General features: G+C 61.9%; 53 protein-coding genes and 1 tRNA gene (1 of these 54 only partly in view). 24 read left to right on the top strand and 30 right to left on the bottom strand.

The features are described from left to right. The 3 genes from BEN47_RS08265 to pabB form a co-directional block, all read left to right on the top strand. Positions 1-252, top strand: the 3' end of a protein-coding gene (locus BEN47_RS08265) for a zinc ribbon domain-containing protein (RefSeq protein WP_070727103.1). It extends 510 nt beyond the left edge of the window; only the last 252 of its 762 coding nucleotides appear in the window; the start codon falls outside the window, past its left edge; the stop codon is at positions 250-252. Positions 253-346: 94 nt separating this feature from the next. Next, positions 347-1,930, top strand: a complete 1,584-nt coding sequence (locus BEN47_RS08260; RefSeq protein WP_083322254.1) for a tetratricopeptide repeat protein — start codon at positions 347-349, stop codon at positions 1,928-1,930. Positions 1,931-1,998: 68 nt separating this feature from the next. After that, complete coding sequence (gene pabB / locus BEN47_RS08255) at positions 1,999-3,300, top strand: aminodeoxychorismate synthase component I (protein ID WP_239691542.1); 1,302 nt, start codon at positions 1,999-2,001, stop codon at positions 3,298-3,300. Between the two features lies 1 nt (position 3,301). Here the strand turns inward: pabB and BEN47_RS08250 are convergent, their stop codons facing one another. Next, on the bottom strand, positions 3,302-3,934 hold the full coding sequence (locus BEN47_RS08250; protein WP_070727128.1) for an NAD(P)-dependent oxidoreductase: 633 nt from the start codon (positions 3,932-3,934) through the stop codon (positions 3,302-3,304). 107 nt (positions 3,935-4,041) lie between these two features. On the opposite strand from BEN47_RS08250, the gene BEN47_RS08245 reads away from it, so the two are divergent. The 9 genes from BEN47_RS08245 to groL all read left to right on the top strand — a co-directional run bounded on the left by BEN47_RS08245 (position 4,042) and on the right by groL (position 12,603). After that, positions 4,042-4,392 carry a winged helix-turn-helix transcriptional regulator gene (locus BEN47_RS08245; RefSeq protein WP_070727100.1) on the top strand — a complete coding sequence of 117 codons (351 nt, stop codon included), beginning with the start codon at positions 4,042-4,044 and terminating at the stop codon, positions 4,390-4,392. Between the two features lie 191 nt (positions 4,393-4,583). Further along, positions 4,584-6,023 (top strand): tRNA (N6-isopentenyl adenosine(37)-C2)-methylthiotransferase MiaB, encoded by a 1,440-nt coding sequence (gene miaB, locus BEN47_RS08240; protein WP_070727098.1) that lies wholly within the window; start codon positions 4,584-4,586, stop codon positions 6,021-6,023. A gap of 14 nt (positions 6,024-6,037) precedes the next feature. Continuing rightward, the gene (locus tag BEN47_RS20900) at positions 6,038-6,412 is read left to right on the top strand and encodes a hypothetical protein (protein ID WP_125921578.1); all 375 of its coding nucleotides are present in this window, start codon (positions 6,038-6,040) and stop codon (positions 6,410-6,412) included. Between the two features lie 31 nt (positions 6,413-6,443). Beyond that, positions 6,444-7,733 carry a sigma-54 interaction domain-containing protein gene (locus BEN47_RS08235; RefSeq protein ID WP_070727096.1) on the top strand — a complete coding sequence of 430 codons (1,290 nt, stop codon included), beginning with the start codon at positions 6,444-6,446 and terminating at the stop codon, positions 7,731-7,733. Positions 7,734-7,818: 85 nt separating this feature from the next. After that, positions 7,819-8,292 (top strand): LptE family protein, encoded by a 474-nt coding sequence (locus BEN47_RS08230; RefSeq protein WP_070727095.1) that lies wholly within the window; start codon positions 7,819-7,821, stop codon positions 8,290-8,292. A gap of 192 nt (positions 8,293-8,484) precedes the next feature. Further along, positions 8,485-9,954, top strand: a complete 1,470-nt coding sequence (locus BEN47_RS08225) for a DUF8458 domain-containing protein (RefSeq protein WP_070727093.1) — start codon at positions 8,485-8,487, stop codon at positions 9,952-9,954. Between the two features lie 27 nt (positions 9,955-9,981). Beyond that, entirely contained in the window at positions 9,982-10,377 is a 396-nt protein-coding gene (gene secG / locus BEN47_RS08220) for a preprotein translocase subunit SecG (RefSeq protein WP_070727091.1), read from the top strand. Between the two features lie 235 nt (positions 10,378-10,612). Next, positions 10,613-10,903: a co-chaperone GroES gene (groES, locus tag BEN47_RS08215; protein WP_035563022.1), complete on the top strand. Its 291-nt coding sequence runs from the start codon at positions 10,613-10,615 to the stop codon at positions 10,901-10,903. A gap of 53 nt (positions 10,904-10,956) precedes the next feature. Further along, on the top strand, positions 10,957-12,603 hold the full coding sequence (gene groL / locus BEN47_RS08210; RefSeq protein ID WP_070727089.1) for a chaperonin GroEL: 1,647 nt from the start codon (positions 10,957-10,959) through the stop codon (positions 12,601-12,603). Positions 12,604-13,080: 477 nt separating this feature from the next. On the opposite strand, the gene BEN47_RS08205 is transcribed toward groL, so the two are convergent. Both BEN47_RS08205 and BEN47_RS08200 read right to left on the bottom strand, forming a co-directional pair. Next, positions 13,081-14,652 (bottom strand): peptide MFS transporter, encoded by a 1,572-nt coding sequence (locus BEN47_RS08205; protein WP_070727087.1) that lies wholly within the window; start codon positions 14,650-14,652, stop codon positions 13,081-13,083. Positions 14,653-14,841: 189 nt separating this feature from the next. Continuing rightward, positions 14,842-15,777: an AraC family transcriptional regulator gene (locus tag BEN47_RS08200; RefSeq protein ID WP_070727086.1), complete on the bottom strand. Its 936-nt coding sequence runs from the start codon at positions 15,775-15,777 to the stop codon at positions 14,842-14,844. A 231-nt stretch (positions 15,778-16,008) separates the two neighbouring features. Between BEN47_RS08200 and pckA the strand changes: the two genes are divergently transcribed. The 4 genes from pckA to BEN47_RS08180 all read left to right on the top strand — a co-directional run bounded on the left by pckA (position 16,009) and on the right by BEN47_RS08180 (position 19,859). Beyond that, complete coding sequence (gene pckA, locus BEN47_RS08195) at positions 16,009-17,643, top strand: phosphoenolpyruvate carboxykinase (ATP) (RefSeq protein WP_070727084.1); 1,635 nt, start codon at positions 16,009-16,011, stop codon at positions 17,641-17,643. Positions 17,644-17,902: 259 nt separating this feature from the next. Beyond that, a complete protein-coding gene (locus BEN47_RS08190; protein ID WP_070727082.1) occupies positions 17,903-18,604 on the top strand; it encodes a 16S rRNA (uracil(1498)-N(3))-methyltransferase in 702 nt (233 codons plus the stop codon). 63 nt (positions 18,605-18,667) lie between these two features. Continuing rightward, complete coding sequence (locus BEN47_RS08185; RefSeq protein WP_070727081.1) at positions 18,668-19,054, top strand: response regulator; 387 nt, start codon at positions 18,668-18,670, stop codon at positions 19,052-19,054. Positions 19,055-19,196: 142 nt separating this feature from the next. Continuing rightward, entirely contained in the window at positions 19,197-19,859 is a 663-nt protein-coding gene (locus BEN47_RS08180) for a DUF4159 domain-containing protein (RefSeq protein WP_083322252.1), read from the top strand. 76 nt (positions 19,860-19,935) lie between these two features. Here BEN47_RS08180 and BEN47_RS08175 read toward each other — a convergent pair whose 3' ends face one another. The 5 genes from BEN47_RS08175 to BEN47_RS08155 all read right to left on the bottom strand — a co-directional run bounded on the left by BEN47_RS08175 (position 19,936) and on the right by BEN47_RS08155 (position 24,020). Next, the gene (locus tag BEN47_RS08175) at positions 19,936-20,505 is read right to left on the bottom strand and encodes a hypothetical protein (RefSeq protein ID WP_070727079.1); all 570 of its coding nucleotides are present in this window, start codon (positions 20,503-20,505) and stop codon (positions 19,936-19,938) included. 43 nt (positions 20,506-20,548) lie between these two features. Further along, positions 20,549-21,187 (bottom strand): 1-acyl-sn-glycerol-3-phosphate acyltransferase, encoded by a 639-nt coding sequence (locus BEN47_RS08170; protein ID WP_239691541.1) that lies wholly within the window; start codon positions 21,185-21,187, stop codon positions 20,549-20,551. A 68-nt stretch (positions 21,188-21,255) separates the two neighbouring features. Continuing rightward, entirely contained in the window at positions 21,256-22,020 is a 765-nt protein-coding gene (locus tag BEN47_RS08165; RefSeq protein ID WP_070727077.1) for a patatin-like phospholipase family protein, read from the bottom strand. A gap of 110 nt (positions 22,021-22,130) precedes the next feature. Next, positions 22,131-22,979 (bottom strand): MBL fold metallo-hydrolase, encoded by an 849-nt coding sequence (locus tag BEN47_RS08160; protein WP_070727075.1) that lies wholly within the window; start codon positions 22,977-22,979, stop codon positions 22,131-22,133. 93 nt (positions 22,980-23,072) lie between these two features. Then, a complete protein-coding gene (locus tag BEN47_RS08155; RefSeq protein WP_070727073.1) occupies positions 23,073-24,020 on the bottom strand; it encodes an acetyl-CoA carboxylase carboxyltransferase subunit alpha in 948 nt (315 codons plus the stop codon). On the opposite strand from BEN47_RS08155, the gene BEN47_RS21390 reads away from it, so the two are divergent. Both BEN47_RS21390 and BEN47_RS08150 read left to right on the top strand, forming a co-directional pair. Next, the gene (locus BEN47_RS21390) at positions 24,019-24,171 is read left to right on the top strand and encodes a hypothetical protein (RefSeq protein WP_158010921.1); all 153 of its coding nucleotides are present in this window, start codon (positions 24,019-24,021) and stop codon (positions 24,169-24,171) included. The genes BEN47_RS08155 and BEN47_RS21390 overlap by 2 nt on opposite strands. Positions 24,172-24,314: 143 nt before the next feature. After that, a tRNA-Asp gene (locus tag BEN47_RS08150) sits at positions 24,315-24,388 on the top strand. A gap of 281 nt (positions 24,389-24,669) precedes the next feature. Here the strand turns inward: BEN47_RS08150 and BEN47_RS21385 are convergent. From BEN47_RS21385 to BEN47_RS08080, 13 genes are all read right to left on the bottom strand, one after another. Then, positions 24,670-24,816 carry a hypothetical protein gene (locus tag BEN47_RS21385; RefSeq protein WP_158010919.1) on the bottom strand — a complete coding sequence of 49 codons (147 nt, stop codon included), beginning with the start codon at positions 24,814-24,816 and terminating at the stop codon, positions 24,670-24,672. A 181-nt stretch (positions 24,817-24,997) separates the two neighbouring features. Beyond that, complete coding sequence (locus tag BEN47_RS08135) at positions 24,998-25,207, bottom strand: heavy-metal-associated domain-containing protein (protein WP_070727066.1); 210 nt, start codon at positions 25,205-25,207, stop codon at positions 24,998-25,000. Between the two features lie 140 nt (positions 25,208-25,347). After that, positions 25,348-25,683: a four-helix bundle copper-binding protein gene (locus BEN47_RS08130; protein ID WP_070727064.1), complete on the bottom strand. Its 336-nt coding sequence runs from the start codon at positions 25,681-25,683 to the stop codon at positions 25,348-25,350. Positions 25,684-25,761: 78 nt separating this feature from the next. Next, positions 25,762-26,388 (bottom strand): helix-turn-helix transcriptional regulator, encoded by a 627-nt coding sequence (locus BEN47_RS08125; RefSeq protein WP_094123011.1) that lies wholly within the window; start codon positions 26,386-26,388, stop codon positions 25,762-25,764. A 10-nt stretch (positions 26,389-26,398) separates the two neighbouring features. Beyond that, positions 26,399-29,620 carry an efflux RND transporter permease subunit gene (locus BEN47_RS08120; RefSeq protein ID WP_070727059.1) on the bottom strand — a complete coding sequence of 1,074 codons (3,222 nt, stop codon included), beginning with the start codon at positions 29,618-29,620 and terminating at the stop codon, positions 26,399-26,401. 159 nt (positions 29,621-29,779) lie between these two features. Continuing rightward, complete coding sequence (locus tag BEN47_RS08115; protein WP_070727122.1) at positions 29,780-30,268, bottom strand: YybH family protein; 489 nt, start codon at positions 30,266-30,268, stop codon at positions 29,780-29,782. An 18-nt stretch (positions 30,269-30,286) separates the two neighbouring features. After that, positions 30,287-31,432 (bottom strand): efflux RND transporter periplasmic adaptor subunit, encoded by a 1,146-nt coding sequence (locus tag BEN47_RS08110; protein ID WP_070727057.1) that lies wholly within the window; start codon positions 31,430-31,432, stop codon positions 30,287-30,289. A gap of 12 nt (positions 31,433-31,444) precedes the next feature. Next, on the bottom strand, positions 31,445-32,068 hold the full coding sequence (locus BEN47_RS08105; protein WP_070727055.1) for a hypothetical protein: 624 nt from the start codon (positions 32,066-32,068) through the stop codon (positions 31,445-31,447). A 1-nt stretch (position 32,069) separates the two neighbouring features. After that, positions 32,070-33,302, bottom strand: a complete 1,233-nt coding sequence (locus BEN47_RS08100) for a TolC family protein (protein ID WP_070727053.1) — start codon at positions 33,300-33,302, stop codon at positions 32,070-32,072. Positions 33,303-33,420: 118 nt separating this feature from the next. Next, complete coding sequence (locus tag BEN47_RS08095; protein WP_070727051.1) at positions 33,421-33,972, bottom strand: heavy metal-binding domain-containing protein; 552 nt, start codon at positions 33,970-33,972, stop codon at positions 33,421-33,423. A gap of 56 nt (positions 33,973-34,028) precedes the next feature. Next, positions 34,029-34,754 (bottom strand): DUF305 domain-containing protein, encoded by a 726-nt coding sequence (locus tag BEN47_RS08090; RefSeq protein WP_070727048.1) that lies wholly within the window; start codon positions 34,752-34,754, stop codon positions 34,029-34,031. A 48-nt stretch (positions 34,755-34,802) separates the two neighbouring features. Next, complete coding sequence (locus BEN47_RS08085) at positions 34,803-35,750, bottom strand: DUF8832 domain-containing protein (RefSeq protein ID WP_070727046.1); 948 nt, start codon at positions 35,748-35,750, stop codon at positions 34,803-34,805. Between the two features lie 164 nt (positions 35,751-35,914). Next, entirely contained in the window at positions 35,915-36,394 is a 480-nt protein-coding gene (locus tag BEN47_RS08080; protein WP_070727044.1) for a hypothetical protein, read from the bottom strand. Positions 36,395-36,949: 555 nt separating this feature from the next. Between BEN47_RS08080 and BEN47_RS08075 the strand changes: the two genes are divergently transcribed. The 3 genes from BEN47_RS08075 to BEN47_RS08065 all read left to right on the top strand — a co-directional run bounded on the left by BEN47_RS08075 (position 36,950) and on the right by BEN47_RS08065 (position 40,338). Next, complete coding sequence (locus BEN47_RS08075; protein ID WP_070727042.1) at positions 36,950-39,220, top strand: heavy metal translocating P-type ATPase; 2,271 nt, start codon at positions 36,950-36,952, stop codon at positions 39,218-39,220. A gap of 105 nt (positions 39,221-39,325) precedes the next feature. Continuing rightward, positions 39,326-39,703, top strand: coding sequence for a cupredoxin domain-containing protein (locus BEN47_RS08070; RefSeq protein WP_070727040.1), 378 nt, complete (start codon positions 39,326-39,328; stop codon positions 39,701-39,703). Next, positions 39,703-40,338, top strand: a complete 636-nt coding sequence (locus tag BEN47_RS08065; protein ID WP_083322250.1) for a helix-turn-helix domain-containing protein — start codon at positions 39,703-39,705, stop codon at positions 40,336-40,338. Before BEN47_RS08070 ends, BEN47_RS08065 begins: the two co-directional genes overlap by 1 nt. Before the next feature lie 203 nt (positions 40,339-40,541). Here BEN47_RS08065 and BEN47_RS22460 read toward each other — a convergent pair whose 3' ends face one another. Next, positions 40,542-40,676, bottom strand: coding sequence for a hypothetical protein (locus BEN47_RS22460; RefSeq protein ID WP_262490388.1), 135 nt, complete (start codon positions 40,674-40,676; stop codon positions 40,542-40,544). Here BEN47_RS22460 and BEN47_RS08060 point away from each other — a divergent pair. Beyond that, complete coding sequence (locus BEN47_RS08060; RefSeq protein WP_070727038.1) at positions 40,675-41,289, top strand: TIGR04282 family arsenosugar biosynthesis glycosyltransferase; 615 nt, start codon at positions 40,675-40,677, stop codon at positions 41,287-41,289. The genes BEN47_RS22460 and BEN47_RS08060 overlap by 2 nt on opposite strands. 240 nt (positions 41,290-41,529) lie before the next feature. On the opposite strand, the gene BEN47_RS08055 is transcribed toward BEN47_RS08060, so the two are convergent. The 6 genes from BEN47_RS08055 to BEN47_RS08030 form a co-directional block, all read right to left on the bottom strand. Next, the gene (locus tag BEN47_RS08055; RefSeq protein WP_083322249.1) at positions 41,530-42,612 is read right to left on the bottom strand and encodes a YeiH family protein; all 1,083 of its coding nucleotides are present in this window, start codon (positions 42,610-42,612) and stop codon (positions 41,530-41,532) included. Positions 42,613-42,700: 88 nt separating this feature from the next. Beyond that, complete coding sequence (locus BEN47_RS08050; RefSeq protein WP_070727036.1) at positions 42,701-43,612, bottom strand: LysR substrate-binding domain-containing protein; 912 nt, start codon at positions 43,610-43,612, stop codon at positions 42,701-42,703. A gap of 67 nt (positions 43,613-43,679) precedes the next feature. Continuing rightward, positions 43,680-46,895 carry a cyclic nucleotide-binding domain-containing protein gene (locus BEN47_RS08045; protein WP_070727035.1) on the bottom strand — a complete coding sequence of 1,072 codons (3,216 nt, stop codon included), beginning with the start codon at positions 46,893-46,895 and terminating at the stop codon, positions 43,680-43,682. Positions 46,896-46,964: 69 nt separating this feature from the next. After that, positions 46,965-47,936: a YitT family protein gene (locus BEN47_RS08040; RefSeq protein ID WP_083322248.1), complete on the bottom strand. Its 972-nt coding sequence runs from the start codon at positions 47,934-47,936 to the stop codon at positions 46,965-46,967. Positions 47,937-48,255: 319 nt separating this feature from the next. Further along, positions 48,256-50,433, bottom strand: coding sequence for a tetratricopeptide repeat protein (locus BEN47_RS08035; protein ID WP_070727033.1), 2,178 nt, complete (start codon positions 50,431-50,433; stop codon positions 48,256-48,258). 235 nt (positions 50,434-50,668) lie between these two features. Next, positions 50,669-51,118: a hypothetical protein gene (locus tag BEN47_RS08030; protein WP_070727031.1), complete on the bottom strand. Its 450-nt coding sequence runs from the start codon at positions 51,116-51,118 to the stop codon at positions 50,669-50,671. A gap of 352 nt (positions 51,119-51,470) precedes the next feature. Between BEN47_RS08030 and BEN47_RS08025 the strand changes: the two genes are divergently transcribed. After that, entirely contained in the window at positions 51,471-51,944 is a 474-nt protein-coding gene (locus tag BEN47_RS08025; RefSeq protein WP_070727029.1) for a hypothetical protein, read from the top strand. 303 nt (positions 51,945-52,247) lie between these two features. Next, complete coding sequence (locus BEN47_RS08020; RefSeq protein ID WP_125921576.1) at positions 52,248-52,880, top strand: hypothetical protein; 633 nt, start codon at positions 52,248-52,250, stop codon at positions 52,878-52,880. Between the two features lie 22 nt (positions 52,881-52,902). Here BEN47_RS08020 and BEN47_RS08015 read toward each other — a convergent pair whose 3' ends face one another. Further along, complete coding sequence (locus BEN47_RS08015; protein WP_083322247.1) at positions 52,903-54,381, bottom strand: GH1 family beta-glucosidase; 1,479 nt, start codon at positions 54,379-54,381, stop codon at positions 52,903-52,905. Between the two features lie 219 nt (positions 54,382-54,600). Beyond that, a complete protein-coding gene (locus BEN47_RS08010) occupies positions 54,601-55,626 on the bottom strand; it encodes a glycosyltransferase family protein (RefSeq protein WP_070727025.1) in 1,026 nt (341 codons plus the stop codon). Positions 55,627-55,824: the final 198 nt, after the last annotated feature.

Raw genomic sequence — 55,824 nt, 5'->3', positions numbered from 1 at the left:
GAGCGCAACATCATGGCCCAGCGCGAAGAGGCCACCAAGCCCGTAGAAGAGCGCCTGCTGACGGCCTACACCCGCATCCGCGGCAACGTGCGCAACGGCCTGGCCGTGGTGCTAGTGCGGCGCGATGCCTGCGGCGGCTGCTTCAACACGGTGCCTCCCCAGCGCCAAGCGGATATTATTTCGCATAAGAAAATCATCGTGTGCGAGCACTGCGGCCGCATTCTGGCCGACGTGGAAGCTCGCGCGATCTAAGCTGGTCTTTTGGGTAACCCAAAAAATCTGTCTTGCTGATTAAAATCGTAAAAAGGAACGGCCGGGTGTCGTTCCTTTTTTTGTTGAATGCTACATGGCTATTCTGGCTACTGTTTTCCGGGAAGTACCTCGCCGTTGGCTGGCCCCTGCCGCCCGCCGGTGGGGCGTGGCGTTGCTGTGCCTGACGGGGGCCGTGGGCACGTCGGCGTTTTCCGGCCCCGGCATTGCTCCTGTTGTCCGCGTTGCGAAGCAACCCGCCGCCGCTGCTGCCGAGCAGCTCACGCCTGGCAGCCGACGTGCCTATGAAGAGGTATTCAAGCTGCGGCTGGGCCCGGCGCGCGAGCTGCTCCGGCAGGAGCTGGCCAGCACGCCGGCCGCGCCCGCGCCCCTGCTGGTAGCCAACTGCGCCGATTTCGTGGAGCTCCTCATCTCGCAGGATGCCAGCCGGTACAATGCACTGGTGGCCGCGCAGGAGGCCCGCTTGACGGCGCTTGACCGAGCGCCCGCCAGCGCACTGCGGGACTACGCCCGGGCCGAAATCACCTTGCATCTGGGCCTTAGCCAGCTGCTGTTCAAGCGTCTGGTAGCGGGCGGGTTTCACCTGCGCAGCGGCTTCCACCAGATGCAGGGCGTGGTGCAGCGGTACCCGGCCTTTGCACCGGCCCGCAAAACCCTCGGCGTCTGCGAGTTTGCGGTGGGCTCGCTGCCCGAAGGCTACCACTGGCTGCTGCGCCTGCTCGGCCTGACGGCCAGCGTGGAGAACGGCCTGCAAAACCTGGCCATCGCCGCCGCGCAGCCCAGCGACTTCCATACCGAAAGCCTGATTTACCTCACCATGATTCGGGAGAGCTACTACAAGAAACCGGAAGAGGGCCTGCGGCTAGCGGAGCGCCTAGCCGCCCAGCAGCCCAACAACCTGCTCTTCGCCTACCTGCTCATGAGCGTGAACAAGCGCCAGCACCGGGGCGAGGCGGCCCTGGCAGCGTACCGCGCCCGGCCCACGGGCCCCGGCTACCTCGCGGTGCCTTACCTACACCACATGGCCGCCGACCTGCTGCTGTACCAAGGAGACTACGGCGCCTCGGAGCGCGAGAACCTGACTTTTTTGCGCGAGTTCAAGGGGCAGCATTACCGCAAAGACGCAGCCTTTAAGCTCTATCTGGCGGCCTGGCTGGGCGGGCAGCCCACGTCGGCCGTAGCGCGCTACCGCCGGCAAATCAACCAGCCCGGCCCGACGGATGTAGAAGAAGACAACTACGCCCAGCACTTCTACCACCAGGCTCAGGCTCTGCACCCCGTCCTCACCAGGGCCCGCCTGCAGATAGACGGGGGCTACAACCGCCAGGCCCTGGCCACGCTGCGCGGCTTTCGTGCAACGCCCACCACGCTGTGGCGCGACCGCATTGAGGAGCCCTACCGCCGGGCCCGCGCCTACCAGGGCCTGGGCCGGCTCGACTCGGCCTGGTTTTACTTTGAGCGCACGCAGACCGTGGCCGGCCCCAAGGCTCCGTACTATTTTGCGCCCCAGGCGGCCCTGCAGCAGGGCTACCTGGCCCAGCAGGCGGGCAACAAACCCAAGGCCCGGGAATGCTTTTCGAAAGCGCTTAAATACCCCTGGCACGAGTATAAAAACAGCACCGATGCCAAGGCCAATCTGGCCTTGCGCGAACTGCGCTAAGCCCTTCTCCGGCTTGCTTTGTTGTCTGAATTAGCTGCCCGTTGCAGCGCGTTGCCTTCCCCTGTCCTGTGTCCGCTTTGCTCGATTCCCCTGCTTTTCTCACGGTTCCGGTAGCGGAGTTGCCCGCTGACTTCAGGCAGCGCGCCCTGCAGTGGGGAGTGGCATTTCCGCATTGCGCCTATTTCGAGCCCAATGGGCTGGACTACCCGCATGGACCTTTTGCGCACCTGCTGGCGGTGGCCCCAGCGGGTTGCGCCAGTACGGGCTCACTGGAGGAATTGGGGGAAATGGAGGTATCAGCTCCGAATGCAGCGCCGCGCTGTGGCTTTGTGACCTACGACGTCAAGAACGACATTGAAGCTTTAAACAGCCTGAATTTTGCCGGGTTTGAGTGGCCGCAGCTGCATTTTTTTACTCCTACCACTTGGCTTTGCTGGCGCGATGAGGTGGTTGAGCTGCACGGAGAAACGGAGGGTGTGCTGGCCCGAATTCTGGCCCAAACGGTAGCTCTTGCACCGCTCCCGGTGGTGCCGGCAGTTCGGCCCCGGCTGCTTAAGGCGGAGTACCTGCGGGCAGTGGCTGCGATACGCGAAGACATCTTGAACGGCGAGGTATACGAGTTGAACCTGTGCCAAGAGTTCTATGCCGAAGCCATTGACCTGGACCCCACGAGCGTATTTTGGCAGCTGATGGAGGCCTCGCCCGCGCCTTTTGCCGGCTTCGTGCGCTGGAACGACCACTTCCTGCTGTGTGCGTCGCCCGAGCGGTTTTTGTCGCGCCAGGGCACGCAGATTGTTTCGCAGCCCATCAAGGGCACCATCCGGCGCGGGACTACGCCAGCCGAAGACGCGCAGCAGCGCGAGACGTTACGGCACGACGAAAAGGAGCGCGCCGAAAACCTGATGATAGTGGACTTGGTGCGCAACGACCTCGCCCGCGTAGCCCAAACGGGCAGCGTGCGCGTGCCCGAGCTTTTCGGCCTTTACCCCTTTCGCCACCTCTGGCAAATGATTTCGACGGTGACCGCCGACCTGCGGCCCAATGTGCGCCTGGAAGAAATACTATGCGCCACCTTCCCCATGGGCTCGATGACCGGCGCGCCCAAAATCCGGGCCATGCAACTCATCGAGCACTACGAAAACAGCCGGCGTGGCCTCTACAGCGGCAGCATGGGCTACATAGGGCCCGGCGGCGAATTCGACTTCAACGTGGTCATTCGCTCGCTGCAATACCGCCGGGACACGGGCTACCTCAGCTTCCAGGTGGGTTCAGCCATCACCTTCGACTCGGACCCGGAGCGCGAATACGACGAGTGCCTGCTCAAAGCCACGGCCCTGCTGCAAGTACTGGGCACCACCATTGGGCCCTGAATCAATAGCTGACGAAGGGCATCTGCCCCACGAACTCGTCGGAGTCGACTTGCTTCAGGATGAACTCGGCCAGGTCGGCCCGGCCTATCGACGTGCTGGCGTTCACGCCCACCCAGCCCACGCGGTACTGGCCGGTGTAAGGCTGGTCGGTGAGGCGCGGGCCGCGCACAATTTCCCAGTCCAGGCCGCTGGCTTGCAGCACTTCGGCGTGGCCCGCCGCGTCGGTGAGCACCTGGGGCACTACCAGCTTCATAATGCCACGGATGAGGCGGTCGGCCAGCTTGGGCTGGTCGGGGCCGAAGGGCAGGCCGCCGCCCGAGAGGCTGATGATGCGGCGGATGCCGTGGGCGCGCATGGCGGCCACGATGTGGCGGGTGCCCACGGTCTGCACGTCCTTGGGCGAGCCCTTCACCTGGCCAAATACGCTCACCACGGCGTCGGCGCCCTGTACGGTGCGGGCCACGTCGGCGGGGTTGAGCACGTCGCCGGCAATGATTTCCAGCCGGAAGTCGCGCGTGGTAATTTTGGCTGGCGTCCGCACCAGGGCCCGGACGTGGCTTCCTTGCCGCAGGGCCTGCGCGAGCACCTGCTGACCGGTTTTGCCAGAGGCACCAAAAAGAGCGAGAGTGGCCATAAATGCGTTGATTAGGGAAAAATCGGAGGAAAAGATGAGCCTGAAAGCCGAAAGGTAGCTACCTTGCCACACCCTCCAAAACTACCGGTACCCACCTCCAGGTAAGTATGACTGCCACGCCCCTACTCATCACCCCCGGCTGCCCAATCCGCACCACCCTCGACATGCTGGGCGGCAAGTGGAGCCTGCTGGTGCTGCACCAGCTGGCGGGCGGCGCGCGGCGTTTCGGCGAGCTGCGCCGGCTGCTGCCCGACATCAGCGAAAAGGTGCTGGTGCAGCAGCTCAAGCAGCTGGCCAACGCCGAGCTGCTGGTGCGCACCAACCACGGCGAAGTGCCGCCCCGCGTCGAGTACCACCTCACGGCGCTGGGCCAGCAGGCGCTGCCGGTGCTGGCGGCCACGGCCGAGTTCGGCCGGGTGTACGCCGCGCACATTCAGAACGGCCGCGCCACGCCGTGAGAGCGGCCCGGTGCGGGAAACTGGCGCCGCTCGGGGTCGCGCGCTACCTGTCGGGCCGCAGATTGGCAATTGGCACGGAGCCCGGGTCTTGCGCCTGTTATTCCTTCCTCATCCGGCACACTATTCCTGCCAATTTGTCATTTTGGCCCGTTAAGGCGTATCTTTGCGGTCCGCTGAAACGCGCTGCTACTATGTCCCAAGCCTTATTAACTCTCGATTTTTTAGACAAAGAAGTAGCCACCTCTGAGGCTACGCCCAGTGGGGAAGTCCGCGTGACGGCTGCTACCCGCACGGGCCGGCAGCGCAAGCTCTACATTGAGAGCTACGGCTGCCAGATGAATTTCTCGGACTCGGAAATCGTGTCGAGCATCCTGTTCGACGAAGGATTTGACACCACCGACGACCTGGCCAGCGCCGATTTGGTGTTGCTCAACACCTGCTCCATCCGGGAGAAGGCCGAGCAGACGGTGCGCATGCGCCTCTCGCAAATCAACTCGCACAAGAAGCGCAACCCCGGCCTGCTGGTGGGCGTGCTGGGCTGCATGGCCGAGCGCCTGAAAAGCAAGTTTCTGGAAGAAGAGAAAATTGTGGACCTAGTTGTTGGCCCTGATGCTTACCGCGACCTGCCGCAACTAATCAGCCAGGTGGATGGCGGCCAGAAGGGCGTGAACGTGCTGCTCAGCCGCGAAGAAACCTACGCCGATATCACGCCGGTGCGCCTGAACTCCAACGGCGTATCGGCCTTCATCAGCATCATGCGCGGCTGCGACAACATGTGCTCGTTTTGCGTGGTGCCCTTCACCCGCGGCCGCGAGCGCAGCCGCGACGCCCACAGCATTCTGCGCGAGGCCACTGATTTGGTGGCCGCTGGCTACAAGGAAGTAACGCTGCTGGGCCAGAACGTGGACAGCTACAAGTGGGCCAGCGCCGACGGCCGGGAGCACGTCAACTTCGCCCAGCTGCTGGAGCAAGTGGCCCGCATCAGCCCCGAGCTGCGCGTGCGTTTCTCCACCTCGCACCCCAAGGACATCACCGATGAGGTGCTGCATACCATGGCGCGCTACGACAACATCTGCAAGTTCATCCACCTGCCCGCCCAGAGCGGCAACTCGCGCGTGCTGGCCCTCATGAACCGCACCTACGACCGCGCCTGGTACGAGGAGCGGGTGCAGGCCATCCGCCGGATTCTGGGCGACGACTGCGCCATCAGCTCCGACATGATTTCGGGCTTCTGCTCCGAGACCGAAGCCGAGCACCAGGATACGATGAGCCTGATGGACTACGTGCGCTACGACATGGCCTACATGTTCTTCTACTCGGAGCGCCCCGGCACCCTAGCCGCCCGCAAGCTGGCCGACGATATTCCGCTCGAAACCAAGAAGCGCCGCCTCCAGGAAATCATTGATAAGCAGCAGCTGCACAGCGCCGAGCGCAACCAGCGTGGCATCGGCCGCGTGCACCGCGTGCTGGCTGAGAACTTTTCCAAGCGCTCAAAAGAGCACTTGAGCGGCCGCAACAGCCAGAACCAGGTAGTGATATTTCCGCGTCAGAACTTCGTGAAAGGCGACTACGTGAATGTGCTGGTGCACAGCGCATCGGCCAGCACGTTGCTGGGCGAGGTGGTTTCGTAACCGCTTATACCCGAATGGCTCGAAATAAATACCAAGAATTAGCTCCTGTTCGTAAACGGAAGAGAAATATTAGACTCCTTAAATCTGCAGGAGGATGTTTGATTCTTATATTACTCCTAGCTGGGATTCCGGTTGCTGTCATTACCTATTCCGCAATACGGAGCCACTATCTACGCACCGAAGGAGTAATTACAGAAGCTGTAGTGATTGACGACAAGAACTACTTAGCAAATAATAATGTCGCTCGCAAGTTTACTTATTCGTATCAATTTGTTGTCAACAGCGAAAAATATACAGGCAACAGTCTTGATTCAAGATATAGAGTAGGCGACATAGTTAAAATAAAATACGCACCTACCTATCCTCGCTTTAACGAAATGGTTAAGTAAAGCAAACCTCGACCAGTAGAAAATCATCACCTTGACCACCCAAGAAATCCAATCCATCAAGCTCCGGTTCGGCATTATTGGCAATGCACCGGCGCTGAACTATGCCATCCAGGTGGCCGCGCAGGTCGCGCCCACGGATATGACGGTGCTCATTACCGGCGAAAGCGGGTCGGGCAAGGAGTCGTTTTCGAAGATTATTCACGCGCTGTCGCCGCGTAAGCACGGGCAGTTCATTGCCATCAACTGCGGCGCCATTCCCGAGGGCACGATTGATTCCGAGCTATTTGGCCACGAAAAAGGTTCGTTTACTGGTGCCAATGAGGCCCGCAAAGGCTACTTTGAAGTAACCAACGGCGGCACCATTTTTCTGGACGAAATCGGCGAGATGCCGCTTGGCACCCAGGCCCGCCTGCTGCGCGTGCTGGAGAACGGCGAGTTCATCCGCGTGGGCTCCAGCAAAGTGCAGAAGACCGACGTGCGCGTGGTGGCGGCCACCAACGTGAACCTGCTCGACCGCGTGCAGGCCGGCACCTTCCGCGAAGACCTGTACTACCGGCTCAACACGGTGCCCATTACGGTGCCGGCGCTGCGCGAGCGCGGCGAGGACATCTACCTGCTGTTCCGCAAATTCGCTTCCGATTCGGCGGAGCGCTACCGCAGCAAGCCCATCACCCTCCTGCCCGATGCGGTGCAGGCGCTCACACGGTTCCGCTTCCCCGGCAACATCCGCCAGCTGAAGAATATCGCCGAGCAGATTTCGGTACTGGAAACCGAGCGCGAGCTGGACGCGCGCCGGCTGGCGCCTTACCTGCCGCAGGAGCAAGTGAGCCGCTTGCCCATGCTGCTGGGCCAGGGTGCGCCGGACAGTGCCACGGCCGGCTACTCGGAGCGGGACCTGCTCTACAAAATCCTGTTCGACATGCGCCGCGACATGACGGACCTGAAGAAAATGGTGCTGGAGCTGGCTACCGGCCAGCGCCCCCACGAAGCCCAGGAGCTGCTGCGTCAAAACAGCCACCTCTTCAACAATACGGCCCCAGCCGGCACGTTTGAAGGCAACCACTCCTCAGAGTACTTCCTCCCGGCCGCGCCCAATTACAACAACGAGCCGGCTTCCGAATACGAAGAGGAAACGCCCGTGGAAGACATTCCGCACGAAACCGAGGAGGAAACCCTCTCTCTCGACGTGAAGGAACGCGAGATGATACTCAAGGCGTTAAAGAAGCACAACAACAAGCGCAAGTATGCCGCCCACGACCTGGGGATTTCGGAACGCACGCTGTACCGTAAACTGAAGCAGTATGACCTGGAGCAAGTGTAGGTTTTTAGCTGATAGCTGTCAGCTATTAGCTGTTAGCTTTTTGAGAAGGGCTATCAGCTATCAGCTAATAGCTATCAGCTTCGCAATGAGCGGGTGCGGCATCTATTCCTTCAACGGCACCAACATCGACCCCACTATCCGGACCGTCTCTATTGGTACCATCCAGAATAATGCGCCCAATGGGCCGGCCTTCCTCACCCAGCGCTTCACCGAGGACTTGAAGGACTATTTCCAACGCAACACAAACCTCAAGCTGGTGCCCCGCGACGGCGACTTGCAATTTGATGGCAACGTGGTGGCGTATGATTTCGCTCCGGCATCCATTCAGAAAGTAGACGGCATCGACCAGGCCGGCTCCAACCGCCTCACCATTCAGGTCAAAATCCGCTTTACCAACACCAAGGACGACAAGCAGAGCTTCGAGCAAATCTTCCAGAATTTTGATGACTACGGGGCTGGCCGGAACATCGCCACCATCAACAGCGACCCCAACGCGGTGCGGACCACCACCAATAAAATCATTACCGACATCTTCAACAAGTCGGTAGCTAACTGGTAATCGCCGAATGCGTTGGGCGGCAGCGCGGCACTATTATTCGCTGATTGGGGGATAAATAAGGGTAAACACGGCGGTAACACCGCGGGCGTTTGCGTAAATTAGCGTAATGTTGCGCCCCGATAATCCGTTCGGAGCCGCTGATTTAGGAATCGTCTCCTGCGTCTGGTTCTCTCACTCGCTGCTGTTTTTCCCGTGACCCGCGCCACGCTTCTCCACGTTCTTGACCATACTTCGGCCATCGGTTTGGCGGAAGTGCGCGAACTCGAACAGCTGGCGCAGGCCTTCCCCTACTGCCAAACGGCCCATTTGCTGCTGGCCAAAGCGGCCCACGACCAAGGCACCATGCTGGCCGGCCAGCGCCTGCGCCGCGCTGCCACCTACGCAGCCGACCGCACCCTCCTCCGGCGCCTGATTGAGCAGATAGACCCAATTGCCGTTGAGACAGCGCCGCCTGCTCCGGTTGCAGCACCATCCCTTGCTGTTGAGGTTGCGCCCCCGGCCGCCCCGCAGCCTTTGCCACCGGTACCAGCTCTTCCGGAAGCGGTTATTTCAGAAACAGTAGTGCCAGAAGCGGCACCGGAGGCTACCGCGCCCCCCGCCGTATTGGCTGCGGTGCAGGAAAAGGAGGCCCCCCTAGTGGCGCCCGCACCGGTTACCATGGCCCCGGAGCCTGTTGCAGCCACAGTTCCTGCCCCGCTCCCCGCAGTTGAGTTGCCCCAGGCCAAAGAAATCGGCTTACCAAAACACTCAGAAGGGGAAAGCGAAACAACGCCTGAAGCGGTGCCCGAAGCCGAAGTATCGCCCGTTGTAGAGCAACCGGATTCTTCGCTGCTGCTTGATGTAGAAGGCATTGAAATTCTGGCGGCTGAGCCGGTGCAGGAGATTGTACCCGCTGAGGAGGCCGCAGTTGAAGAAGATTTACCCGCGCAAGCCCCCGCCATTCGCCCGCCGGTGGAAGTTGGGGAGGCCCGCTTTGAGTTTGGCTTGGCCGAAGTGGCGCCGCCGGCTTCGCCCACTTACGAGCTGCCCGGATTGGTTGACGAATGGGCGGCCTCAGCGGTCACGCGCAGCCTGGGGAGCCTGGAAGCCATCCCGGAAGCACTGGCCCAACTTGCTCCCGACGCGACCTATGCGGCACTCACTCCCGCGGCTTTCACCGGCGATGAATCCATTGGCTACGGCTTTGGCGAAAGCAGCCGCCTGGGCTTGTCCATGCAGCTACTGAACCTATTGGCGGAAAAGGCCATGCCCACCACTTCTGACGCCGATGCAATGGCTGCGGCCCAGCCACCGGCCATGCCGCTCCCACCTGCGGGCACTTTTTTCGAGCCCGACCCACTCCTGCTCGACCACTGGGCCACGCATTGCCCGCCGGTGCCGGCGCTGCCCTCGTCGCTTGACCTCATCAACAATTTTCTGCGCCGCCAGCCCCGCCTCACGCGCCCCGCCATGCTGCCGCCTACGGCCGGCGCCCAGGCCGACCTGAGCGTGCGCAGCACCCGCCCGGAAGCCGACCTGGTGTCCGACAGTCTGGCCCGCATCCTCGTGCGACAGGGCAAAACGGCCCGCGCCATTGAGATTTATGAAAAGCTCATGGTGAGACAGCCGGAAAAAATGGCGTACTTTGCGGCCCAAATCCAACAATTGCAACCCCCGGCGTAATTCGTCTTTTCAGCTTTTTTGTTCGTCATGTACATTGCCATCATCGTTCTGATTCTTATCGTGTGCTTCCTGCTGGCCCTGGTGGTGCTGGCCCAAAATCCCAAGGGTGGCGGACTCTCCAGCCAGTTCGGTGCCGGTGGCGGCGCCGCCAGCATGATGGGCGTGAAGCGCACCGGCGACCTGCTCGAAAAGCTCACCTGGGGCTTTGCCATTGGCCTGGTGGTATTGTCGCTTGGCACGCACATGATTACGGGCACTACTTCCGGCCCCGTGCGCAGCATCAACCAGCAGCGTGCATTGGAAACCCGCCTGCCGGCTCCGGCCCCCGCTCCTGGTGCACCGGCTGCCGCCCCGGGTGGCGCTACGGCTCCTGCCACCACCCCCGCACAGCCGGCCCCGGCAGCTACGCCAGTTCAAAAATAGCGGCACTTTTTGCGCTACACTACCGAAAAAGCCGGTGGTTCCTGAGGGAGCCACCGGCTTTTTTGCGCTTGGCCGAACTGGCTGATTAGCCAAGGTACCAGCTGTTATCCGCCAATTCTGCCACTCATTGGTTCCAAAAACTGCCCATTTTGTCAGGTTTACGGGGCTGGCACGGGAAGTGTCACTGGGGCGTGAACGCTGATTTTTCATCCAACTCAACCCAAACACACACAGAATGGCACTTAGCATGAAACCGCTGGCCGACCGCGTCATTGTACGCGCCGCCGCCGCCGAGGAGAAAACCAAATCCGGTATCATCATCCCCGACACGGCCAAGGAGAAACCCCAGCGCGGTGAAGTTGTAGCCGTAGGCGAAGGTAAAACCGCTGACAGCGGCTCGCTCATCAAGCCCCAGGTTCAGGTAGGCGACCAGGTGCTGTACGGCAAGTACGCCGGCACCGAAATAACCGTTGACGGCGAAGACCTGCTCATCATGCGCGAGTCGGACATTTTCGCGGTGCTTTAGGCCCGTCGAAAATTCCTAATTCCTAATCATTAATTCTTAATTCCCCTCCCAAAGTGGCTAAGAACATCCAATTCGACACCGAAGGCCGCGCCCGCTTGCAGGCCGGTGTAAACAAACTGGCGAACGCCGTGAAAGTGACCCTGGGCCCGAAAGGCCGCAACGTCATTATCGACAAGAAATTTGGTGCGCCCTCCATCACCAAGGACGGCGTGACCGTAGCCAAGGAAATTGAGCTGCGTGACCCCATCGAGAACATGGGCGCTCAGCTCGTGAAGGAAGTGGCATCCAAGACGGCCGACCAGGCTGGCGACGGTACCACGACCGCGACGGTATTGGCCCAGGCCATCTACACGGCCGGCTCGAAGAACGTGGCCGCCGGTGCCAACCCGATGGACCTGAAGCGCGGCATCGACAAGGCGGTAATCGCCGTTGTTGCCAACCTGAAGTCGCAGTCCAAGAAGATTGAGAACTCGGCAGAAATTGCCCAGGTAGGTACTATCTCGGCCAACAACGACGCCGAAATCGGCCAGATGATTGCCGATGCCATGGAGAAAGTGGGCAAGGAAGGCGTTATCACCGTGGAAGAAGCGCGTGGCACCGAAACCGAAGTTAAAACGGTGGAAGGCATGCAGTTTGACCGCGGCTACCTCTCCCCTTACTTCGTGACCAACCCCGAGAAAATGGAGGTTGAGTTTGACTCGCCTTACGTTCTCATCTACGACAAGAAGGTGAGCACCATGAAGGAGTTGCTGCCCGTGTTGGAGCAAGTGCTTCAGACCGGCAAGCCCCTAGTTATCATCTCAGAAGACGTGGACGGCGAAGCCCTTGCTACCCTGGTGGTGAACAAGCTGCGCGGCTCGCTGAAAATCGCGGCCGTAAAGGCTCCCGGCTTCGGCGACCGCCGCAAGGCCATGCTAGAAGACATTGCTACCCTCACGGGCGGTACCGTTATCAGCGAAGAGCAGGGCTACAAGCTCGAAAACGCTACCTTGGAGTACCTCGGTACGGCTGAGAAAATCATCATCGACAAGGATAACACGACCATCGTGAACGGCAAGGGCTCGAAAGAGGCCATCACCGGCCGCATCAGCCAGATTAAGGCGCAGATGGAGACTACCACGTCGGACTACGACAAGGAGAAGCTGCAGGAGCGCCTCGCTAAGTTGAGCGGCGGCGTGGCTATTCTTTACATTGGTGCCAGCACCGAGGTGGAGATGAAAGAGAAGAAAGACCGGGTTGACGATGCCCTGCACGCCACCCGCGCCGCCGTTGAGGAAGGCGTGGTACCCGGCGGCGGTGTAGCCCTGGTGCGTGCCCTGGAGTCATTGGCCGCGGTAGATACCCGCAATGCTGACGAGCGCACCGGCGTGAACATCATCCGCACGGCCCTTGAGGCGCCCCTGCGCTGCATCGTGCAGAACGCCGGTGGCGAAGGCTCGGTGGTAGTGCAGAAGGTGCGCGAAGGCAGCGGTGACTTCGGTTACAATGCCCGCGAAGACCGGTACGAGAACTTGGTGGCCGCTGGTATCATCGACCCCACCAAGGTGACCCGTCTGGCTCTCGAAAACGCTGCTTCCATCGCCGGCCTGTTGCTGACGACCGAAGCCGTGATTTCGGATGAGCCTGAGCCCAAAGATGCTGGCCATAGCCACGGCGACGGCGGCATGGGCGGTATGGGTGGCATGGGCGGCATGATGTAATCAAGCTGCTTGCAGCCCTGCTGTGAGAATACAAAAGCCCCCGCCGGCAAATGTCGGCGGGGCTTTTTTGTGGGTTGGCGTCAACCTCACCCCCTGACCCCCTCTCCAAAAAAGAGGGGGCACCGGTTCGTGAGGATGAGTCTTCAACCGAAAATACCAGGAGCAAATCCGGTGCCCCCTCTTTTTTGGAGAGGGGGTCAGGGGGTGAGGTTTTATGCTGGCCGCAGTTTAGCGCGCAGCGCGTAACTGCGCGCCTGTAGTAAGGTGAGTCTGTGACTCATGGCCGTGTGGCTGCCATGGAGGGCCGCGCCATCTGGCCCGGCGGCGAGTTACAAACTCGCTTTTACCTGAAGGCTCGCAGTTACGCGCTGCGCGATAAACTGCGGCCAGCACAAGTGAGGTTGCCACCAGCACATTTTCAAAAAAAGAAGCCCTGCCGCTTGCGCGACAGGGCTTCTTTTTTCAGCACCTCGCTACTTACGCCTGAGGCGTAGGCGCGGGGTAGTTGCGGGCGTCCATCATTTTGGCCAGCTTGCCGCTGAGGAGGAAGAGGATGATTGCCGCTGCGGCTGCCGATACTACGAACACCATGAAGAAATCGTAAAGGTTGTTGATTTGGAAGCCCAACAACTGCGGCGCGGGACCGGTGGAAGCGGGGTCGGGATAGAGGCTGCTCATGTAGCCGGCGAGGTAGTTGGCGGCGGCGTTGGCGAGGAACCACACGGCCATCAGCAGGGAGGCAAATTTGACCGGGGCCAGCTTATTCACCAGCGACAGGCCGATGGGTGAGAGACACAGCTCGCCCACGGAGTGCAGGAAGTACAGCGCCACGAGGAAGAACATGCTCACCTTCACACCGGGCTGCAGGTTGTTCACCCCGAAGCACATCACCAGGTAGCCGGCAGCCAGGAAAGCCAGGCCAATGGACATTTTGAGGGGGGACGGCGGCTCGGCGCCGCGGCGGCCCAATGCCGTCCAGACCATGGCCATGAGCGGGGCGCCGATTACCACGAAAATGGCGTTCAGGTTCTGGAAGATACTGGCCGGCAGGGTATAGCCGAAGATGGTGCGGTCCATCTGCTCATCGGCGAAGAAGGTGAGCGAAGCCGGGGCCTGCTCGAAAGCCGCCCAGAAAAACACCACGAAGAACGACACGATGAAAATAACCATGATGCCTTTTACATCGGCCCCGCTCAACGACTTATCGCTGAAAATCATGTAGGAAATACCCAACACGGCAACGCCCAACAGCGGGGCGATGGTGGGGAACTTGGCCGAATCGAGCCACAGAATGCCCAGAATCAAAGCCAGCAGTACCGGAAGCAGCGCGTACACGCCCATGATACCGCCCGACTGCACGGGCGTAAGGCCCACTTGCTCGCCGGTGGGCGTGTGCAGGTACTTGTCTTTGCCCCAGTTGAACACCACCGTGCCCAGCAGCATGGCAATGCCGCAGGCCAGGAAAGCCCAGCGGAAGTCCGAAGGGTTGCCGGTATCGCCGATGAGGCTGGTGATGGTGTTGCCGATGAAGGAACCCAGGTTGATGCCCATATAGAAGATGGTGTAAGCGGCGTCCTTGCGCTTATCGGTGGCACTGTAGAGCGTGCCCACCATCGACGAAATATTGGGTTTGAAGAAGCCATTGCCCACAATCATCACGCCCAGGCCCAGGTACAGCAGCCAGTGGCTGAGGGCGTGGGACTCGACCGGGCCATAGTTGGAAGCGCAGAAAAACAGTGTGAACTGGCCCAGCGCCATCAGCAAACCACCCGTGATAATGGAGCGGCGGTTGCCCCAGTACCGGTCCGAAATGAAGCCGCCGATGAGCGGCGTGAGGTACACCAGACTAGTATAGCCGCCGTAGAATTTGGACGCGAAGGCTTTGTCCATCATCATGGCCTTGGTGAGAAACAGCACCAGCACGGCCCGCATGCCATAGTAGCTGAACCGCTCCCACATTTCGGTGGCGAACAGCAGGTATAGCCCGCGGGGGTGGCTCGTGGAGTCCGCGGAAAGCGGTTGCCCGGACTGGGCAGAAAGTGGTTGCATAAGCGAAATTAGAGTGGGAAATGAGAAGGCAACTGGTGGGAAATGAGGCCCTGAATGCGAATCAGTGCAGTACGGGCACGGTAAATCTAGGAAAGTTTTGCCATTATCGTAGGGACGCGCCTTGGCGCGTTCAATCGTTGAACCGGGCCCCGGCGGCCGGCGGCCTTAACGTGTCAGCGCCCAAACGGGTCATCGCCCAACGATTGAACGCGCCAAGGAGCGTTCATCCGAATTATGCGCCACGGAGTCGCTCCGGTAGGCTTTGGCCCGGTAGGAGCCGGGCGAAAGGCCGGTTTGCTTGCGGAAGAACCGGGTGAAATAGCCGGGGTCGACGAACTGCAGCTCGTAGGCAATTTCGGCCACCGAAAGCGAAGTGTATAACAGGTAATTGTGGGCCTTGCGAATGGTGTGGGCCTGCACAATCTGCTGGGCCGTTTTGCCCTTCACGGCCTGGCAGATGCGGTTGAGGTGGACCTGGGTAATCTTGAGCTCCTGAGCAAATTCCGAGATTTTTTTCTCGAACGGAGCCGTCCGCGCAATGGCTTTCTGAAACTCGCGGAAGTAGTGCAAGGCGCGGTTGGGGCTTTCTTCCTTGCGGCGGTTGTGGTGCAGCAGCCGGAATATCTTCACGAAAAGCAGCTTGAAATAGCCGTTAAGCGCGAGCTGTTTGCCGGGCAGCTCCGAATAGATTTCTTCGTGAATCTGCTGCTCCAGGGCCTGCAGGTCGGCAAAGGTTACTTCGGAGTTGAAGTCGGAGAGAATGTGCACACTGTTTAGCTCGACCAGCACGCCGGGAGTGGCCTGCAGAATGGTGTCGAGCAATGCCTCGGAGAGCGTAAGGGTACGGCCTTTCACCTGCGGGCTGAACGTGAAGCCGTGCACGGTGTTGGCCGGAATGATGACCAAACACGGCGTGACCAGCTCCACCACCTCCGGGGCTTCGAAGGCCGCGCGGCCCGCTTCCAGGAAAAACAGTTGGAACAGGTTTTCGTGCAGGTGCGGCCTCAGGCCCCAGTCGTGGAGGCGCTGGCGCGGCACGATGAGCTGGCTTTGGAGATAATCGTGCGAAAGCCGCGCCTTGCTATCGCCGTAAATGCCATTGTAGCTGGCGATGTTGGAGGTCATCGAACTGACGGTTGGGGCAGGGACAAAGCAAACCAAAACAGGGGCCCGAACAAAACCACAAGGGTCTCAGTTGGCTTGCTGCCGTGGCTTGAGGCCTTAAAAATAACTGAGAAACCAGACATGGTTTAATTTGTCCCGTTAAACAAATGAATTGTTTCACTGCCATTGGGCTGAATAATTCTACCTTTGTACCCTCACTCACGGGAATTCCCACCCAACACCACAATTGCCATGCAAGAACCTTCCACACTTGCCTCCGACTCCCCCAATCGTTTGCAGGCCTTGGGCTTCAACGAAACGGCTACCGTCCACCTCAATTTGACGCCTGCCGAGCTCATTGAGCACGCCCTGCGCAACGGTGAGGGCCACCTCACCGACACCGGTGCCCTGATGGCCGACACCGGTAAGTTCACCGGCCGCTCGCCCAAAGACCGGTTTGTGGTGAAGGACGCCAATACCGAAAACAGCGTGTGGTGGGGCGATATCAACATTCCCTTCGAGGCGGATAAATTCGACCAGCTGCACCAGAAAATGGTAGCCTACCTGGCCGACAAAGAGCTGTACGTGCGCGAAGCCTACGCCGGCTCCAACCCCGACTACCAGCTCAAGCTGCGCATCGTGAACGAGCAGGCCTGGCACAACCTGTTCTGCTACAACATGTTCCTACGCCCCGCCGAGGGTGCGGACACCAGCTGGCTGCCCGACTTCAGCATCATCTGCGCTCCCGGCTTCGAAGCCGACCCGGCCGTGGACGGCACCCGCCAGCCCAACTTCGCCATCCTGAACTTCACCAAGAAGATGATTCTCATTGGTGGCACGGGCTACGCTGGCGAGATGAAAAAGGGTATTTTCGGCGTGCTGAACTACCTGCTGCCCCACGAGCGCGAGACGCTGCCCATGCACTGCTCGGCCAACGTGGGCGAATCCGGTGACACGGCCATCTTCTTCGGCCTCTCGGGCACGGGCAAAACCACCCTTTCGGCCGACCCCAACCGCGGCCTCATCGGCGACGACGAGCACGGCTGGACGCCCGAGGCCGGCATCTTCAACTTTGAAGGCGGCTGCTATGCCAAGGTGATTGACCTGAGCCAGGAAAAGGAGCCCCAGATTTGGGACGCCATCCGCTTCGGCTCCATTGTGGAAAACACCCGCTTCATCCCCGGCACTCACACCGTGGACTACGCCAACAAGTCGGTGACGGAAAACACCCGCACCGCCTACCCCATCAACTTCATCGACAACGCCATTGAGCCGTCGGTGGCCGATGCGCCGAAGAACATTTTCTTCCTTACCGCCGACGCCTTCGGCGTGCTGCCTCCCATCAGCAAGCTCGACAAAAGCCACGCCATGTACCTGTTCATGTCGGGCTACACCGCCAAGGTGGCCGGCACCGAAATGGGCGTAACCGAGCCGCAGACCACGTTCTCGGCCTGCTTCGGCGCCGTGTTCCTGCCTCTGCACCCCACCAAGTACGCGGAAATGCTGGGCAAGAAAATGGACGAAAATCCCGACATCAACGTCTGGCTCATCAACACCGGTTGGACCGGCGGCAGCTACGGCACTGGCCACCGCATGAAGCTGGGCTATACCCGCGGCATGATTACGGCCGCCCTCAACGGTCAACTAGACCAGGTGAAGTTCACCAAGCACCCCATCTTTGGAATGGCCGTGCCCGGCGCCGTGCCCGGCGTGCCCACCGAAATCCTGGACCCGCGCAACACCTGGGCCGACAAAGCCGCCTACGACAAAACGGCCGCCTCGCTGGCCGAGAAATTCGTGGAGAACTTCAAGAAATACGCGGACTTCGCCAATGAAGAAATTCTGGCCGGCGCCCCCAAAGTAGCAGTAGCCGCTGAGGTAGGGTAACGCCACTCGTTAGTCACCAAAAAGCCCCATCAGCTGCAGCTGATGGGGCTTTTGTATTTTAAATAATCATCCAGCCATGTGTGTTAATGGGGAGCGTTGCGAGATTAATATTCTCGAGATATGCGTTCCGGCAAGCCAACAAAGAATAATCTCTCATCACAGAATGATTTCCAATTGAGCGTTATTTTCTCACACCAAGTAATACAGCTCCAACTGTAAAGTCACCTGAACATAACGCCTTCCGCCCGTACTTTGCCCCATGCACACTTTTTACGCGCCCGAGCTTAGCGGCACTGCCTACACCCTACCCGAAGACGAAAGCAAGCACGCCGTGCGCGTGCTGCGCCTCGGCGCCGGCGATGCCGTGGAGCTGCTCGACGGCCGCGGCAGTCGTTACGCGGCGGCCGTGGCCGATGCCAACCCCAAGCGCTGCCAGCTGCGCATCACCCATCAGGAAACCGTAGCACCCCGGCCCTATTTCACCCACATCGCCGTGGCTCCCACCAAAAACCTCGACCGCATGGAGTGGTTCGTGGAGAAGGCGGTGGAAGTCGGCGTCGAGCGCATCACCTTCCTGCGCTGCGCCCGCTCCGAGCGCCGCGAGCTGAAGCTGGAGCGGCTGGAGAAAATAGCCATCAGCGCCATGAAGCAATCGGGCCAGGCCTGGCTGCCGCAGCTCGATGAGCTCACCGACTACGCTGATTTTCTGAAGCATGTGACGCCCGATACAGCCTACATTGCCCACCTGGCCGATGACGAGCGCACCGCCCTCTCCAATGTGGCCGCTACGGGCGCGGGCTGCTGCGTGCTCATTGGCCCGGAAGGAGATTTCACGCCAGCCGAGATTGTTCAAGCGCGGGAGCGCGGCATTCGGCCCGTGACGCTGGGCGCATCCCGGCTCCGCACCGAAACGGCTGCGCTGGCCGCCGCCTTCACTGTGCACCTGAGCCGGGAGCGGTAGGCGGCGGGCACGCGGCAAGGCGCACATATTCCATAACCATTACATCAACACGTATTCGGTATAATGAAAATCCTCGTTGTGGACGACGAAGCAGACGTCCGTTTGCTGTTCGAGCAGCGCTTTCGGCGTGAAATCCGCGAAGGGGTGTTTTCGTTTGCCTTTGCATTTTCGGGCGAGCAGGCCCTACACTACCTGCTCGATGAGGCGCGCTATTCCGAAGTCGTACTCATCTTATCCGACATCGACATGCCGGGCATGAGCGGGCTGGAGCTGCTACGGCACATCAAGCAGGACCACCCCAACCCGCCGCCCACCGTGATGATAATTACGGCCTACGGCGATGACGAAAGCTACAGCCAGGCCATGCACCTCGGCGCCAGCGGCTTCCTGCTAAAGCCCATTGACTTTACTGAGCTGAAGCAAAAACTCCTGCAGCTGGCTGCAACCTGACGGCTGCGGCGGGCTTGTAGGCAGGCGAGTGGCCGCGCGCAACTTGGCGGTGGGCGCGGGGTACCTGATGCGGCCCAGGGAACCAACTTCCGCCGCCTCGCTTTTACTTTGCCTGCGGCTGTTGAAACCGCCCACCTGCTCTATGCTCAAAAACCTGTTCCTTTTGGTTGCCCTGCTCGTCAGCACTTCCGCTGGCCCGGCCTCCTACAGCTTCCGCATTGCCAAGCTGCACTACGGCGGGGGCGGCGACTGGTACGCCAACAAAACGTCCTTGCCCAACCTTATCCAGTACTGCAACCAGACGCTCAAAACCAACATCGCCCCCGAAGAAGCGACCGTTGAGCTCGACGCGCCCGAACTGCTCACCTACCCCTTCGTCCACATGACCGGCCACGGCAACGTGACCTTCACCGCGGCCGAAGCGAAAAACCTGCGCCGCTACCTCACCGGGGGCGGTTTTTTGCACATCGATGACAACTACGGGCTGGATAAATTCATCCGGCCCGAGATGAAGAAGGTTTTTCCCGAGCTCGAATTCGTGGAGCTGCCCTTCTCCCACCCCATCTACCACCAGAAATTTGATTTTCCGCGGGGCCTGCCCAAAGTACACGAGCACGACGGAAAGCGCGCGCAGGGCTTCGGCCTGCTCTACAAAGGCCGGCTGGTGTGCTTCTATAGCTACGAATGCGACCTGGGCAACGGCTGGGAAGACCTCGGCACCTACCCCGAAGACACCCCCGCCGCGCACGATGCCGCCCTGCGCATGGGCGCCAACCTGGTGGCGTACGCCCTCACCCAGGATTAACTCCGGCGCCTACCCAAATGCAGTTGTATTTCTATCGGCATGGGCCGCTGCTCGCCCGTAGCGGCGGAGTGCGCGGCTAGTACTTGCGCTGGAAAATCTCGCTGAGCACAAACGCCGCCCGCACCCCCTCGGGCTGCCGGAGCATCTGGCGCACGGTTTCGTTCAGCGGCGCGGCCGAGCCGGTGGCAGCACCCTGCCGGTTGAATTCCGGCAACGCTTCGGTATAAGCCCGTGGCTGCTCCGACGCTCGGCGGACCACCACCGATGGCGTAAACCCACGCGAACGGGCAGTAGCCGGAGCCTCCAGTGAGGCCTGACGCACCGCGACGCGCTCCTTCGAAAACGTGGGACGGGCAATTTCGCGGGGCATCAGGCGCCCGCCCAGCGTGCGCGCAGCCGGCGCTAGGGGAGCCACGGGGGCCTTCTGCGGGGCCGGCGCAGCTGGCACGGGTGCGTTGCGGGCCTGCATTTGCTGCAGTAGCTCCTGAAAGCTGGCCGTGGGCAAGCCCGGCACCACACTGCCAGCGGGCCGCGTGGGCCGCTCGCGGCTTTCACGCGCGCTGTTTTCCTGCACCTTTTTCACCATACGGTACACAAATGCGCCGATGGCTAGCAGAATCCAAACCAGGGTTTTGAGTTCATCCATTAATGGAAGGTACGGAATGGTGGGGCTACGCGTAGTTGATTTCTTACCGGATGCCTTTCTGGGGAAAGCGGCCGGTTTTGGTGCGATAGAAAGCCTTGATTTTTTCCTCGTCGGCTGCGTAGTCGCCCGTTGGGTACACGGCTTCGCCGATGCCGGCTTCTTTGTTTTTATAGTCCAGATACCCCAGCCGGATGGGCACATTGGCACCCAACGCGGCAAAGTAGTAGCCCCGACGCCAGCGGGGCTGGTAGGCCCGCGTGCCCTCGGGCGTGATGAGAATCACCAGCTCCTCGTGTTGTTCAAATAGCTTCACCATGCCATCCACAAGGCTGTTGTTCTTGCTGCGGTCCACGGGCAGGGCACCCACGGCCCGCACCATGCCCCCCAGCAGCCAGTGCTCGGTCCACTCCTTTTTCACGGTGAAGCGCACGTCCACATCCATCAGGTAAAAGGCGGCGCGGGCCATGATGAGGTCCCAGTTGCTGGTGTGCGGGGCCGCAATCATCATGCTTTTTTTGATTTCCGGGTTGCGGATTTCGCCGAGCTTCCAGCCTGAAATCCAAAACACGAATTTGGCGATGTAGTACCAGGTTGTAGAGGTTTTGCGCGCGGGCATTGAGGCAGTGCTGGTGATGAGATAAAAACAATTGATGGGAGCGGCGGCCAGGCGGAGCCGCTCCATTTACCTGCAAAGATGGGCAGTTGCAGCCAAGTGCAGGACCTGCCGGCTGCTGCCGTCCACCGCTTTGCCTAGAGCAGCGCCTGCAGAGCTACCGCCTGGCTCAGGGTGTATTGGTAGCCAATATCGAACAGCTCCGCCCCGCGCTTGTAGCCCAGGGGCCGGTGGTGGCGCAGTTCCTGGGGTTCCAGCACCAGCGCGCACTGGGTTTTGCGGGCGGCCGTATTCGCGTTGATTGCCAGGTGCAACGTGCGCTCCACCAGCCGCCGAAAGTTGGGGATATGCGTTTCCGCGTGGCTCGGGTTGCAGTTCACCCCTACCACCCGCAGCTCAGACTTGCCCAGGAGCGGCTCAACCGGCAGGTTGTTGAGCAGGCCGCCATCCACCAGCTGCCGGCCCTGGTACTCCACCGGCCGGTACACGATGGGCACCGCCGAGGAGGCCAGCAACGGTGCCAGCAAGGGCCCGGAGTTGAAGTACACCGACTCGCCGGCCAGCAGGTCCGTCGCCACCAGCGTCAGCGGCACGTCCAGGTCTTCAAAGTTGACCCTGGCCCCCAATTGCCGGGCAATGAGCTGGGCCACTGCATCGAGATGCAGCAGGCCGTAGCGGCTAAACGCGGGCCGCGTGAGGCTGAACAGGTTGGTAGTCAGCAGCAGTTTCAGGATTTCGCGCGGCGGGAACCCCGCGGCGTAAAAAACGCCGGCAATGGCCCCGGAGCTCACGCCGGCCAGCTCCCCTACCGGCAGCTGCAGCTCGTCTAGCGCCGCCAGCACCCCGAGGTGGGCAATGCCACGCGCCCCGCCCCCCGACAATGCCAACCCCATTTGGGCCATGGTGTAGTTTGATTTCTCTTAATTTATCGTTTTTCGCAACCCGGTCCCCGTGGCGCCAGTCCGCTGCCGCACCCTGCGCAAGCACGTTGCGGCAGCGCCCTTTGCTGGCGTTACAGGTCCGCGATTCGTAGCGTTTCGGCCAGGCGGACGCCTTTGTCGGTGAGCTGTACGGTGCAGGCCTCATGAATAGGGTCGTGTTCGAGGACCAGCACCCAGTTTTCATCGGCTGCCCGCCGCAGCACCGCTTCCTTTTCGGTCATAGTCACCAGAGGGCGCACGTCGTAGCTCATCACGTAAGGCAGCGGAATATGCCCGGTACTGGGCAGCAAATCGGCCACGAAAGCCAGCGTACGGCCCTTGTAGTCCATCAACGGCACCATCATTTTTTCGGTGTGCCCGTCGGCCATGATGATTTCCCGAAACTGTGGTAGCTCGGACGGAACCCCGGCTTGCAGGCCCACAAACTTCAGATTCCCGCTCTCTTGAATCGGCAAAATATTTTCCTGCAAAAAGCTGGCCTTCTCGCGTGGATTGGGCTGCACCGCCCACTGCCAGTGCGCGTCGTTGCTCCAGTACGTCGCGTTTGGAAAGGCCAGGGCCAGCTTGCCGTCGCCCTTGCGCTGCACCGAGCCGCCGCAGTGGTCGAAGTGCAGGTGCGTAAGGAAAACATCGGTGATGTCCGCGCTGGTAAACCCCAGCTTGCGCAACGATTTTTCCAGCGTATCGTCGCCGTGCAGATAGAAATGCCCCCGGAATTTCTCGTCCTGCTTTTCCCCAATCCCGTTGTCAATCAGCAGCAAACGACCGCCGTCCTCAATGAGCAGGCACCGCATGGCCCACGTGCACATGTTGTTCGCATCGGGGGGGTTGAGCTTCTGCCATATGCTCTTGGGCACCACGCCAAACATGGCGCCGCCGTCAAGCCTGAAAAGACCGGTGTCGAGGGTATGGATTTTCATAGGTCAGTGAACAGTTATCAGTGAGCAGTGAGCAGTTGCCAGGAGTTTGCCGAACAACACTGTTCATTGCTCACTGATAACTGTTCACTGGTATTACTCCACCACCACGCCCATTGCCGAAAACTTGTCGATGCGCTGCGAAATCCGGTCTGCCGGCGCGATGCTTTCCAGTTCTTTGAGCGTCTTCAGCAGCGTATTTTTCAGCGTTTCAATCATTTGCTCGGGAGCCGTGTGCGCTCCGCCCAGTGGCTCTTTCACGATGCCGTCCACCAAGCCGGCTTTTTGCATGTCGATGGCCGTGAGCTTGAGCGCCTCGGCGGCTTGCTCCTTATAATCCCAGGACCGCCACAGAATGCTGCTGCACGACTCGGGCGAAATCACCGAGTACCAGGTGTTTTCCAGCATCAGCACCCGGTCGCCGATGGCAATACCCAGAGCCCCGCCGCTGGCGCCCTCGCCAATGATAACGCACACCACCGGCACCTTCAGCATAAACATCTCCTTGAGGTTGCGCGCAATGGCCTCGCCCTGCCCCCGTTCCTCGGCCTCCAGACCCGGAAAAGCGCCCGGCGTGTCAATCAGCGTCACCACCGGCACGTTAAATTTCTCGGCCAGCTTCATTAGGCGCAGGGCCTTGCGGTACCCTTCGGGATTGGGCATGCCGAAATTGCGAAACTGGCGCTGCTTGGTATTATGTCCCTTTTGCTGGCCAATGAACATAACCGGGTGGCCGTCTATCTCGCCGAAACCGCCCACCATGGCCTTGTCGTCGCCCACGGTACGGTCGCCGTGCAGCTCCACAAACTTGTCGGCCATGCCCTCAATATAGTCCAGGGTATAAGGCCGCTCCGGGTGGCGCGAAAGCTGCACCCGCTGCCAGCGGGTGAGGTTGGCATACGTTTCTTTCTTGAGAGCCTTTATTTTGGCTTGCAGCGCCGCCACGGCCTCGCTCACGTCGACGTCGCTCTCATCGGCCAGCTTTTGCATTTCAAGAAGCTTGCCTTCTAACGCAACGATGGGTTGTTCAAAATCAAGGAGCATGGAATACGGACTATTTCAAATGGAAAGACGAGAGAAGAACACCACGGAAAGCCTTTGCGGAGGAAAACCACATCCCTCAGCCGCAAAAGCCGTTCATCAGGCGGATGGCAAAGGTAAAACATCCATCGCAGCAGCAACCCACAAAAATTAATGAGCCTGAAAAACAACATACAACCGTTCCCAGCCTCCCTTTTTTAGAAAAACTTTGGCCCAGAGCTTGCAGGACGCGGTTTTATTCCCCTACCTTTGTATCACCAAAACGGAAAAGCACACGGCTTCTCCACCTAGGCAAACGGTTTGGTAGTTCAGTTGGTTAGAATGCCGCCCTGTCACGGCGGAGGTCGCGGGTTCGAGTCCCGTCCAGACCGCTATCGTTTGCTAAAAAGGCCATTTCCTCATCGGAAATGGCCTTTTTATTTTTTCAGTGGCAGATTTAAGAAAATTCATTCTTGCTAGAAAGGGGTACCGCACCAGCGCCTGGCTTCAGAAGCGTGAGCTGGTTGTTGGCCGGGTAGATGAGGGAGAGGTGGCCGGGGCCAGTCGTCACTATCCGACCCTGGTTTTCGCCCGGCACCAGCGGACGGTGCTCAAACCGTTGCCGGGCGTCAGCAACCGATGCCACCGGCAGCACGTGCGCCCCCGGCCGGGCCTACGCGGAAAACACCAGCGTATCTGCGCCGGGCAATCGTAGCGCGGGCAACTCCCTCGGCACCGCTTCGGCCGGCAGGTTGAGCACGTCGGCGTACAAGAGCAAAGAGGCCAGCAGGTCGGGAGCATATATGAGTCGGCTCGCCACCGGGCAGGAGTTCAGGAAATGGAAGTGCCGGTCCTGGCTCCGGATAGATTCATCCCTGTTTGATAAGTGAAGCCACATTCTGGCGTACGCACGAGCCTGTAGCACGCAGAACAGGCCCCGCCTGGCAAAGCAAAAAAACGCCCGGCAGGGCCGGGCGTTTTGTGAGGATGGCACCGACCAGCTACGCCGCCTGAATCTCAAACCCGGACTTTTGTACGGCCTGCATTATCTGCTCGGCAGTGAGCTTGTCGGAGGTGACGGTGAGAATCTTGTCGGGGTTGGCGGTATCTACCTGCCAGTTGCCGGCGCCGGCTTCCTGGTTGAGGACAGGCGTAACGGACTTGATGCAGCCACCGCAGTTGATGTTGGTTTTGAATTGGAGCGTTTTCATGACGAATAGAGCTAGCGGAGCCACCGGTGGTCCGTGTGAATAGAACACGCAAAGTTGCGGCCAGGTGCAGCCAGACCAGTACAGAATTGCGCCGCTGGCTTGCATGATTTCCCGGCTGCGCTTTGCTTCAGGCCATTAGACTATGCAGCCAGGCCCGCGCGGCAGGCCTCCTCGCAGCGCCGGCAAGCTTCGGCGCACTCCTGGCAATGCTGCATGTGGGCGCCGTGCTTTTCACACTCGGCGGCGCAGATTCCGCAGATTTCGGCGCATTCCTTGAGCAGATGGGCGGCGTGCTCGGAGCCGCGGGCCACGAAGCGGGCCGTGAGAGCGCAGATGTCGGCACAGTCGCGGTCGATGCTGATGCAGCGGGCCATCATTTTCACGTCTTCCTCCTGCAGGCAGGAAGAGGCGCAGTGCTCGCAGGCAGCAATGCAGGCGTTGAGGGCTTCGAGGAGGGATTGGTTTTGGGTATGCATGGGAAAAGAAGTTTGTGGTTGATAGTTACCCTGTGGTATACCCCAAGCCCATGCAGCCGGTTTTACGTTTTTCGTCTTTTAGCTTGCACTATTTGGCACCTCCGCATCCAGCACAGCAGCTTCAGGGGCAACGCGCTGCTGCTGGCGGTAGGCCGACGGCGCGCACTGCGCAAACCGCCGAAACTGCCCGGAAAAATGCGCCAGACTGCTATACCCCAGCTGCCGGGCAATGCGGCCGATGCTCAGCGGGGACGCCTCCAGCAGCTCCTGCGCGTAAGCCAGTCGCTGGTGTTTAATGTAGCCGGGCAGGCTCCCAGGGCCGGGCAGCCGGGCAAACAGGCCGTGCAGCTGGCGCACGCCCATGCCCGCCTCCTGCGCCAGGGCAGCAATCACGTCGCGGTGCGCAACCGTGAAGGGGCGGCGCAGCAGCTCGTCTACCAGGTGCCTGACCTGCGTAGCCAACACGTGCTTGGGGGTTTTGAGTAGGGCAAAGCCGGCCATCGCCAGCGCTTCCCGAATACGTGCCCAATCCAGCGCCGTGGCCGGGCCAGCCACGGTAGCCGCCCCCAGCCGCACCTGCAGTACCCGTAGCCCCAGACTTTCCAGCTCGTACCGCACCACCCGGATACCGCGCGGGCACACCATGTGCTTGATATAAAGCACTGTGCATCTAGTGTCGGGCGAAAAAGAGTGGTTGGGCAGCATTAATAGCTAGTTAAACGGCAGGCTGCACCGGGTTCTGGTCGGCGGGCGGTGTGAGCGGCTGCGCGTCAATTTCCTGCGGGTGCTCGTTGAGGCCCACTTCCCGATGGGAGGCGAAGTACTGGGCCAGGGCCTTCTCCCCCACCAGCCAGAACACTACCGGCGTCACGATGATATCGAGGAAAGTGGAGCTGAGCAGGCCGCCCAGAATCACGGTAGCTACCGGATACAGAATTTCCTTGCCCGGCGCGTCCTTGGCCAGCGTGAGCGGCACCAGGGCCAGGGCCGCCACCAGCGCCGTCATCAGCACCGGCACCAGCCGTTCCAGCGAGCCGCGGATAATCATGGGGATGCCGAACTTCTCGCCCTCGTGCTCCACGAGGTGGATGTAGTGCGAAATCATCATGATGCCGTTGCGCGAGGCGATGCCGGTGAGCGTGATGAAGCCCACCAGCGAGGCAATGCTGAACGTGCCGCCGGTGAGCAGCACCGCCACCACCGAGCCGATGAGGGCCAGCGGGATATTGAGCATAATCTGCCCCACCATCAGCGAGGACTTGAAGTGCGAGAACAGCACCAGGAAGATGCCAGCCAGCGAAAACAGGCTCAGCCACAGTATCTTCTGCGAGGCCGACTGCTGGCTCTCGAACTGCCCGCCGTAGGTGAGGTAGTAGCCCGGCGGCAGCTTCACCTGCTGGCCGATTCTGGCTTGAATTTCCTGCACCGTGGAGCCCAGGTCGCGCTCGGCCACGTTGAGCGAGATGGTGATGCGGCGCTGGGTGTTTTCGTGGTTGATGGTGTTGGGCCCCGGCTCGTAAATCACCTCCGCCACCTGGCTCACGGGTATCAACGCGCCGCTGGGGGTTTCGATGCGGGTCTGGCTGATGGCGGCCAGGTCGTTGCGCTGGGCTTCGGGCAGCTTCACCACCAGGTCGAAGCGCTTCTGGCCGTCGACCATCTGCGACACCACGGTTCCCTGAAACAGCGTTTCCAGGTCGCGCACCAGCTCCCCGCGGCCCATGCCGTAGGCGCGCAGGGCGTCGTCTTTGGGCCGAATCAGCAGCTGCGGAATCTGCACCTGTTTCTCCACCTGCAGGTCCACCACGCCGGGCACGGTGCTGGCAGCGGCCCGCACCTCGTTGGCGTAGCGGCGCAGCTCCAGCAAATCGTTGCCGAACACCTTAATGGCCACCTGGGCCCGCACCCCGCTCAGCAGGTGGTCGAGGCGGTGGGAAATGGGCTGGCCGATGTTCACGTTCACGCCCGTAATCAGGCTGAGCTTGTCGCGCATGTCGGCCAGGATTTCGTCTCGGCTGCGCATGGTTTTGCCCTCCTTCTCCAGCTCGGCTTCGGTCTTGAAGGCGACTTCGATTTCGGAGTTGTTCACCGATTCGGCGTGCTCGTCGAGCTCGGCGCGACCGGTGCGGCGGGCCGTGTAGGCCACTTCCGGAATCTTGAGCATCTGCTGCTCGCCCAGCGTGCCCAGGCGGTTGGATTCGGTGAGCGAGGTGCCGGCCGGAGCCGAGAAGTTCACCGTCAGGGAGCCTTCGTTGAAGGGCGGCAGAAACTCGGTGCCGAAGAAGGGAATAAAGGCCAGGGCCGCTATCAACAGGGCGCCAGCAACTCCCAGCACTGTTTTGGGATGAGCCAGGCCCCAACCCAGCAGGCGGGTGTCCTTTTTCTTGAGCCAGCGCACCAGCCCGCCGTCGGTTTCGGGGTGGTCCATCTGCTTCATGCCGGGCAGCAGGTAGTAGCAGAGCACCGGCGTCACCGTAAGCGAAACGAAGAGCGAGGCCACGATGCTGGTGATGTAGGCAATGCCCAGGGGCGCGAAAATGCGGCCTTCCATACCCTCCAGCGCGAACAGTGGCAAAAACACCAGCACCACGATAATGGTGGCGTAGACGATGGAGTTGCGCACTTCCGACGAGGCCGAATACACGACGCGCAGCACCGGTTGCGGGTCGGGCCGTTGCTTGTTTTCGCGCAGGCGCCGGTACACGTTTTCCACGTCCACGATGGCGTCGTCGACCAGCTCGCCAATCGCAATGGCCAACCCGCCCAGCGTCATGGTGTTGATAGAAATGCCCGCCGCTTTGAATACCAGCGCCGTGACCAGCAGCGAGAGCGGAATGGCGACCAGCGAAATGAAGGTGGTGCGCACGTTCAGCAAAAAGGCAAACAGCACGATGACCACCAGAATGGCGCCGTCGCGCAGGGCTTCCTCCACGTTGGAAATCGACGACTCAATAAACTCCGACTGCTTGAAAAGGCGCGTATTCACCTGCACGTCCTTGGGCAGCGAAGGCTTGAGTTCGACCAGGGCTTTCTCCACGGCCTGGGTCAGGCCCACGGTGGCGGCGCCGGGCTGCTTCTCGATGCTCAGAATCACGGCGGGCTGGCCGTTCACGCTGCCGTCGCCGCGTTTGAAGCGGGCCCCGAACTCCACCTTGGCCACGTCGGCCACGCGGATGGGTGACTGTTCGCGGTAGCCTACAACGATGTTCTCGATGTCCGCCACCGAGCGCAGCCGGCCCAGGTTGCGGATGAGCACCTCCGAGCCATTGCGGTCAAAAAAGTTGCCGGTGGTATTCAGGTTCGACTGGCGCAACGACTCTTCTACCTGATTCACCGTCAGCCCGGTGGCGTTCAGGCGGGGCATGTCCAGCAGCACCTGGTACTGCAGGTTGTCGCCGCCGATGGGAATGACCTGGGCAATGCCGGGAATGCTGAGCAGGCGCTGGCGCACGGTGTAGTTGGCCAGCGTGCGCAGGTCGGCGGCGTTGGTTTGCTTTCCACCCGACAGCCCCACCAGCATAATCTGGCCCATGACCGAGGAAATGGGGCCCAGCACCGGCGTCACCCCTTGCGGCAGTTGCTCGCCGGTGGTTTGCAGCTTCTCGCTCACAATCTGGCGGGCCGTGAAAATGTCGGTTCCGTAGTCGAACTCCACGAACACCATGCCCAGGCCGATGGCCGAATTGGAGCGCACCGCCGACACGCCGGTGGCCCCGTTCAGGGCCGTTTCCACGGGCAGCGTCACCAGGGCCTCCACTTCCTCGGGGGCCATGCCGGGCGCTTCCAGGAACACCGTCACGCGGGGGCGGTCCAGGTCGGGCAGCACGTCCACGGGCAGCTGATTGGCCGTGTAAGTGCCGGCAATGAGGAGGCCCACGGCAAAAGCCAGCATCAGCAGGCGGTTTTGCAGGGCAAAGCGAATTATCTTGTCAAGCATCGATGAAAGCAGAAAAGTAGGCTGCCAGATTAGTCGTAAAAGGCAGCAGAGTCAGCGGCTGATACCGCAGAAGCTGAGTAGCGCAGACCAATCAGAATCAACGGGCACCAGGCGCGTAATCAGTAGGCTGACTCGGGTATCATTGAGTAGCCGCAAATCCTACTTGCGGGCCGAGTTGTGGCTGCTCACGATTTGCCACTGGCCGGCGGCATTCTTGCGCAGCACCGACGTGGCCACCCCTTTGCGCTCAACGGGCGCGGGCGCGGCTTTGGCCTTGGCCTTGGGGTCGGGTTTCAGGCCGATGGTGTAGCCGTAGGTTTCGGTGGCGAAGGCGTAGGGGCCGTCCACCTGCACGCTCACCTTGTAGTTATCGTAAGTGAAGGAGCTGAATTCCTTGAGTTCCGGGCCCAAGTGGTGGTTGGCATAGTGGCGGTAGCTGCCCTCGGCGCTGCCCGACTCAAATACCTGGGACTTGGGCGCAAACAGACGGTCGGTGCCAGTGGTGTCGAGCTTTTCGACGGCCTGCTGGTACTGCTTCAGCACGGCGCGCACCGCCGTTTCATCGGCCGAAGCAGCCGGCGCGGTTTGGGCCTGAGCGGCCAGGGACAGGGCGGGAACGGCCAATAAGGCCACAAGAAAGCTGCGCATGAGGAGCATGGAAAAAGGTTACTGGTTGAGGTAAATGGACTTGAGCTGGTAGGTGCCGGCCGTCACGACCCGGTCGTTTTCGTTGACTTGGCCCTGCGTCAGCACAGTTTGCTGGCCGTTCACGGCGCCAAGCTGCACGTAGCGGATTTTGAAGCGCTCGGGCTCGGTGTGCACAAACACCACAGGCTTGCCGTTGAGGTCGGTGATAGCCGAGGTGGGCACCACCAGCTGCGGTTTGCCGCCCCCGGTCTGGCCCACCACCTGCACGTTCACGGCCTGGCCGGCCCGGTAGGCGCTGCCTTCGGTGGCATCGAGCTCCAGCACCAGCTGCCGGGCCTGGTTGACGGGGTTCACCACGTTGCTGAACACCACGAGCCGGGCCGGCACGCCGGCCTGGCCCTGCAAGCCTTCTACCCGGAACACGGCGCCGGGCGTGACCTTGGCCAGGTCCTGGGCAAACACCTGGGCCTCCACGCGCAGCTTGCCGGGGTTGATGACCCGAAACAGCTCGTCGCCCTGGCTGACCTGCTGACCCACGGCCAGGTTAAACACGTCCACGGTGCCGCTGATGGGTGAGGTGATGCTCACGCGGCGCTGGCCCGCCTGGCTGTTCTGAATACCGGCGTTCTGGCGGGCCTGACGCAGGCGCAGCTCGGCCGCCACCACGTCCTTGCGGGCGGCGATGTCGGCGATGGTTTGCAGGCGGGCGTAGTCCTGCTGGGCAGCGCGCAGCTCGGCCTGGGCGTTGGCCCGCTCGGTGCTCAGACCAATCTGCTGGGTGGCATCCAGCGTCTGCTCGATAACGGCCAGCGTCTGGCCGGCCCGCACGGATTTGCCAACCTGGGCAGCGAGGCTCACGATGCGCCCGCTTTGCGGCACCACAATGCGGCCTTCGCCGCCCGCCGCAGCCGACACGGTGCCGTAGAGCGTGGCGCGGCTGTACGTCGTGGAAAAGGCCGCCAGATTGGTGCGCACCTCAAACAGGAACTGGCTTTCCTTGGGCAGCAGCACCTCGTCGGTCAGGGCCACGCCGGTGCTGGCTTTGGCTTCGCCGCCGTGGTCTTCGCCCCCGTGCGCCTGCACCAGGCCCGGGGGCGGCAGCAGCACGGTGAGCACCAGGCCGACCGCGGCTGTGACGGCCAGAAATTTATGAGTGGTTTTCATATGGGTTAAGCGTTAAGGAAAGGGGGTGCGGCGGCTGGCCGTCAGCGCTTGCTCCGAGGTTTGCAGTCCGGGTTCCAGGCGCCGGCGGCGCATCAGCAGGGCCGTTAAGCCGATGCCCAAAACGAAGGCGCCGGCAAGGGCCAAAATTGTTTTCCAGGAGGAGAAAAACGAAGTGCTAACCGCCGGTGCCGTCGCGGCCACGGGCAGCTTCTCCCCCACCCTGATGCCTTCGAGCAGCAGCAGGTCGGCCGTATCGCCGGCCACGATGTTGACCGTGAAACTGTAGGCCTTGTTGGCCGGAAACTGGCCTTCGACCAGGTAAATGCCCGGCTCCTTCTCCGTCACCGCCCACTTCAGCTTCGCATCCTCGGGATTGGTAAGCGTGAGCTTGGCGCCTTTGATGGGGGCGTTGGTGGCGTAATCCGAGAGAAACAAACGCAGGTCGGCCGGCTTCCCGCCTTCCAGCGGCTCGTAGCGCAGCAGCACCTCGAACTGTTCCGAGAGGGCGGCCACCGAAAACGACGTGGCGCCGGCCGGGGTGCCCGCTTTGGCGCCATCGCCGTGGTCCTCGCCCCCGTGGGCGTAGGCCGAGCCGCTCAGCAGCAGGCCCAGCAGCAAAATCAGGAGTTGCTTCATGTTATTCACCCCGCAGGTAGTTAAGTTCGATGAGGGCCTGACGGAAGTCGCGGATGGTGGTCAGGTAGGTATTCTGAATGGTAAAGGCCTGGTTCAGGCTCTGAATCAGCACGAGGTAGCTGATTTCGCCGGCCCGGAACAGGCGTTGCGACTGGCTGATGATGGCCCGCGACTGCGGCACGCCGGTCTGCTCGTAGTAGCCCAGCGAGGCCGAGAACTTGCGCGTGTCGGCCAGCGCCTGCTGGTAGAGCGTGCTCAGCTCCAGGCGCTGGCTTTGCAGCTGGTAGCCGGCGGCCTCGCTTCGGGCCGTGGCCGCCTGCAGCTGCGAGCGGTAGGTCCAGAACCAGACGGGCACCGACACGCCGAACTGGAAGCGGTACCGAATGGCCGAGTTCTCAAAGGCCTGGTTCTGGTAGCCCACCGTGAGGGCCGGGGTGCGCCGGGCCCGCACCAGGCTGATGCCCGACTGGCTGAGGGCCACGTTCTGGGTGGCGGCCGCCAGCGTGGGGCTGCGCCCCAGGGCCGTGCTGTCTTCGGCGGGCAGGCCACTAAGCAGCGCCCCACCGGCTTGCACCAGCTCCGGGCCGCTGCGGCGCAGGTCAGTAGCAGTAGTCAATGCGGCCGTGGGCCGGCCCAGCAGCAAGCCCAGGCGGCGCTGGGCGGCGCGCCGGTCCTCGGTGGCTTGCTGCAGCTGCACGGTCACCTGCCGGGCTTCGGCGTCGGTGCTGATGCGCTGCAATGAGGTCACTTCACCGGCCGCGAACAGCCGCTCGGTGGCCAGGCGCAGGACCCGAAACAGGCTGTCCTGGTACGTCAACTGCTGCGCCTGGGCTTCGGCAAACTGCAGCGAGAGGTAAGCCAAACGGGTGTCGCGCAGCACACTGGCCCGGCTCACGTCGCGGTTGCGCTCGGCCAACGTGATACCGGCCTCCGCCACCTGGCGCTGCCGCCGGTAGACATTCGGGAAGTCAATCGTCTGTACCACGCCCGGGGCCCACATCTCGCCCGTGGGGGCCGAGAACAGCAAGTCCGGGTTGGCCGGGGCGAAGGAGCCACGCTTCAGGGCCCGCTGCTCCTCAATTTCCCGGTCCGACTGCCGCAGGCGCGGGTGGCGGCGCAGCGTCAGGGCTTGGGCGCTATCCAGGCTGATGGTGGTTTGCGCCCACGCGGCTTCCCGGCCCAGCACAAGCAGCAACAGGGCCAGAACCAGCAGCCAGCCGGGGCCGGATTTCATTGTCAAAAACTTCATACATTCAGGTTAAAACCAGTCAGGGGGCCGCCCGCCGTTGCAGCAGCCGACGGCCCGGGACGGAGCGAGCCCGGACGCCCGGCGCCCGAAATACAGGCTCCGCCTACGACTTTTTCACGAGGGCCATGCCGCACTTGGGGCATCTGCCGGGCTTGTCGCTGGCCGAGCCTTCGCAGTTCATGGGGCAGGTGTAAGCAGCGGCGGCTTTGCTGGTTTTGGCACCTGCATCCAGCTTTTCAAACCGGGCCGAGAGCGACTTGCCGCGGGCTTTGAGGCTGACAATGGCCGTGCGCACGGTGGTGCCGGCGGGAACCTGCGCCACGAGGTGGTCGCCGGTGGGCGTGAGGGCTGCGGTGCTGGTTTTGCCGGTGGTGGTCAGCAGCATCACCGAGCCGGTGGTGCCCGCAGTGGCCATGGTAGCTTCTTTGCCGTCGAGCAGGTACACGTGTACTTCGCCGGCCTGCTGCACCAGCTCGATGTGGTAGGCGCCGGCCGTACGAACTACGCCCCCGTGGGGCGACTGGTGAGCATGGGTTTCGCCGGCCGCTTTATGACCGTGCGCGGCCTTGCCGGGCTTGTGGCTGTGCTGGGCCTGGGCCGAGAAAGCAGTAGTGGCCACCAGGGCGGCGGCGAGGAGCAATTGAGAAAATTTCATGAGGAAGGAAAAACTGAATTAGGGTAATGCGGGGGGGGTAACAGGCTTGTTGGAGCCTACATCTTGTCAGCGTTCTGGTTGTGCCAGTCCTTGAGTTGCTGGATTTCCTTTTCCTGGGCCGTTATCATCTGCTGGGCCATCTGCTTGAGCTTGGTATCCTTACCGTGGGCCAGCTCGGCCTTGGCCATGTCCACAGCACTCTGGTGATGCACGGTCATGAGCATGTTGAAATTCATGTCGGCGTTGGCTACGGACTTGGGCATGTTCTGCATCATACCGTCCATGGAAGCCTTCATTTTGCTGGTGAAGGGGTCGGCCGGGTCCGTGGGCTTGTAGTTGGTTGGGGCATTGTCGAGGCGGGTAGCCGCGGCTTCCAGCGCGGTGATTTCCTGGAGTTGGTCGGCCTTTATTTGCTCGGCCATCCGGCGCATGGTGGCGTCTTTGCCGTCGCGCAGCTGAATGTCGGCCATGGCCACAGCACCCTGATGGTGCGCCAGCATCATGTGGGCAAAGTCGTGGTCGGTATTGCCTTTGGGCTTGCTGGCGTCCATCTTGGCCATCATCTCGTTCATAGCCACCAGCTGGGGCGAGGCCCCGGCGGCACCGTTGGCCATTTGGGAGTGGTCCATGCCGGTCATCTCGCCGGAAGCCGAGGAATCCATGGCCATGGTGTTCGTATCGGCGCCGGTGGCCGTGGTATCAGCGGCCTTGTCGCTGCTGCAGCTGCCGAGTAGCAGGGCACCCGAGCAGAGGGCGGCGAGGTAAAAAGCGGACTTTTTCATAAGATTCAGGTTGAAATGGAAAGCGAAAATGACTTCTGATTGAATGCGTTAGGCCTTCACGTTGATGGTGAAGTTGCCGGTGTGAATCTGCCCGCCGTGGTTGAACTGCAGGAACACGCGGTACAGGCCGGGGGCTTCGAAGCTGGTGTTGAAACCGATGGCCGGGCCCTTGTCGGCCTGGTCGTTGGGGTGCACGTGCAGGTAGCGCTCGGTGTCTTCGCTGATGACCACGACGTGGCCCAGCGCCCCGAGGTACTTGTCGAGGTCGGTCACGGGCTGGCCGTTCTTTCTAAGCGTGATTCTCATGCCCAGCAGCTGGCCCACTTTCAGCTCCTTGTCAAAGGCGAGGGTGGCCTGGTAGCCGTCCTGCTCCCACTGCATCTGGTCCTGACGGAACTTAACGGGCGTGTACTTCGCCCCTTGCACGTTCACCACCTGGCGGCCCAGCTGGTGCCCGCCGCCCGCCGGCGAGTAGTCTTGAAACAGCACGTAGTCGCCGCCCTTGGGGAAGGTGAAGGGCACCTTGTAATTGGCGTCGGCCGTGAATTCGGGGTGTTCGTGGTAGAACACCGACAGGTCTTTGCGAACAATGATGAGGTGGATTTTCTTCTCGTGGACCACGGCCAGCGGCACCGGGGCCGCTTCGTTGCCTACTTCCTGCGGAATGTAGGTGAGCGTGGCGGGCTGGCCGGCCACCAGCTGCATGGGCGTGGGCTCGAACTTCATCTGGTAGCTCTTGCCATTGCTCACCTGGTCGTTGTGCACCAGGTCCATGCCGCACTTGGGGCACTTCTGGCCGGGCTGCGTGCTGGTCACCTCCGGGTGCATGGGACAGGCGTAGGTGTGGCCCCCGGCGTGCCCGGCGGTGCTGTCGGGTGCGGTGCCGGTGGGGGTGGTAACGGTGGTGGTGTCGCTGCTGGTCGACGAATCCGAAGAGCAGCTGGCAACGGTAAAAACACTGGCAGCGGCCAGCAGGAAAGCACTGTATTTGTTCATAAGAAATAGCGCCGCCCAAACGGCGGCAATGCCTGGCTTTACCAGAAGTACCCACAAAATGAAAGTGAAAGGCGGCCCGAAACGGCAGCGCGACGAGCAAACGAAAAGGCCCGCCCCGGACATAGCATGGCTATGCCGGCGCGAGCCTTAGCGCGTCGGAACAATCAGACAGTCAGCGACTGAATGAAAATACGGATGTCGGGTATTTTGGGCTTTAGCTGCCGGGGCGGAACCAGGGCGACGGCAGCCGTGCGGTCCCACTGGCCAGCCAGGGACCGGAAGTGAAACGCTGTTGCCGACGGCAACACGGCCGGGGCAGAAATAAGCAGGTGTTTCTGAGCGGGGGTCGTCAGCGCCGAGAGCAGCGAAGCCGACTTGTCCTTGCAGCAGTCGTGACTGCTAGTCGGCTTGGCCGGGTGGCCATGCTGCTGCTTCGGCGGATTCTCCGCCACCGCCCCATGCCCGGCGCAGCCGGGATGCGCGGGCTTTTCAGCCCCATCATGGGCCGCCAAAGCCGCTGCGGGTGGGGCCACAACCATCGGATTTACCGTCGCGCACCAGCACTGCCCCACAAACACGTTGACGAAGACGAGCAGGAAGCTCGTCGCCAGCAAACGGCGGAAGGGAAACAGGCTACGGAACATAACGGGCACTAAGCAACTACAAAAATAGGCTTATTTGGTTGAACGCAATCGGGAGTTCTTTTACCCCGTGAAGCTCAAAAGGGTTCCGGCCTCGGTAGCCAAACGGCCAAAGCCAGTGATGAAACAGCACTGGCACGCGTTAAATTGGCTTTTTCGTAAGTCCTGGCAAGCAACTAGCGCGGCTGCGGAGCACAATTGTGCAAGTAATTCGCATAATTTAATAAGCGACACCAGTGTTCAAAGGCTGTACGTTGAGCACTGTTATGCTGACGAAGGAAGCATCCTTTCTCAGCTGGACGACCCGTTCTCCGGTGAGAGGATGCTTCCTTCGTCAGCACGACAGAACGTGTGCGCATAGCCTTTTAGTACCCACAGTCAGCGGGCGCACGTAGAACACAAGGATGGGGCGGAGAACCGGCAGCCCGTCAAATTATGCAATTATGCGGCGGTATTCAGTACCACCTTCCCTGCGGGAAAGCCGTTATTTTGTATAAGTGGTTGTGGGCTTTCTCTGCTGAGAGCTATGCCCGGCAACCACCTCCAACCCGCATTTCTATGGAACCAACTACCAAAACCGAAACCCTCGACATCGAAGGCATGACCTGCGCCTCCTGCGCGTCGGCCATCGAAAAATCGTTGAGCCGAGCCCCCGGCGTGCAGAGCGCCATGGTCAATTTCGCTACCGAGAAAGCCACCGTGCAGTACCTGCCCGGCCAGGCCAGCCCCGCCAGCCTGAAGGAAGCCGTCGTGAATGCCGGCTACGGGGTAATGGAGCGCCCCCCCGATACCAGCGCCGCCGAGCGCAGCGCCGAAATAGACCGCCAGAAAGCCCTGGCTTACCAGAAGCTCCGGCGGCGCTTCTGGGTGGCTGCGGGCCTGGCCATCATCATCATGCCGCTGAGCATGCTCATGCTTTGGCCGGCCCTGATGGCGCGGGTGAATATGCCCCTGTTGAACTACGCCCTGCTGCTGCTCACGCTGCCGGTGCTGGCCTACAGCGGACGGGAGTTCTACGTGTCGGCCTGGAACGGCTTCAAGCACCGGGCCGCCAACATGGACACGCTCATTGCTGTGGGTACCGGCGCGGCCTTTCTGTATAGCCTGGCGGCCACCGTGGTACCGGAGTTCTTCACCAGCCGGGGCCTCATGCCCGAAGTGTACTACGACACCACGGCCACCATCATTGCTCTGATTCTGCTGGGCAAGGTGATGGAAATGCGCGCCAAAACGCAGACTTCGGCCGCCATGCGCAGCCTCATTGGCCTGCAGGCCAAGACCGCCCGCGTGGTGCGCCCCGACGGTGCGGAAGTAGACGTGCCCATCGAGCAGGTGCAGCTCGGCGACATCGTGGTGGTGCGCCCCGGCGAGAAGGTGGCCACCGATGGCCGCATCACCGAAGGGCAATCGGCCGTGGATGAAGCCATGCTCACCGGCGAAAGCCTGCCCGTGGAGAAGAAATCCGGCGACCCGGTGTTCGGGGCCACACTCAACAAAACCGGCTCTTTCCGCTTTGAAGTAACCAAAGTCGGGGCCGATACCATGCTTTCGCAGATTGTGAAGCTGGTGGAAGACGCCCAGGGCAGCCGCGCCCCCATTCAGCGGCTGGCCGATAAGGTCAGCTCCATTTTCGTGCCCACGGTGGTGGTTATTTCCATCCTCACGTTCGTGCTGTGGTTTGACCTGGCCCCGGTGGATACGCGCCTGCCGCTGGCCCTGGTCAGCTTCGTGGCCGTGCTCATCATTGCCTGCCCCTGCGCGCTGGGCCTGGCCACGCCCACGGCCATCATGGTAAGCACCGGCAAGGGCGCGGAGCATGGCGTGCTGATTCGCAACGCCGAAGCCCTGGAAAAAGCCTACCAGGTGAACACCGTGCTGCTGGACAAAACCGGCACCATCACCCGCGGCGAGCCGGCCGTGACCGACTTCCTGGCCCCCGGACAGGATGGCCCGCGCCTGCTGCAGCTGTTGGCCGCGGTGGAGCGCCAGAGCGAGCACCCGCTGGCCGAGGCCGTGGTACGCTATGCTGATGCGCAGGGAAGCAGCAGCCTGGCCGCCACCGGCTTCCGGGCCGTGGAGGGCAAAGGCGCCACCGCCACCGTGGACGGCCAGGCCGTATTCATCGGCAACCGCCGCCTGCTGGCCGAGGAAGGCATTACCCTTTCGCCCGAGCTGACGGCTCAGGCCGAGCAGCTGTTGAGCCAGGCCAAAACCGTGCTCTACGTGGCCGTGGCCGGACAGGCCGTGGCCCTGCTGGGCGTGGCCGACACCGTGCGCGACACCTCTGTTGCCGCCATCAGGGAGCTGCAGGCCCTGGGCATTGAGGTGGTGATGATGACGGGCGACAACCCCCAGACCGCCGCCCAGGTGGCCGGCCAAGTGGGCATCACCCGCTACTTCGCCGAAGTGCTCCCGGCCGAAAAGGCCGGCAAGGTGAAGGAGCTGCAGGCCGAGGGCCGCATCGTGGCCATGGTGGGCGACGGCATCAACGACGCCCCGGCGCTGGCCCAGGCCGACATCGGCCTCGCCATCGGCTCGGGTACCGACGTGGCGATGGAGGCGGCCGGCATCACCCTCATGCGCTCCGACCTGCACGGCGTGGTCACGGCCATTGAGCTGAGCCGCCAGACCATCCGCATCATCAAGCAGAACCTGTTTTTTGCCTTCATCTACAACACGCTGGGCATCCCCGTAGCGGCCGGGCTGCTCTACCCCTTCTTCGGCATTCTGCTCTCGCCCATGCTGGCCGCGGCAGCCATGGCCCTCAGTTCGGTTTCGGTGCTCACCAATTCGCTGCGGCTGAGGGGATTCTCCCCAATTAAAAATTAAAAATGATGAATTAAAAATGCGCGTTTTGCCCGCAGCAGCGCCATTTTATTCGGGAGCCGCATGGCTAATTCTTAATTTATAATTCATCATTTTTAATTCAGTAAAATGGATACAACCGCCATTATCGTCACCATCGTCGGCCTGGGCCTGGCTGCCTTCGTGCTGTGGTACTTCTTCTTCTCGCCCCGCCAGACGACCAGTGCCGTTTCCTCATCCAGCGGCGTGCAGGAGGTGGACATCACGGTGAAAGGCGGCTACTCGCCCGACATTATTGAAGTGGAGCGCGGCAAGCCCGTGCAGCTGAGCTTTTACCGCGACGAGGAAAACAGCTGTTCGGAAGAGTTGCTGATGCCCGATTTCAGCATTCGCCGCGACCTGCCGGCCTTCAAGACAACGCTAGTGGAGCTGCTGCCCGAAAAGGCGGGCACGTTCACGTTCACCTGCGGCATGGGCATGCTGCGCGGCAGCCTGGTGGTCAAATAATGTCGCATCCCCGGAAAGCCGACGTCAGCGTTGCCCACGTACTGCCGCCGCCGGGCGGGCACCGCCTGCTGATTAAGAACATGGTCTGCCCCCAATGCATCCGGGTGGTGGGCGAAGACTTGGCGGCCCAGGGCCTGCACGTGCACCGCGTGGCCCTGGGCGAGGCCGACGTATCGACGCCCGACGGCGCGGCCCCCGACTGGGCCGCCATTCGGAGCCGCCTGCAGGCTGCCGGCTTCGAGCTGCTGGAAGACCCGCGCGACCAGCTCGTGGAACGCATCAAAACGCTGCTGGTGGCCCTGATTCACTACCCCCCGCCCGGCCCGCGCCTGCTCAACTACTCCGATTACCTGGTTGAGCACTTGGAGAAGGACTATCATTATCTGTCCCACCTGTTCTCCGCTTCCGAACGCCTGACGATTGAGAAATTCACCATCCGCCAGAAAGTGGAGCGGGCCAAGGAGCTGATTGGCTACGGCGAGCTGCCCATGGCCGAAGTGGCGCAGCAGCTGGGCTACAGCAGCCCGGCGCACCTCTCGCGGCAGTTCCGGCAGGTGACCGGCCTCACCCCTACCGAGTTTCAGAAGCTGGGCCCGGCCTCCCCCGCCCGCCGCAGCCTGGATTCGTTGGTTTGACCTGCGTTATTATGTTGGTGAATTGCGCTGGATTGCATACGCTGCCTCAGGCTACGGACCATGAATGAACGCCCCGGCGGGATTAACGATATATTCAGAAAAGGCCCATTGATGTGGGGTGGGCTAACCAGATAGAAGCCGGTAACTACGCAGGCGGCGGGCTGTCTGGTAGCAGCCCCAGTCAAGCAGCGGTTTCTGCTTATTCATTTAGTAGCGCTTTCTGTTTCTGCTGCTGCACCCGCTTCCTTTGCCTGGCTGCCGCCCGCTTGCTCAGCATAGCCAAAACTGGCTGCAGCCCATCCATTCACAATCGGCATATTACCTTCTGCCTGCTTCATGGCTCACCAACTGCTTATTTTTGCCCGCCACCCGGCGCTGGGGCAAGTAAAAACACGCCTTGCGCGCACCGAAGGGCCAGAGGCCGCCCTGCACATATATACGGAGCTGCTGCACCACACGCGGACGGCTGCAGATGGCGTTTCCGCGACCAAAACCCTGTGGCTGGCCGGCGACGAGCCCCCCACCGATTCTGCCTTCAGCAAGTGGGCCGGCTACGAGCAGCACCCGCAACCGGCCGGCGACCTGGGCGAGCGGATGCACCACGCCTTCGCCAGGGCCTTTAGCGGCGGAGCCACTGCGGCCGTCATCATCGGCACCGACTGCCCCGAGTTGACCACCGCGCATCTGGATGCTGCTTTTCAGCACCTTGCAACGCACGATGTAGTAGTAGGGCCCGCCCGCGACGGGGGCTATTACCTGCTGGGCATGCGCACGTTAATCCCGGATTTTTTTAGCAATAAAGAGTGGAGCACCGACGCGGTGCTGCCTACTACCCTGGCCGATGCGGCCCGGCTCGGCCTGACAGTAGCCCAGTTGCCCGTGCTCTCCGACGTGGATAACGCCGATGACCTGGCTGCTTGGCGGAGCCGCGCTTCCACCGCAACCTCATAGCCGTAGCTGCTGGCAACGGCGAGCGACGTGGCACCCCATTAACACCCGGCGAAGCGCGGTGTAATGAGGTCTCCAGCGAAGTTTTCGGATTGTTACACGGATGTAGAGACGCAACATTTTGCGTCTCGTCGTTGAACGGAATCGTCAGATGGTGCGAATGCAAGTCGTTCAACGAGGAGATGCAAAATGTTGCGTCTCTACTCGTACAAATAGCCATACAGCACTTATTGACAGCCCGGCTTATACGGTGTGCAGAATGACGTAGAGCGAGGCCATTGAAATGACCAGCCAGAGCACCGTTCCCAACAGATAGGGCCGCGGGCCCACCGACTTTACTACCTGCATCGACAGCCCCGCTCCTATCAGAAACAAGGTCAAGGTGAGGCCTATTTTAGCCAGGCTCACCATCAGCGGCCCCAGCGGCCGGGCGGCGGGCACGAAGGTGTTGATGAGCATGGCCACCACAAAGCCCAGGATAAAGTAGGGGATTTTGATTTTAACCCCCTTCTGCTTGAAAACGAGGGCCGTACCAATGGCGACGGGAATTATCCAGAGGGCCCGGGCCAGCTTCACGGTGGTGGCTACCTGCAGGGCCTGGTCGCCGTAGGCGGCGGCGGCCCCTACCACCGAGCTGGTGTCGTGAATGGCGATAGCGCACCACAGCCCAAACTGGTTCTGGGTCATGGCCAGGGCGTGGCCGATGGGAGGAAAAGCAAAGAGTGCTACGGCGTTGAGCACGAACACCGTGCCCAGCGCCACCGACATCTCCTCGTCTTTGGCCCGCAACACGGGGCCCACAGCCGCAATTGCGCTGCCCCCGCAGATGGCGGTGCCGCACGAAATGAGGTGCACCACGCGACGGCCCAGGCCCAGCCACCGGCCCACCAGGTAGCCCAACACCAGCGTGCCGGCAATGGAGGCTACCGTGAACAGCAGGCCCTCGCGTCCGGCCTGCACGGCGGCGTGCGCGTTCATGCCAAAGCCCAGCCCGATAACGGAGTACTGCAGCAGCTTCGCCGTCACCTTCTTGGTTTGGGCACTGAAGGGGTTGCCGAGCGTCTGGGCCAGCAGCAGGCCCAGGGCGAGGGCCACGGGCGGCGAGGCCCAGGGTGTAAGGCAGAAAATCACAATCAGCCCAAATACCACTTCCCGCAGGGCAAAGGGATACCCGCACAGCACCCGACGCGTGTGAAACAGCTGCCATAACCCCAATGCCTCGGTTGCCGGGGCCGCAGCCGTTACCGCTTCGTCGCGGTCGGCCCCGGCGAGCACTACCTGGCGTGCGGGGCGGGGCTTGGCGGGGGCTACCGGGGGCTGAGGCATGGGGCAGAAAGTGGGAATACTTGCTGCAAAATTACGGGGTAGCCTACCGGCTGGATGGTTTCAAAATGTTATTTGAAATAACCTCAGGTTATGAGCCAGGGTAAAAATGGGTGTGCGCAAAAGCCAGGAAGCGCTGGGCCGGGCGTATCAGCGGCTGCCCCTGCACCCACACGGCCTCGAACTGCCGGGGCAGGTGCAGGCCCTCCACCGGCACTATTTCGAGCAGCCCGGCCGCCAGCTCCCGGGCCAGCGCCCGGCGCGAAACAAAGCCCAGCGCCCCGGGCGCAGCCTCCAGGTACGCCTTGATGGCTTCGGTGTTGTCAAAATAAAACGCCACCTGCAGGCTACTGAGCTTGATTTTGAGTTCGCGCAAGGCAAATTCCAGCACCTCCAGCGTGCCCGAGCCGCGCTCCCGCAGCACCAGCGGATGCGCCAGCGCCTCGGGCAGGCTGAGCGGGGCGGGCGGGATGCCGCGGGGGCGGGCGCGCCGCACGGCCACCAGCTCATCGGGCAGCAGAAGTTCGTAGTGCAGGTCGCGGCTTTTGGTGCGGCCTTCCACAAAGCCCAGGTCCAGTTCGTTGCGCAGCAGGGCATCGGCTATGCGTTCGGAGTTGGCGTTGAGCAGGGTGAGGCGCACGTTGGGGTAGCGGGCCTGGAAGGCCGGCAGCAGGCCGGGCAGCACGTACTGGCTGAGGGTGGTGCTGGCGCCCAGGCGCAGGCGGCCGGCGGCCTCGTCGGGGTCGCGCAGGGCCAGGAGCTGGTCGTCGAGCTGCTGGGCGGAGGCGGCTACCGCTCCGGCGTGGGCCAGCAGCAGGCGGCCGGCCTCGGTGAGGGCAATGCGGTTGCCGCGGCGTTCCAGCAGCCGCTGTCCGTGCTGTTTTTCAAGCTCGTGGAGGTGCTTGGTGACGGCAGGCTGGCTGATGAAAAGCTCCTGCGCCGCCTTGGTCAAGCTCAGGTGCCGGGCCACGGCCGCGAACACCTGCAATCGAAAGTCGGACATGGGCGCAAAGTAAGGAGAGGGGCCGTGCCCGGCCCAAACTGTAACAGCCCCGGCCCTGCCGCAGCCGCTAAGCCGATGCGGACACGGCGGGCTGCATTTTCTCGTTTTGCCGGCGCAGGCGCTGGCAGAGCACCCGCATGATGTTACGGGCCACTTCGGAGCATTCCTCCATCACGTCGTAAAAATCTTCCTGGTCGATGCGGAAGGCCACCACCGGGGTCAGGGCCACGGCAGTGGCCGACCGGGCCTCCGCATCAAGCAGGGACAACTCCCCGAAAAAGTCGCCCCGATGAAAGGACGTGAGCTGCCGCGAGCCGTCGAAGATGCCCACCTCCCCCTCGCACACGATGAACAGGGAAGTGCCCAGGGTTCCCTTCACAAAGATTTCCTGCTCGGGCTGGAAACTGACTTCCCGCATGATGGGCACGATGGTACCGAGCACGTTTTCGGAGGTTTCGGTGAACAGCGTGGTGCCTTTGAGCATGAGCACCCGCTCGCGGGCTGAGACGGAGGAAGTTGGGACGGAGGAAGGCATGAGCAAGGCGGTTACGGTGGGATGAAGGGCTTGCAGGCAGTCGTAGGCAGCAGGGCGCTGCACGGGCAGCTGCCGCAGCACCAGCAGGGCACTCTCCTGAATAAGGGCATTGGTGGCTTCCAGGTGCGGCTGCAGGCACGCCACGGTAGCGGGCTGCGGATGCCACTGCCGCAGAGCCACCGCCACGGTCCAGGCCGAAAACGCGGCTGTGCCGCGGCGCACTATGGTGGTCTGAATGGCTTCGGTGGTCACCATCGGGCCCAGTAGGTCGTCGAACCGCTGCACTTTTTCGGAGAGCCGGCCCACGTCCAGCATGGCCTGCAGGCCCTGGTAGAGGGGGCGTGGTATCAGGCTATCGAGAATTTCCAGCGCGCTGGCCTGCCGCTCGCCGGTGGCATGGGCCACACCCCGCTGTGCATCCATGATGGGTTGGCGCTCATACAACTGCATCAGCAAGCCAAAAATGCGCTGCTGGCTCCTGCGCAGCTCGTAGTGCAGGGCCTGGCGCAGCTCGGTGGTGGCGGTGGCCATGCCGTGCACCAGCTGTTGCGCCAGCCGCATTTCTACTTCCACCAGCCGCTGGAAAATGGGCTTTTCGGCCCACAGGGTGGCGTAGCCGCTCAGCGCGCGCAGGGCCGCGGCCCGCGCGCTCAGCCTGGGTCCCTGCACCACTTCCACCAGAACCTGCCGGGCGGCGGGGGTGGCCAGGCGCGTGCACACCTGGGCCAGGGCCTGCAGATAGCGCCCGTCGGGCTCCTGGGCCAGCGCGGCCTTGAGGCTGGGCAACGCAGCTTCCCCGGCTTTGGCCAGGCAGGCACTCGCGGCCTGCTGCGTGGCTTTCTCCCGTAGCAACGCCATAAGGAGCGCCAGCAGGCCGGTGCTGGGGGCAGCGGCGGCGGCCTGCACGGCCAGGTGCACCACGGCGCAGTCGGCGCTGTGAAAACTGGCCGTCAGCACGGTAACCTGGCTGGCAGGGTCCAGCAGGTCCAGCAGGCTCAGGGCGGCTAGGCGCGCCCCGTTTTCGGGGGCCTCGGCAATGGCCGCGAGGCTGGCCAGGGCACCGGCATGGGCGGGGGCCAGCTCCAACCGGCCCCGAATAGCGCCTCGGCGCACCGCCAGGTCCGGGTGCGCCAGCAGGTCTTCGGCGGCGGGTCCGGGGTGGTGGCAGGCCAGGCGGCTGGCCATTTCCCGCACCGTGGCGTCGGGGTCGTCCAGGGCCAGGCGCCGCAGGAGCGTCACGTCGGCGTGGTGGCCTAGTAGGCTGAGCACGCGGTTGCGCACCCGGCTGTCGGCGTGCTTCAGCAGGTCTTCGGCGTGGTGCACCAAGGCGGTGGATTCGGCTTTTTTCAGGTAGTCGATGGCCTGAATGGCCTCGCGGTGGTTGGTGCGGAAAAGACTGGCACGGGCCATGCACGGCCTGCCAGTGGTGGCCTCCTGCGACGGCTCCAGGGCAATCCGCAGCCCCAGCGCACACTTCAACTCGTTGATGTAATGAAAGTAGGCACGCTGCAGCAGCACAGCTGCGCCAATCAAAAAAGCCCCCATCCACAGAAACGGCACCCATTGGTTGAGGTCGGGCGCCTGGTGCAGCGCCAGCAGCAAGGCCCCGCCCAGGCCCAGGCCCAACGGCTCGTAGAAGCCTTTCACCACGGCGTAGCCCTGCAGCCGCTCCGGCGTGGCCATGGGCTGAAACAACACCAGAAACAGGGGCTCCAACACGGCCCGGCGCAGCACCTCCAGCACCAAAACCAAGCCGCCGAAATAAGCCATGACCACGGCCGGGCCGGCGCCCGCCAGGCGCAGCCCGCCAAAAACCAGCAGTCCGCCCAAGGCCAGGAGCGGTAGCACGGCCAGGGTCCGGTGCACACCCAAGCGGTCGAGCCCGTACCGGGAGAACCCCAGCTTAAAGACCATGGCCAGCAAATAGGTGATTGCCAAAAGCCCACCCACATACTCCAGCATGGTGGCTTGTTCCTGCAATTTATACTTCACCTGCATAAAAAACAGGTACTCTACCCCTACCGCCACCGTGGCTATGGCCATGATGCTCAGGCCCATGCTGCGCACCAACGGGCTACTACCCAGCAGGCTGTGCCAAAAAGTAAACTGGCCGACGGGCGCCTGCACCAGCCGCGTTTGGAGGCGGCCGCCCACCCGTTGCGCCCGGAAAGTGAGCCGCTGCACCAGCAACGCCAGCCCGTAGGCCACGGTCGCCGTGAGCAGCAGCATCACCAGGGCGCTGTTGGCGTGCACAAACACGGCAATTACAGCGCCCAGGGCCTTGGCCGGCATGTCGCCGGCGCCAATGATGCTGAACAGCCGGCGCCCTTGCCGCACGTTGAACACCACCGCCGACATACCCCAAAACTCAAGGTTGGTAAGCAGGTAAATGAGGCGGTAGCCCGTCATGATGGCCACGGCGCTGGCCACCGAAGGCGCCCGGAGCAGCAGCAAACCCAGCACCGCAGCCACCACCGCAGCCACCAGCAGCGCCCGCGTAGCCAGTTTGCGCAGCAGGAGGCGGTGCTGGCAGTGAGCGTAGGCCCGGCCCACGGCCAGCATGGCCAGCGCGCTGATGCAGTAGGCCAGCGGCAGGTTGCGCTGGGGTTTTTCGGCCAGCAGCAGCACGTGGGCGGCCACGTACACGAGCATGGTGCCAATGCCCAGCAGAAAGTGGTGCACGAAAAACAGCCAGACCGTTTTGGTTTCCCGCGGCCGCACTCCCAGAAATCGAAACCACTTGTCCATGATGCTGCTACTTGGTAGGCAGGCCGCCGCATCCGGCGACCTGGCGGGTGGCGGGCGGGCCGCGCGGCGTTAGTGCAAGGCGCGCTTTTTTATCAAGCCGCCTTTCATGTCGCTCACGCTGTGCGTCACCACAAAAGCGTGCGGGTCAATTTTATGAATCTCGTCGGTGAGGCCCACCACTTCCAGCCGGGTCACCACCGTGAACACGGCCTCTACTTTCAGGTGCTGGTGCCCGTGCGAGCCATAGCCCTGTGTGCACTCGTACACGGTGGCCCCGCGGTGGAGCTGCTCGGTAATCATGCGCCGGATTTCGGTGCTGTGGAAGGAGATGACCGTCAGACCGGTGTATTCTTCGATGCCCACCAGGATAAAATCAACGGTTTTGGCCGCCGACAAATACGCCAGTATGGAGTACAGGGCCGTTTCGATGGAGAGCAGCCAGGCGGCCACACCGAAGATAATAATGTTAATAATCAACACAATATCACCAATCGAAACGGGCAGCTTCCGGCTCAGGTACAGCGCAAGAATTTCGGTGCCGTCCAGCACGCCGCCGCCCCGCATGGCCAGGCCAATGCCCGCGCCCAGAAAAAACCCGCCGAACACGGCAATGAGGAGCTTGTCCTGGGTGAGAACTGGGAAGGTGACCACCAGCAAGGCGCCCGAAAGCGCCAGAATGGTGCCCAGGGTCTTGAGCGCGAATTTGCGGCCCAGGTGGTAGTGGCCGAGGACGATGAACGGAATGTTGATGACGATAATCAGCACCGAAAGCGACACCCCCGTGAGCTGGCTGATGAGCAGCGAAATGCCCGTAACGCCGCCGTCGATGAAGCCGTTGGGCAGCAGAAACCCCTTCAGGCCCAGCGCGGCAGAAAACACACCGGCCGCCAGCAGCAGCGCCTGCAGCACGGGGCGCACCCACTGCCGCGCCGCCTGCCCCAGGGCTCCCGGTGCGGCGGCATCGGCCACAACCGGAGCCGCAGCCGGCAGGGAAGCTTTCCGGGTGCGGAAGCTTGGAGGAATGAGTTGGTCGAATAACATCGGAGCCGAAAAAAACCGTAAGCAGCCACCAAACGGATTCCGGCGTGTGCACTGGTTGCCAGCCCGGCAACCTGCTTTTTTCGAAACCCACACATCATTGCCGGCTATTCCAGCCGGCACCACAGTTCCCAGGCAGGCGCCCTCCCGCTCCTGGGCAGGGGGCGCGGCCTTTTCCGTACGCCGCTTCCGGTAGGCGCAGGCCCACCCAACGGCACAGCAGCTCATTGCCCAAAAGGGCGCCGGCGCACCCACAAAAGCAGACCGGTGAGTTCGTTAAAGATATAGAATTAATTTAATAAAATATCTGAATTGTTCTGATTTAAAACACGGCTTCTTGCACCGTCACGGGCAGGGAAACGGTGAATTCGGTGTACTCTCCTTCCCGACTTTCTACCGACATCGTGCCGCCGTGCCCCTTGGTTACCACGTCGTAGCTCAGGGACAGGCCCAGCCCCGTGCCTTCCCCGGTGGGCTTGGTGGTGAAAAACGGCTGAAAGATTTTGTCGCGCACGGCACTCGCAATGCCGTTGCCGTTGTCGCGCACCTGCACCAGCACAGCGCCGTGAGTATAGCTGGTGCGCACCTGCACCTCGGGCTGGTAGCCGGCACCGGCTTGGGCGCTTTTTTCGGCCACGGCATAAAAAGCGTTGGTCAGCAAGTTGAGCAGCACCCGGCTCAGGTCCTGGGGCACCACGTGGGCGGGCGGCAGGGCGGGGTCCAGCACGGTAGTGAGGGTGGCGTTGAAGCCCTGGTTTTTGGCGCGCCAGCCGTGGTAGGCCAGCCGCAGGCATTCCTCGGCCAGGACGTTGAGGTCGGTGGCCTCGCGCTCGCCGCTGCTGCCGCGGGAGTGCTCCAGCATGCGCTTCACAATGAGGTCGGCACGGTGCCCGTGCTCGTGAATTTTTTGCTGGTTTTGGGAGAGCTCCTGCAGAAGCTGGTCGAGGGTTTGCCGGCCGGCGGTGCTGAGGTGCTCCTTGGCCAGTTCGTACTCCAGCTCGTCCACCAGCTCCACGCTCAGGTCAGAGAAGTTGGTGACGAAGTTGAGCGGGTTCTGAATTTCGTGGGCCACCCCGGCCGTGAGCTCGCCCAGGCTGGCCATTTTTTCGCGCTGCACCAGCTGGGCCTGCGTGGTTTGCAATTCGGTCAGGGTGCGGTCGAGGGTGTCGCGGTGGGCGGCAATTTCCACGTTCTTATCATTGAGGTAGCGGTTGGCGCGCAGCTTCAGGAAAATGTTGCGGAGCAGCAGCCCCACCACCAGCACTACCCCTACCAGCCCGGCCAGCAGGCCGTGGAGCTGCAGGCGCTGGCGGGCGGCCTTCTGGGCCTGCAGCTGCCGCGTCTTGGTGAGCAGGTCTATCTGCACCTGCTTTTTGTCCAGCTCGTAGCCGTAGCGCAGGGCGCTGCTGCGCCGCTTGGTATCCTCGCCCGAGAGCGTATCGGTGTAGGCCATGTGCAGGTTGCGGTAGCGGTAGGCCTCCTCAAAATTGCCGCTCTGGGCGTAGGCGTCCGCCAATATGTCGGTGGCTTTCCGAATGTTGTCGTTGGTGTGCGCCTGCCGGCTCAGGGCCAGGCCGTGGTGGGCCAGCGCCAGCGCACTGTCGGGCTGCTGGTCCAGCAGGTAGGCCCGGGCCAGCATCAGCTCCACCAAGGGCAGGTTGTAGTCGTCGCGGGTTTGGCGCACCAGCTGCCGGGCCCGCAGGCCGTGCGCCAGCGCCTCGGTGCGGTTGCCCAGCAGGCCGTACACCTCGGCCAGGCTGGTTTCGTTGCCGGCCTCCCCCGATGTGTCGCCCAGCTCCTGGCTCAGCCGCAGGGCCCGCTGATAGTATGCAAGCGCCTGGGGCCACTGTTTGAGCATCTGGAACGTGTTGCCGAGGCCGTTGAGGGCGGTGAGCGTCACTTGCCGGTCGCCGGTGCGGCGGGCGCTGCGCAGCACGGCGCGCAGCACCGGCACGGCTTCGTCGTAGCTGCCCGTGAGGTGGTAAATATCTCCCAGGTTGGCTTGCAGCCGCGTGAGGGTGACGATGTCGCCGGACTTTTCGGCCAGCGGCAGGCCGTGCAACGCTGCCTGCAGGGCCGGCGTGGGGTTGCCCTGCAGCATATGAACCAAACTCAGCTGCAACCAGGCCCGGGCTTGCCCACTGAGGTCGCCGCGCCGGGTGCACAGGCGCTGGGCCCGCTGCGCATACTCCCGGGCGCGGTCGAACTGGTTTTGCCGCCGGTACAGCATACTGGCCAGCAGCAGGGCCTCGCCTTCGCCGGCGGGGTCATCTATGCGCTGGGCCAGGCGCAGGGCCTGTTGCGCCAGGGTGGTGGCCTGCGTCACATCCTTCACGCGCAGCTCGGTGGCCAGGGCCAGCAGGCGCCGCACCCGCGTGGTATCCAGCCGCGGCTGGGCCCGCAGCAGCGCCCGCAAACTATCGTCGCGGGCCGGCTGGGCTTGCGCTGGCAGCACCAACCAAGCGGCGTGCAGGACCAACAGAAAGGCATACGCTCGCATGTTGGAGGGTTGAGTTAAGCAAGTACTCGGGATGGATAGGCCAGACAGCTGCCAGGCTGGGGAGGGCTGGCTGGTTTTCCAACTCACGCGTTGGGCACCAGCCAGCGTTCTTTCTTCAGCAGCCTGCCCCCACCCTCAGTACAAGCCTGGTAATCAAATGTCTGTTCCGAATTAAATCTTCAATGCGTTTGCCACTATTACTTGTCGTAGAGCAAAAAAGCTTATGAATCAGCACTTAATAGGGAGGGTTGTGAATAACACCCAACGTCATCTCAACCTGGGCTTTGCACTCACTTTTCGGCTTAATCACCACGCTCGCCATGGTAATTGTACGAGCCTCTGATTCCGACGTTGCAGCGGCCGGAAAGGGGTAAGCAAGGATGGTGGTTTTCTTCTGAAACTGACCGGCGCCGGGTATTTTCTTCAGCACGTTCTGGTAAATGGTTTCCACCATTCCCAAGTCGCGCACACGAAAGTAGGTAGGTGGAAATTTTTCCGCAATAAGACTGGCGTGTTTCGAACCCAGATTGATGAGGTACAGGTCGTATTCGCTTGTGTGAAACAGGACTTTGGCCTCCGTGATGTAATCCGGTGGCAGGTTCAGAATCTGGGAATAATAGTCCACCGTTTCTTCCCAATCGGCGGGCAACACCCCAATTTCCATGACAATTGGCTCTTGTTCCATAACGAGGCAGGCTTGAAAGTGACTTTATATTTATAAATATAGTTTATTATATTCAATAACGACAAAGTGTTACCTTAATAATGACGTCTGGCAGTTGCTATTTGGGTTGACCGCGGCGGCCCGGTGCGATGGCTGCATACAAGCAGCTACATACTGGAGCTTAGCGGCTGCCATAAGCTGCCGGGAGGTACCCGTACGCCCGGCCGCGCCAACGGGGGATAGCCATCTCAACGCCTGCATTCGCAATGCGCGGCCGTAGTATGAAAATATATAGGTAAGTTTGGATGCTGGATTGCGAAGCTGAACCGTTTTAGCGGCGACTGCGTAGCATTCCTGTTCACTTCAGCCCGCCATGCTCATGCGTCACGCCTATTTACTTCCGCTTGCCTTCCTGTTTAGCTGTGCGGCTTCCGACCAGCTCGCTTCCGAATCTCCCGCCGAGACCAAGGCCCGCCAGGTGGACCGCGCCTTCGACGTGCCGGCCCTGCTGGGCATGAACGCCACCCAAATAGTGCAGCCCCTCACCGGCCAGGACATCCGCTTCGACCAGGACCGCACCCCGCGCGAAATGCTCAGCGGTGGCGGCACAGAGGCCAGCAAAACCTACTGGCACGACACCACCGCCCTCGTTGTGAGCTACAACCCTGAGAGCCTGCACGTCAACAGCTACTTCATCAAAACCAAATCGGGCCTCACCCGCGACTACAAAACCCTGCTCAAGCTGGCCAACGTCAGCGAGTTCGACAAGCGCATGCGCATCGAGCCCATGGCCTCGGTGGGCAATCCGCAGCTGTACACCGGCGTGAAGCTAGTGCCGCAGCCCTAGTCCGTATTCGGTTCGCTTTCGCCATATATTAAGTTCAGAAAGCAGCGTAAGATGGACTTGAGTGGCCCCCGAGCGTGGCGCAGGCCACTCCTGTGCAATGCAGACGCGCTGGGTCGTTTCGCCGCGGGGAGCAGCCATCGGCGGCGGGCCGCCAGGCTGTAGAAAGCACCTCGGGCAAGCCCTAAGCACGAGCTAAGGGGTAGCCGAGCCGGCCGCAACAACGGTTTTTCAGCCAGCCGGAAATAGGTTTGCATACTGAAAACCTGTTTCCGGTTGAATCCCCTGCCCCAAAAGCCGTCCCACGTGTCTGACACCACTACCCCTGCCGCCCCCACCGGCCCAACGCCAAACGATTTCGCCAGCTTTTACCTCTACGGCCTCACTACCACTCCTTATCAGCAATCCACTGACTTTGACAAGTTTGGTGAGTTGTACAAGCTCGTGGTTGGCGCGCACGGCGGGTTTAGCATCGCCAGTTCCTTCCATCCGTATCAGCTACTCAATCCGGCCGGGGTGTCGGTGTGGTACACGGCTTTTGCGCAGTTCTACGCGCAGCCCAGCCGCATCGAAATGTTCGGCGAAATGACACTGGAGAAAACGTCTTTTCTGGTGGTGCCGCCCGCCTCATTCGCCGAGTACAACGTGTGGCCCGACGTCCGGTTAACCCACGCCGAAAACCCCATTTTCAGCCGCTACGTCCCTTTCGTCATCCCCTTTCTGGTGCGCAAAGCCCCGGCAGCCCTGCGCTGGGACGCCGAAGTTGCGGCGGCCGGCACCGACCGGGAGCGCCTGAGCTGGTACCTGGAAGCCGTGAAAGACGCCATGCAGTTTCTGCAGCCGGCTCCGGCGCTGCTGCTGGGCTTCGGCGAGTTCGATGAGCAGCACCCGGAACAGCTCATTGAGAAATTCATGAATTGCCGTGACTTGCTGCGCTGAGACGGCGTGGCCGGGCACACTGTCAGACAGAGCGGAGCGGCCAGGTCTGCGGTTCAGAGCTTGCTGCATTGCCTTGCTCCGTCACCGCTTGCCCACCCAAAAAATCCCGGTACCACAGGCCCGAGTCCTTGACAGTCCGCTCTTGTGTGTCGTAGTCGATGTGAATGAGCCCGAAACGAGGGCCGTAGCCCTCGGCCCATTCGAAATTGTCGGTGAGGCTCCAGGCGAAATAACCGCCTACGTCAAGGCCTTCCCGCCGGGCCCGCAGCACCTGCCCGATAGCCGCCTGTAGGTAGGCCCGCCGGGCCGGGTCGTGCACCCGACCGCCCGTTGACACATCTGGGAACGCTGAGCCACTTTCAGTTACCAGCAAGGTTGGCGCATTTGGATAAGCTGAAAACTGTTTTAACATTTGGTAAAGCGACTCAGGAAACACCTCCCAGCCCATGTCGGTGCAAGGCACGCCGCGCTGCTTGGCCGGCACCAGCGTGGCCCACTGCAACGGCAGCCAGGGCGAGAACTTCACCACTTCGCGGGTATAGTTCTGCACACCCCAGAAGTCGAAATCGAACCGCATGCGCTGGTCGTCACCGGGTTTTTGGTAGCGTTCCAGCAGCCAGCGCAGCGCTGGCATCTCGGCCAGTGGGTAGCCCAGGCCCAGGGCGGGCTCCACAAAAAAGCGGTTTAGGATGGCATCGGCGCGGCGGGTGGCGGCGGCGTCGTTAGCGTGGCCGGGGCGGTGCGGCGTGAGGTAGGAGCAGGAAAAGGTGGTGCCCACCTGGGCTGTGCTGGGCAGTAGCGCACGCAGGGCGCGGCCGCCCTCGGCCTGAGCCAGCGTGGCGTGGTGCGCGGCCGCCAGAAAAGCCCCCAGGTGCCGGCGGCCGGGCGCGTGCACGCCCAGCAAATGCCCCGCCCCCACAAACGCCATGGGCTCGTTGAGCACCACCCAGTGCGGCACCCGGTCGCCGAGGCGGTGGGCCATGGCCTGGGCATAGTCCGCAAACCAGCCCACGATGTTGCGGTTGGTCCAGCCGCCGCGCGCCTGCAGGGCGCTGGGCAAGTCCCAGTGGTAGAGCGTCAGCCAAGGGTTCAGGTCGCGCTCCAGGCAGGCATCCACCAGCCGGTCGTAGTAGTCGAGGCCGGGCGGATTCACGGTGCCCACGCCCTCGGGCAGCACCCGTGCCCAGGCGGCGGAGAAGCGGAAATCCGTGAGGCCCAGCCCCTGCGCCAGGTCCAGGTCGCTTTCGAAGCGGTTGTAAAAGTCGGCGGCTACGCGCCCGTGCTCGTTGCGACGGATGGTGCCCTTGCGGCGCGTAAAATCGTCCCAAATGCTGGGCCCCTTGCCCTGCTGTTGCCACGCGCCTTCGGTTTGGTAGGCGGCGGCGGCGGCACCCCAGTGGAAATCCGGCCCAAAGTCGGCGCGAGAAAACGGCAACGGCGCCGAAGTCGGGTAAAAGGCCGGGGGCAGCGGCTCCTCAAAGCGGGGCGGTAGTGTGGTCATGCGCGGGGCGCGGAAGTAGCTAAAGGATTATTGGCACGTTCGGAAGAACACAGTTGCAGCATCCCTACTGTTAGATTATGCTCCGCCGAATTAATTACTCCGGTGCTGTCATCTGGATAAGTACTCGGTTTGAGTTGACTGTACATTGAGTGAGCCACAACAATTCGAAGAAAAAGCTATCAGCTATCAGCTAAAAGCTAATGGCTAATGGCTAATGGCTCACAACTTGACGCCCCCTTTGCGGGCACCCTGCAGCTGTTCCCGGAGCAGCTGGTCAATCACGGCGCCGGTCTGGTCGGGATAGTTTACGGGCACGGTTTCGTCCCGGTGCAGCCACTGGTCCACTTTGTCCAGGTTTTTATCTTTGAGGTTCTTGATGATAGGCACGCCCATGCTGGCCAGCGCCGCCGCGTTGCACTGCTGCTCGTATTGCTGTTTCATGGGCATTGCCAGCAGCTTTTTACCCAAAAACAGGGCCTCGGCGGGGGTTTCGAAACCGGCGCCGCACAGCACGCCTGCCGAGCGGGCCATGCTGTCGAGAAAGGCTGGGCCGTTCACTGGCTGCACGGCCACGTTGCCGTAGGTGGTGGCCTTGGTGCTGTGCTTGCTGAACACCTCCCACCGAACCGAACGGCTCAGGTACTGCAGCCGCTCCACCAGAAACTGCTCCTCAAACGCGGGCAGGTACACCGTGTAGTGGCCTTCGTTGGCGGGGCTCAGTTCGCGCACCTGCTGCCGGATAACGGGCGTGAAAATGCCCGGCGCATAGGCCTGAAAATGAAAGCCGTACTGCGCCGTGCTGGGGGCATAATGTTTGAGTACGGCCCGGCCCGCGGGGTCTTCCTGGTCGGGCCGGGGCGCCCGCAGGTGCAGCACGGCGCTTTGGTGGCTCAGGGCCACGCACGGTACTTCGCGCAACTTGCAGGCCCAGCTCGACACCGGCTCAAAGTCGCTGATGACCAAATCGTAATCCCTGACGGGCAGGTGGCGCACCTCGTGCAAAAACTTGGCGGAGTTGAACTGCAAAAAGGTCTTAACGAAGTCGATGCCGCCCCGCTTGCCGAACAGAAAGCCCATGCCGCGGGCGCGGTGCTGCACCTGAAACGGAACCGGCAGGTCGGCCGGCGGGCCACTGACCAGAATTTCGAGGTGCTCGCACCGGGCTTGCAGCAGGGGCACCACGTCGAGGGCGCGGGCCAGGTGGCCGTTTCCGGTGCCTTGGATGGCGTAGAGTATGCGGGACATGAGGGAACTGTAAAATGCCTTCTACGGCAATGCGGAGGCCGTGGGCAGCTTACCCGAGCTTAAATTCGGCCAACAGCCCTTCCAGCAGGGCCGCCGGGTTGGCGTTGGCCTGCTCCTCGGCCGCGTCGGGAGCGTCAGGGCTGCCCCGCCCCGGGCCCGGTGACCGGCGTGGCCGAATGGTGTGCCCCGCCCCGCCCA

This window comes from Hymenobacter lapidarius, assembly GCF_001816145.1.
Classification (GTDB): domain Bacteria; phylum Bacteroidota; class Bacteroidia; order Cytophagales; family Hymenobacteraceae; genus Hymenobacter; species Hymenobacter lapidarius.
This window is presented reverse-complemented; position numbering and strand designations above follow the sequence as displayed.

Coding starts and splice junctions, on each gene's coding strand:
- BEN47_RS08180 (WP_083322252.1), top strand. CDS start 19,197: ATGCTCAAAAACCTGTTCCTTTTGGTTGCCCTGCTCGTCAGCACTTCC.
- BEN47_RS08030 (WP_070727031.1), bottom strand. CDS start 51,118: ATGGAACAAGAGCCAATTGTCATGGAAATTGGGGTGTTGCCCGCCGAT.
- BEN47_RS08245 (WP_070727100.1), top strand. CDS start 4,042: ATGACTGCCACGCCCCTACTCATCACCCCCGGCTGCCCAATCCGCACC.
- BEN47_RS08035 (WP_070727033.1), bottom strand. CDS start 50,433: ATGCGAGCGTATGCCTTTCTGTTGGTCCTGCACGCCGCTTGGTTGGTG.
- BEN47_RS08040 (WP_083322248.1), bottom strand. CDS start 47,936: ATGTTATTCGACCAACTCATTCCTCCAAGCTTCCGCACCCGGAAAGCT.
- BEN47_RS08155 (WP_070727073.1), bottom strand. CDS start 24,020: ATGCTCCTTGATTTTGAACAACCCATCGTTGCGTTAGAAGGCAAGCTT.
- BEN47_RS21390 (WP_158010921.1), top strand. CDS start 24,019: ATGGAATACGGACTATTTCAAATGGAAAGACGAGAGAAGAACACCACG.
- BEN47_RS08110 (WP_070727057.1), bottom strand. CDS start 31,432: ATGAAAACCACTCATAAATTTCTGGCCGTCACAGCCGCGGTCGGCCTG.
- BEN47_RS08120 (WP_070727059.1), bottom strand. CDS start 29,620: ATGCTTGACAAGATAATTCGCTTTGCCCTGCAAAACCGCCTGCTGATG.
- BEN47_RS08070 (WP_070727040.1), top strand. CDS start 39,326: ATGGATACAACCGCCATTATCGTCACCATCGTCGGCCTGGGCCTGGCT.
- BEN47_RS08160 (WP_070727075.1), bottom strand. CDS start 22,979: ATGAAAATCCATACCCTCGACACCGGTCTTTTCAGGCTTGACGGCGGC.
- BEN47_RS08190 (WP_070727082.1), top strand. CDS start 17,903: ATGCACACTTTTTACGCGCCCGAGCTTAGCGGCACTGCCTACACCCTA.
- BEN47_RS08115 (WP_070727122.1), bottom strand. CDS start 30,268: ATGCGCAGCTTTCTTGTGGCCTTATTGGCCGTTCCCGCCCTGTCCCTG.
- pckA (WP_070727084.1), top strand. CDS start 16,009: ATGCAAGAACCTTCCACACTTGCCTCCGACTCCCCCAATCGTTTGCAG.
- BEN47_RS08065 (WP_083322250.1), top strand. CDS start 39,703: ATGTCGCATCCCCGGAAAGCCGACGTCAGCGTTGCCCACGTACTGCCG.
- BEN47_RS22460 (WP_262490388.1), bottom strand. CDS start 40,676: ATGAAGCAGGCAGAAGGTAATATGCCGATTGTGAATGGATGGGCTGCA.
- BEN47_RS08080 (WP_070727044.1), bottom strand. CDS start 36,394: ATGTTCCGTAGCCTGTTTCCCTTCCGCCGTTTGCTGGCGACGAGCTTC.
- groES (WP_035563022.1), top strand. CDS start 10,613: ATGGCACTTAGCATGAAACCGCTGGCCGACCGCGTCATTGTACGCGCC.
- BEN47_RS08050 (WP_070727036.1), bottom strand. CDS start 43,612: ATGTCCGACTTTCGATTGCAGGTGTTCGCGGCCGTGGCCCGGCACCTG.
- BEN47_RS08170 (WP_239691541.1), bottom strand. CDS start 21,187: ATGGAGCGGCTCCGCCTGGCCGCCGCTCCCATCAATTGTTTTTATCTC.
- BEN47_RS08010 (WP_070727025.1), bottom strand. CDS start 55,626: ATGTCCCGCATACTCTACGCCATCCAAGGCACCGGAAACGGCCACCTG.
- BEN47_RS08085 (WP_070727046.1), bottom strand. CDS start 35,750: ATGAACAAATACAGTGCTTTCCTGCTGGCCGCTGCCAGTGTTTTTACC.
- BEN47_RS08250 (WP_070727128.1), bottom strand. CDS start 3,934: ATGGCCACTCTCGCTCTTTTTGGTGCCTCTGGCAAAACCGGTCAGCAG.
- BEN47_RS08100 (WP_070727053.1), bottom strand. CDS start 33,302: ATGAAATCCGGCCCCGGCTGGCTGCTGGTTCTGGCCCTGTTGCTGCTT.
- BEN47_RS08205 (WP_070727087.1), bottom strand. CDS start 14,652: ATGCAACCACTTTCTGCCCAGTCCGGGCAACCGCTTTCCGCGGACTCC.
- secG (WP_070727091.1), top strand. CDS start 9,982: ATGTACATTGCCATCATCGTTCTGATTCTTATCGTGTGCTTCCTGCTG.
- BEN47_RS08135 (WP_070727066.1), bottom strand. CDS start 25,207: ATGAAAACGCTCCAATTCAAAACCAACATCAACTGCGGTGGCTGCATC.
- miaB (WP_070727098.1), top strand. CDS start 4,584: ATGTCCCAAGCCTTATTAACTCTCGATTTTTTAGACAAAGAAGTAGCC.
- BEN47_RS08045 (WP_070727035.1), bottom strand. CDS start 46,895: ATGGACAAGTGGTTTCGATTTCTGGGAGTGCGGCCGCGGGAAACCAAA.
- BEN47_RS08125 (WP_094123011.1), bottom strand. CDS start 26,388: ATGCTGCCCAACCACTCTTTTTCGCCCGACACTAGATGCACAGTGCTT.
- BEN47_RS08165 (WP_070727077.1), bottom strand. CDS start 22,020: ATGGCCCAAATGGGGTTGGCATTGTCGGGGGGCGGGGCGCGTGGCATT.
- BEN47_RS08055 (WP_083322249.1), bottom strand. CDS start 42,612: ATGCCTCAGCCCCCGGTAGCCCCCGCCAAGCCCCGCCCCGCACGCCAG.
- BEN47_RS08095 (WP_070727051.1), bottom strand. CDS start 33,972: ATGAAATTTTCTCAATTGCTCCTCGCCGCCGCCCTGGTGGCCACTACT.
- BEN47_RS08185 (WP_070727081.1), top strand. CDS start 18,668: ATGAAAATCCTCGTTGTGGACGACGAAGCAGACGTCCGTTTGCTGTTC.
- BEN47_RS08090 (WP_070727048.1), bottom strand. CDS start 34,754: ATGAAAAAGTCCGCTTTTTACCTCGCCGCCCTCTGCTCGGGTGCCCTG.
- BEN47_RS08130 (WP_070727064.1), bottom strand. CDS start 25,683: ATGCATACCCAAAACCAATCCCTCCTCGAAGCCCTCAACGCCTGCATT.
- BEN47_RS08230 (WP_070727095.1), top strand. CDS start 7,819: ATGAGCGGGTGCGGCATCTATTCCTTCAACGGCACCAACATCGACCCC.
- BEN47_RS08075 (WP_070727042.1), top strand. CDS start 36,950: ATGGAACCAACTACCAAAACCGAAACCCTCGACATCGAAGGCATGACC.
- BEN47_RS08105 (WP_070727055.1), bottom strand. CDS start 32,068: ATGAAGCAACTCCTGATTTTGCTGCTGGGCCTGCTGCTGAGCGGCTCG.
- BEN47_RS20900 (WP_125921578.1), top strand. CDS start 6,038: ATGGCTCGAAATAAATACCAAGAATTAGCTCCTGTTCGTAAACGGAAG.
- BEN47_RS08060 (WP_070727038.1), top strand. CDS start 40,675: ATGGCTCACCAACTGCTTATTTTTGCCCGCCACCCGGCGCTGGGGCAA.
- BEN47_RS08025 (WP_070727029.1), top strand. CDS start 51,471: ATGCTCATGCGTCACGCCTATTTACTTCCGCTTGCCTTCCTGTTTAGC.
- BEN47_RS08175 (WP_070727079.1), bottom strand. CDS start 20,505: ATGGATGAACTCAAAACCCTGGTTTGGATTCTGCTAGCCATCGGCGCA.
- BEN47_RS08015 (WP_083322247.1), bottom strand. CDS start 54,381: ATGACCACACTACCGCCCCGCTTTGAGGAGCCGCTGCCCCCGGCCTTT.
- BEN47_RS08200 (WP_070727086.1), bottom strand. CDS start 15,777: ATGACCTCCAACATCGCCAGCTACAATGGCATTTACGGCGATAGCAAG.
- BEN47_RS08260 (WP_083322254.1), top strand. CDS start 347: ATGGCTATTCTGGCTACTGTTTTCCGGGAAGTACCTCGCCGTTGGCTG.